This is a genomic window from Plantactinospora sp. B24E8 (assembly GCF_039871735.1).
Taxonomy (GTDB): Bacteria; Actinomycetota; Actinomycetes; order Mycobacteriales; family Micromonosporaceae; genus Plantactinospora.
The window spans coordinates 55,732-96,350 of sequence record NZ_JBDPMH010000028.1 but is presented as its reverse complement, the minus strand read 5'-3'; the positions used below and the strand labels follow the sequence as shown (position 1 = coordinate 96,350).

At 71.4% G+C, this 40,619-nt stretch carries 38 protein-coding genes and 2 pseudogenes (1 of these 40 running past the window's edge); 19 read left to right on the top strand and 21 right to left on the bottom strand.

Annotated features, from left to right (window positions below):
* Nucleotides 1–184 precede the first annotated feature (184 nt).
* The 5 genes from ABGB21_RS28550 to ABGB21_RS28530 form a co-directional block, all read right to left on the bottom strand.
* On the bottom strand, nucleotides 185–592 hold the full coding sequence (locus ABGB21_RS28550; RefSeq protein ID WP_347658400.1) for a DNA alkylation repair protein: 408 nt from the start codon (nucleotides 590–592) through the stop codon (nucleotides 185–187).
* Nucleotides 593–668: 76 nt separating this feature from the next.
* Nucleotides 669–1,298 carry a response regulator transcription factor gene (locus tag ABGB21_RS28545; protein ID WP_347658401.1) on the bottom strand — a complete coding sequence of 210 codons (630 nt, stop codon included), beginning with the start codon at nucleotides 1,296–1,298 and terminating at the stop codon, nucleotides 669–671.
* Nucleotides 1,295–2,584 carry a sensor histidine kinase gene (locus ABGB21_RS28540; RefSeq protein ID WP_347680382.1) on the bottom strand — a complete coding sequence of 430 codons (1,290 nt, stop codon included), beginning with the start codon at nucleotides 2,582–2,584 and terminating at the stop codon, nucleotides 1,295–1,297. The genes ABGB21_RS28545 and ABGB21_RS28540 overlap by 4 nt, the downstream gene beginning before the upstream one ends.
* A complete protein-coding gene (locus ABGB21_RS28535) occupies nucleotides 2,584–3,324 on the bottom strand; it encodes an ABC transporter permease (protein WP_347658404.1) in 741 nt (246 codons plus the stop codon). Before ABGB21_RS28535 ends, ABGB21_RS28540 begins: the two co-directional genes overlap by 1 nt.
* A gap of 10 nt (nucleotides 3,325–3,334) precedes the next feature.
* Nucleotides 3,335–4,243, bottom strand: coding sequence for an ABC transporter ATP-binding protein (locus ABGB21_RS28530; protein ID WP_347680380.1), 909 nt, complete (start codon nucleotides 4,241–4,243; stop codon nucleotides 3,335–3,337).
* Nucleotides 4,244–4,435: 192 nt separating this feature from the next.
* Between ABGB21_RS28530 and ABGB21_RS28525 the strand changes: the two genes are divergently transcribed.
* The 7 genes from ABGB21_RS28525 (at nucleotide 4,436) to ABGB21_RS28495 (ending at nucleotide 12,433) form a co-directional block, all read left to right on the top strand.
* Nucleotides 4,436–4,975, top strand: a complete 540-nt coding sequence (locus tag ABGB21_RS28525; RefSeq protein WP_347658408.1) for a PadR family transcriptional regulator — start codon at nucleotides 4,436–4,438, stop codon at nucleotides 4,973–4,975.
* A complete protein-coding gene (locus tag ABGB21_RS28520; protein WP_347658410.1) occupies nucleotides 4,972–5,712 on the top strand; it encodes an ABC transporter ATP-binding protein in 741 nt (246 codons plus the stop codon). Before ABGB21_RS28525 ends, ABGB21_RS28520 begins: the two co-directional genes overlap by 4 nt.
* A 1-nt stretch (nucleotide 5,713) precedes the next feature.
* The gene (locus tag ABGB21_RS28515; RefSeq protein ID WP_347658412.1) at nucleotides 5,714–7,477 is read left to right on the top strand and encodes an FtsX-like permease family protein; all 1,764 of its coding nucleotides are present in this window, start codon (nucleotides 5,714–5,716) and stop codon (nucleotides 7,475–7,477) included.
* A gap of 45 nt (nucleotides 7,478–7,522) precedes the next feature.
* Complete coding sequence (locus ABGB21_RS28510; protein ID WP_347658414.1) at nucleotides 7,523–8,833, top strand: hypothetical protein; 1,311 nt, start codon at nucleotides 7,523–7,525, stop codon at nucleotides 8,831–8,833.
* 194 nt (nucleotides 8,834–9,027) lie between these two features.
* Nucleotides 9,028–10,650, top strand: coding sequence for an amidase family protein (locus ABGB21_RS28505; protein ID WP_347658416.1), 1,623 nt, complete (start codon nucleotides 9,028–9,030; stop codon nucleotides 10,648–10,650).
* A 290-nt stretch (nucleotides 10,651–10,940) separates the two neighbouring features.
* A complete protein-coding gene (locus ABGB21_RS28500) occupies nucleotides 10,941–11,771 on the top strand; it encodes a TIGR03557 family F420-dependent LLM class oxidoreductase (protein ID WP_347680378.1) in 831 nt (276 codons plus the stop codon).
* A 422-nt stretch (nucleotides 11,772–12,193) separates the two neighbouring features.
* Nucleotides 12,194–12,433, top strand: a complete 240-nt coding sequence (locus ABGB21_RS28495; protein ID WP_347658420.1) for a DUF6458 family protein — start codon at nucleotides 12,194–12,196, stop codon at nucleotides 12,431–12,433.
* Between the two features lie 53 nt (nucleotides 12,434–12,486).
* On the opposite strand, the gene ABGB21_RS28490 is transcribed toward ABGB21_RS28495, so the two are convergent.
* Complete coding sequence (locus ABGB21_RS28490; protein ID WP_347658423.1) at nucleotides 12,487–13,383, bottom strand: LysR family transcriptional regulator; 897 nt, start codon at nucleotides 13,381–13,383, stop codon at nucleotides 12,487–12,489.
* A gap of 119 nt (nucleotides 13,384–13,502) precedes the next feature.
* On the opposite strand from ABGB21_RS28490, the gene ABGB21_RS28485 reads away from it, so the two are divergent.
* Nucleotides 13,503–14,771 (top strand): MFS transporter, encoded by a 1,269-nt coding sequence (locus ABGB21_RS28485; protein ID WP_347680376.1) that lies wholly within the window; start codon nucleotides 13,503–13,505, stop codon nucleotides 14,769–14,771.
* Between the two features lie 56 nt (nucleotides 14,772–14,827).
* The gene (locus ABGB21_RS28480; RefSeq protein ID WP_347680374.1) at nucleotides 14,828–15,862 is read left to right on the top strand and encodes a nitronate monooxygenase; all 1,035 of its coding nucleotides are present in this window, start codon (nucleotides 14,828–14,830) and stop codon (nucleotides 15,860–15,862) included.
* A 58-nt stretch (nucleotides 15,863–15,920) separates the two neighbouring features.
* Here ABGB21_RS28480 and ABGB21_RS28475 read toward each other — a convergent pair whose 3' ends face one another.
* Complete coding sequence (locus tag ABGB21_RS28475; protein ID WP_347658429.1) at nucleotides 15,921–16,394, bottom strand: hypothetical protein; 474 nt, start codon at nucleotides 16,392–16,394, stop codon at nucleotides 15,921–15,923.
* A 160-nt stretch (nucleotides 16,395–16,554) separates the two neighbouring features.
* Between ABGB21_RS28475 and ABGB21_RS28470 the strand changes: the two genes are divergently transcribed.
* Complete coding sequence (locus tag ABGB21_RS28470; protein WP_347680392.1) at nucleotides 16,555–16,767, top strand: serine hydrolase; 213 nt, start codon at nucleotides 16,555–16,557, stop codon at nucleotides 16,765–16,767.
* A gap of 28 nt (nucleotides 16,768–16,795) precedes the next feature.
* Here the strand turns inward: ABGB21_RS28470 and ABGB21_RS28465 are convergent, their stop codons facing one another.
* Complete coding sequence (locus tag ABGB21_RS28465) at nucleotides 16,796–18,829, bottom strand: ABC transporter ATP-binding protein (RefSeq protein ID WP_347658431.1); 2,034 nt, start codon at nucleotides 18,827–18,829, stop codon at nucleotides 16,796–16,798.
* A 192-nt stretch (nucleotides 18,830–19,021) separates the two neighbouring features.
* Between ABGB21_RS28465 and ABGB21_RS28460 the strand changes: the two genes are divergently transcribed.
* Nucleotides 19,022–20,515 carry an MFS transporter gene (locus tag ABGB21_RS28460; protein WP_347680372.1) on the top strand — a complete coding sequence of 498 codons (1,494 nt, stop codon included), beginning with the start codon at nucleotides 19,022–19,024 and terminating at the stop codon, nucleotides 20,513–20,515.
* Nucleotides 20,516–20,562: 47 nt separating this feature from the next.
* Here ABGB21_RS28460 and ABGB21_RS28455 read toward each other — a convergent pair whose 3' ends face one another.
* The 5 genes from ABGB21_RS28455 to ABGB21_RS28435 form a co-directional block, all read right to left on the bottom strand.
* Nucleotides 20,563–22,185: a glycoside hydrolase family 13 protein gene (locus ABGB21_RS28455; RefSeq protein ID WP_347654901.1), complete on the bottom strand. Its 1,623-nt coding sequence runs from the start codon at nucleotides 22,183–22,185 to the stop codon at nucleotides 20,563–20,565.
* Between the two features lie 141 nt (nucleotides 22,186–22,326).
* Nucleotides 22,327–23,436 (bottom strand): LacI family DNA-binding transcriptional regulator, encoded by a 1,110-nt coding sequence (locus ABGB21_RS28450; RefSeq protein ID WP_347680390.1) that lies wholly within the window; start codon nucleotides 23,434–23,436, stop codon nucleotides 22,327–22,329.
* 141 nt (nucleotides 23,437–23,577) lie between these two features.
* On the bottom strand, nucleotides 23,578–24,546 hold the full coding sequence (locus ABGB21_RS28445; RefSeq protein ID WP_347680370.1) for a carbohydrate ABC transporter permease: 969 nt from the start codon (nucleotides 24,544–24,546) through the stop codon (nucleotides 23,578–23,580).
* 1 nt (nucleotide 24,547) lies between these two features.
* Complete coding sequence (locus ABGB21_RS28440) at nucleotides 24,548–25,621, bottom strand: sugar ABC transporter permease (RefSeq protein WP_347680368.1); 1,074 nt, start codon at nucleotides 25,619–25,621, stop codon at nucleotides 24,548–24,550.
* An 87-nt stretch (nucleotides 25,622–25,708) separates the two neighbouring features.
* Nucleotides 25,709–27,052 (bottom strand): ABC transporter substrate-binding protein, encoded by a 1,344-nt coding sequence (locus tag ABGB21_RS28435; protein WP_347654808.1) that lies wholly within the window; start codon nucleotides 27,050–27,052, stop codon nucleotides 25,709–25,711.
* 304 nt (nucleotides 27,053–27,356) lie between these two features.
* Between ABGB21_RS28435 and ABGB21_RS28430 the strand changes: the two genes are divergently transcribed.
* Complete coding sequence (locus ABGB21_RS28430) at nucleotides 27,357–27,797, top strand: hypothetical protein (RefSeq protein WP_347680366.1); 441 nt, start codon at nucleotides 27,357–27,359, stop codon at nucleotides 27,795–27,797.
* Between the two features lie 14 nt (nucleotides 27,798–27,811).
* Here the strand turns inward: ABGB21_RS28430 and ABGB21_RS28425 are convergent, their stop codons facing one another.
* A complete protein-coding gene (locus ABGB21_RS28425) occupies nucleotides 27,812–28,564 on the bottom strand; it encodes an HD domain-containing protein (protein WP_347680388.1) in 753 nt (250 codons plus the stop codon).
* A gap of 129 nt (nucleotides 28,565–28,693) precedes the next feature.
* Here ABGB21_RS28425 and ABGB21_RS28420 point away from each other — a divergent pair, with 129 nt between their 5' ends.
* On the top strand, nucleotides 28,694–29,473 hold the full coding sequence (locus ABGB21_RS28420) for a peptidoglycan DD-metalloendopeptidase family protein (RefSeq protein ID WP_347680364.1): 780 nt from the start codon (nucleotides 28,694–28,696) through the stop codon (nucleotides 29,471–29,473).
* Nucleotides 29,474–29,626: 153 nt separating this feature from the next.
* On the opposite strand, the gene ABGB21_RS28415 is transcribed toward ABGB21_RS28420, so the two are convergent.
* The 4 genes and pseudogenes from ABGB21_RS28415 to ABGB21_RS28400 all read right to left on the bottom strand — a co-directional run.
* The gene (locus tag ABGB21_RS28415) at nucleotides 29,627–29,773 is read right to left on the bottom strand and encodes a GPGG-motif small membrane protein (RefSeq protein ID WP_347654812.1); all 147 of its coding nucleotides are present in this window, start codon (nucleotides 29,771–29,773) and stop codon (nucleotides 29,627–29,629) included.
* A gap of 3 nt (nucleotides 29,774–29,776) precedes the next feature.
* Entirely contained in the window at nucleotides 29,777–30,547 is a 771-nt protein-coding gene (locus ABGB21_RS28410; protein ID WP_347654902.1) for a metallophosphoesterase, read from the bottom strand.
* A 14-nt stretch (nucleotides 30,548–30,561) separates the two neighbouring features.
* The gene (locus ABGB21_RS28405) at nucleotides 30,562–30,837 is read right to left on the bottom strand and encodes a hypothetical protein (RefSeq protein WP_347654813.1); all 276 of its coding nucleotides are present in this window, start codon (nucleotides 30,835–30,837) and stop codon (nucleotides 30,562–30,564) included.
* Between the two features lie 89 nt (nucleotides 30,838–30,926).
* A pseudogene (locus ABGB21_RS28400) lies at nucleotides 30,927–31,481 on the bottom strand (nucleotidyltransferase); the annotation flags it as partial.
* Between the two features lie 191 nt (nucleotides 31,482–31,672).
* Here ABGB21_RS28400 and ABGB21_RS28395 point away from each other — a divergent pair.
* Nucleotides 31,673–32,278: pseudogene (locus tag ABGB21_RS28395) on the top strand (thymidylate kinase); the annotation flags it as partial.
* A 268-nt stretch (nucleotides 32,279–32,546) separates the two neighbouring features.
* On the opposite strand, the gene ABGB21_RS28390 reads toward ABGB21_RS28395, so the two are convergent.
* A complete protein-coding gene (locus tag ABGB21_RS28390; RefSeq protein WP_347654814.1) occupies nucleotides 32,547–33,275 on the bottom strand; it encodes an SDR family NAD(P)-dependent oxidoreductase in 729 nt (242 codons plus the stop codon).
* 334 nt (nucleotides 33,276–33,609) lie between these two features.
* On the opposite strand from ABGB21_RS28390, the gene ABGB21_RS28385 reads away from it, so the two are divergent.
* From ABGB21_RS28385 to ABGB21_RS28375, 3 genes are all read left to right on the top strand, one after another.
* On the top strand, nucleotides 33,610–34,518 hold the full coding sequence (locus ABGB21_RS28385) for a MurR/RpiR family transcriptional regulator (RefSeq protein WP_347654815.1): 909 nt from the start codon (nucleotides 33,610–33,612) through the stop codon (nucleotides 34,516–34,518).
* A gap of 228 nt (nucleotides 34,519–34,746) precedes the next feature.
* Nucleotides 34,747–35,646: an N-acetylmuramic acid 6-phosphate etherase gene (gene murQ / locus ABGB21_RS28380; protein WP_347654816.1), complete on the top strand. Its 900-nt coding sequence runs from the start codon at nucleotides 34,747–34,749 to the stop codon at nucleotides 35,644–35,646.
* Between the two features lie 566 nt (nucleotides 35,647–36,212).
* Complete coding sequence (locus ABGB21_RS28375; protein WP_347654903.1) at nucleotides 36,213–37,163, top strand: sigma-70 family RNA polymerase sigma factor; 951 nt, start codon at nucleotides 36,213–36,215, stop codon at nucleotides 37,161–37,163.
* Nucleotides 37,164–37,348: 185 nt separating this feature from the next.
* On the opposite strand, the gene ABGB21_RS28370 is transcribed toward ABGB21_RS28375, so the two are convergent.
* Complete coding sequence (locus ABGB21_RS28370) at nucleotides 37,349–38,470, bottom strand: DUF5808 domain-containing protein (RefSeq protein WP_347680362.1); 1,122 nt, start codon at nucleotides 38,468–38,470, stop codon at nucleotides 37,349–37,351.
* Nucleotides 38,467–38,898: a GntR family transcriptional regulator gene (locus ABGB21_RS28365; protein ID WP_347654818.1), complete on the bottom strand. Its 432-nt coding sequence runs from the start codon at nucleotides 38,896–38,898 to the stop codon at nucleotides 38,467–38,469. Before ABGB21_RS28365 ends, ABGB21_RS28370 begins: the two co-directional genes overlap by 4 nt.
* Nucleotides 38,899–39,144: 246 nt before the next feature.
* On the opposite strand from ABGB21_RS28365, the gene ABGB21_RS28360 reads away from it, so the two are divergent.
* Nucleotides 39,145–39,897 carry an ATP-binding cassette domain-containing protein gene (locus ABGB21_RS28360; RefSeq protein ID WP_347654819.1) on the top strand — a complete coding sequence of 251 codons (753 nt, stop codon included), beginning with the start codon at nucleotides 39,145–39,147 and terminating at the stop codon, nucleotides 39,895–39,897.
* Nucleotides 39,894–40,619, top strand: partial view of an ABC transporter permease gene (locus ABGB21_RS28355; RefSeq protein WP_347654820.1) — the 5' portion only. Its footprint extends 72 nt past the window's final position; only the first 726 of its 798 coding nucleotides appear in the window; the start codon lies at nucleotides 39,894–39,896; its stop codon lies off the right edge, out of view. Before ABGB21_RS28360 ends, ABGB21_RS28355 begins: the two co-directional genes overlap by 4 nt.

Here is a 40,619-nt window from a genome sequence, read left to right as displayed (position 1 = left end):
GCCGCGCATACGGGGGTACCCCCCGCAACCCGCGACCAACAGGCCGTTCACCTTCGCCGAGTCCAGCCGCAGCGTCATGCCCTTGGCACCGACACAGAGGCCCTTGAAAGCCCATCGGCAGCGCTCCGGCGTCGAGCCCGCTCACGCTCGCCGCATAACCCCGACGAATTAATGGTGAGAGGCACTAAGCCGCGCCGGACAGGTACTCCCTGCGGCGCTGCGGTTCGAACTTCTCGATCGCGTACCGGAGCATGACCCGGGGCATGCTGCGGTAGTGCCGGGCCAGGAACCGCTCCAAGATCCGGCCCCGTTCCGCCTCGTCGCCGCGGTCGAACTTCCGCACCAGGATGAAGAGCGAGGTCAGCCGCTCCTCGTGCACGTCGCTCGTCAGCAGCTCCGTCGCCTCGGCCAGGGAGAGGTGGCGCCAGTACCGCCCGGCCACCCGGCGCTGATCCGGTACCGAGACCCCGATGGCCCGGTCGCCCTCGCCGTACCCGCCCGGGACCATCCGCAGGTACCGGCGTACGCCCTCCGCCCGGCGCGGGTCGGCGAGGTCGGCGAGTGCCTGCCGGACATCCGTGGCCGTGACCATGACTGCCCAACCTACGCGACCGCCGGTGCCCGGTCCGGTGGCCGTGCCGACCGCCGCGCACCATCCGTCACAGCGGTCAGCCGCGTGGGGTCAGGTAGCCGCGGGAGAAGGCGGTGGCCACGGCGGCGGCCCGGTCGTTGACGCCGAGTTTCGCGTACACGTGCAGCAGGTGGGTCTTGACCGTCGCCTCGCTGATGAACAACTGCTTTGCCGCCTCGCGGTTCGTGCAGCCGCCGGCGATCAGCTCCAGCACCTCCAGTTCGCGCTGGGAGAGCGGCTCCGAGGCGGGCTGCCGGAGCTGTCCCATCAGCCGGGTCGCGACGGCGGGGGAGAGCACCGCCTGTCCCCGCGCGGCCGCCTCCACCGCCCGGAACAACTCCTCCCGGGGCGCGTCCTTGAGCAGGTAGCCGGTGGCGCCGGCCTCGATGGCGGGCAGCACGTCGCTGTCCGTGTCGTACGTGGTGAGCACGAGCACCCGGGCCGGTATCCCGCGTCGGGCCAGTTCCCTGATCGCGGTGACGCCGTCGGTCCTCGGCATCCGCAGGTCCATCAGGATCACGTCGGGTCGGAGCCGCTCTCCGGCGGCGACGGCCTCGGCACCGTCACCGGCCTCGCCGAGTACCTCGAAGCGCGGGTCGGCGCTGAACATGCCCCGCAGCCCGTCCCGGACCACCGGATGGTCGTCGACGATCAGCAGTGAGATCACCGGGCACCTCCGGCCGGGATCGCCGGCAGCGACGCCGAGATCGCGGTGCCGCCGCCCGGCTCCGACTCGATGTCGAGGCGCCCCGCGAGGCGTTGTACCCGCTGCCGCATGCCGGCGAGCCCGAACCCGCCGTCCGGGGATCCGTGGCCGCGCTTCGCCTCGGGGTCGAAACCCACCCCGTCGTCGCGTACGTCGAGGGTCACCAGGTCCTCCATGTAGGACAGGGTCAGCCCGACCCGGCTGGCCTTCGCGTGCTTGGCCACGTTGGCGAGTGCCTCCTGCACGGCCCGCAGCAGCGTCACCTCGACCTCGGCGTGCATCGGCCGAGGATCGCCGGTGGTGGTCAGCAGGGCGTCCACGTGGTTCACCTCCGACCAGCGTCGGGCCACGTCGTTGATCGCGTCCGGCAGCCGGGCCTCGACGAGCACCTCCGGCTGCACCGCGTGCACCGTACGGCGGGCCTCGGCGAGGCTCTCCCGGGCCAGGTTCATCGCGTTCGTCACGTGTCGGCGCCACGTCGACGGTTCGTCCATGGTCTGTTCGGCGGCCTGGAGTTGGGTGAGGATGCCGGCGAGCCCCTGGGCGAGGGTGTCGTGGATCTCCCGGGCCATCCGCTGCCGCTCGTCGAGCACCCCGGCCTCCCGGGCCTGGACCAGCAGTTGCGCGTGCAGACCGGCGTTCTCGCCCAGCGCCGCCTCCAGCTTGACGTTCGCCTCGTGCAGCTCGGTCAGCGCCTGTTTCTGCCGGTCGTTACGTTGGTCGGACAGCACGGCGAAGTAGAAGAACGCGCCGGCCAGCACGACGCTGACCGCGCTGATCGCGATCCACTCCCGCCACGCCCCGTCGATGATGTTGGCCGCCCCGCCCAGGTATCCCACCGCCGAGATCATCGCCGTGGTCGCGACGCCGGCGTACCGCCAGCGGCCCTTCAGGTACAGGTACAGGAACGCCTGGGGGTAGCCGACGAAGGTGAAGATGGTGAAGAAGGGGGCGATCGCCACCAGGCCGGCGGCCAGCACCATCAGGCCCGAGTAGTAGAGGCCCATCAGCGGGCGGTTCTGGTGCCACTCCGGGTGGAGGGTGTGGAAACAGAGCAGCCAGAGCACGGTAGCGAGCACGAGGCCGAGTACCGCCGGGACGTGCATCGGCCGTTCCCAGGTCGGCCGCAGCAGCGTGAGGAGGGCGCTCGCCGCCAGGAGGAGGTACGGAAGGACCTTGAAGAGCGCGATCTCCCGGCGCTCCCAGCGGTCGAACTCCGCACGCAGTTCCGCCTCGATGCTCACCATCACTCCCAGCGGAAGTACCGCGCGGCCAACCCACCGGCCACGATCGTCCAGCCCAGCATGACCGCCAGGTGCAGCGGTTGCGGCCAGTGCCCGGCCGTGGCGTCCTGCAATGCTTGCACACCCGCGCCGAGCGGGGTGAGGTCGCTGATCGTGCGCAGCACGTCGTTCATGTTGTCGCGGGGCAGCCAGAGGCCGGCGAAGAAGACGATCGGGAAGAAGAGCACGGTCCCGACCGCGGTGGCACTCTTGCCACTCGGCGCGAGCGAGGCGACGAGCAGACCGATCGCGAACATCGCCAGCGCGGCCAGCAGGTAGCCCAGCAGGTAGGCCGCCGGCTGCCCGGGCAGGCGTACGTCGAACGCCAGCCGGCCGACGGCCAGCACGACCGCCATCGTCAGCACGGACAGGATCGTGGACATCAGCAGCTGGGCGCCGAGCATCATCGCGGGCTTGACCGGGGTGGTCCGCATGCGTCGCAGCACACCCTTCTCCCGGTACGAGGCGAAGAGCTGGGACAGGCTGTTGAGCGCGAACATGGCGAGGCTCATCGCGACGACGATCGGCACGTACAGGTCGATCACCCGTAGGCCGCCGAGGGACTGGTCGGGTTCCCGGAACGAGGGGATCGCCCCGAAGATGGCGAGCAGGATCGGGGGGAAGGCGAGTGCGAAGAACACGATCATCGGCTCGCGGAAGAACAGCCGGGTTTCGGTGACGGTGAGGCGGGAGAGGGTGGACACGGTGTTCTCCTCAGGCTTCGACGGGTCGGCCGGTGAGTGCCACGAAGGCGTCCTCGAGTGAGGTCTGCTCGACGCGCAGGTCGGCGGCGACGACCTGGTTCCGGGCGAGCACGGTGGTGACCGCGAGCAGCAGGTTTCCGGTGCCGGTCACCACGAGCTGGTTGCCGGCCCGCTCCACCAAGGTGACCTCGGGCAGCGCGGTCAGCAGGGCGTGGTCCAGTGGCGCCGACGGCCGGAACCGGATCCGCTGCCGGTCGTCGATCCTCGCGACCAGCCCGGCCGGGGTGTCGAGCGCGACGAGGCGACCCGAGTCGATCACGGCGAGCCGGTCGCAGAGCCGTTCCGCCTCCTCCATGAAGTGCGTGACGAGCAGGATCGTCACGCCCCGGTCGCGGACGTCCTCGATCAGGTCCCAGGTGTCGCGTCGGGCCTGCGGGTCCAGGCCGGTGGTGAGTTCGTCCAGCACCGCGACCCTCGGGTTGCCGACCAGCGCGAGTGCGATCGACAGCCGCTGCTTCTGCCCGCCCGACAGTCGCCGGAACTGCGTGCCGAGCTTGTCGTCGAGACGCAGGGTGTCGACCAGTTCGCGCCAGTCGGCCGGCTCGCGGTAGAAGGAGCTGAACAGCTCCAGCGCCTCGCGGACGGTGAGTTTGTCGGGCAGTTCACTTTCCTGTAGTTGGGCGCCGAGCAGCTGTCGCAGCTCGCCGGTGTCGTGTCGCGGGTTGATGCCACAGACCTGGACGGCGCCGCCGTCCGGGGTACGCAGCCCCTCGACACACTCGACGGTGGTGGTCTTACCGGCCCCGTTGGGACCCAGGATGCCGAAGATCTCGCCCGGCTCGACGGCGAAGCTGACCCCGTCCACCACGGTGCGGTCGCCGTAGCGCTTGACGAGGCCGTCTACCTCGATGATTGCCATACCGGAAGCCTGCCGGCCGTGTCCCGGCGTCGAATCGACCACGCAGCCACGGCCGGCGCGGGCCCCGGTGGGTCCGCCGGTCAACCGATCGATGGATGCCGGGTCAGCCTGGCGCGCGTCGGAGCGGGGCATTTGACAGCACCATAGCTACCGGCTATCTAATAGCGGTCCGGAACGGAGAGGAGCGCCCGGGTGCAGGACGTGGTGCTGGCCATGCTGGCGAAGGAACCGGCGTACGGGTACGAGCTGCGCAGCCGGATGCGGGACGCCCTCGGCCCGGTCGGCGACACGATGAACGCCGGGCAGATCTACGTGGCGCTGGCCCGGCTGGACAGGGCCGGACTGGTGACCTCAGAGCGGGCTGACGGCCTGCCGGACCGGCCCGACCGCCGGGTCTACGCGCTGACCCCGGCCGGACAGCAGCGGGTCGCCGGCTGGTTGGCCGAGGTGAGCTGGCCGAAGCCTGACCTTGCGGAGTTCCACCTGAAGCTGGTGGCCGCCGCGGCCGGCCGGCTGGCTGATCCCGTGGCACTGATCGACGCGCAGCGGCGGGAACTGCTGCGCCGGCTGCGCGACAGTCAGCGGGCGGCGCTCGACCGGTCGGTGGATCCGGTCGCCGGGGTACTGCTGGAGGGCGTCGTGCTGCGACTGAGGGCCGACCTGGAGTGGCTGGAGGCCTGCGAGCGTATGTGGACAGAGCGTGATCGGGCTGGACGGAAGGCAGAGGCATGACCGGATCGACGGCGCTGCGGGCGCGCCGGCTGACCATGCGGTACGGCGCGAACAACACACTGGTGCGCGCGGTCGACGAGGTGAACCTGGACGTGCCCGCCGGACAGACAGTGGCGATCATGGGCCCGAGCGGCTGCGGCAAGTCCACCCTGCTGCACCTGCTCGGCGGACTGCAGCGGCCGACCGGCGGTCAGGTGTGGTTGGGCGAACACCGGATCGACACGATGGGCGAACGGGCCCTGGCCCGGCTGCGGCGGGACAACCTCGGGTTCGTCTTCCAGTCGTTCCACCTCATGGACGAGCTCACCGCGGTGGAGAACGTCGAGCTGGCCGCGCTGCTGGCCGGCCAGCCGCCCCGCCGGGCCCGGCGACGTGCACTGCACCTGCTGGACCGGGTCGGACTGGCCGACCGGGCCACCCACCTGCCCTCGGCGCTCTCCGGCGGCCAGCGCCAACGGGTCGCCATCGCCCGCGCGCTGAGCAACGAGCCGCAGGTCGTGCTGGCCGACGAACCGACCGGCAACCTGGACAGCGCCGCCACCCTGGAGGTGCTGCGGCTGTTCGAGGAGTTGCACGCCGTGGGTCAGACCCTCGTGGTGGTCACCCACGACGCCCGCATCGCCGCGGTCGCCGACCGGGTGATCTCCATGCGCGACGGGGCGTTCGTCGACGACAACCTGCTCGCCGGCAGCGGCAGCGGCGCTGCCACCGGCACCGTCTACGACGGGCGGCGCTGACATGTCGGGCCGCCTGCTGCTCGTCTGCCGACTGCTGGTCCGGGACCTGCGCCGCCGCCGGACCGAAACCGTCCTGCTCCTGGTCGCCGTCACCGCCGCCACCGCCACGCTGACCCTCGGCCTCACCCTCAACGAGATCGCCGGGCGGCCGTACGAGCAGACCCGGACCGCCACCGCCGGCCCGGACGTGATCGTGACGCCCCGGGCCACCGGTCAGGCCGCGTTGGACGAACTCGCCGCGCGGACCACCGCGGCCGGCGTCACCGACCACAGCGGCCCCTTCCCGATCGCCTACCTGACGATGACGGCCGGTGGCACGTCCGCGCACGCCGTCGTCGAGGGCCGGGACACCGCGCCCGTGTCGATCAACCGTCCCGCCGTGACCGACGGCACCTGGGTACGCCCCGGCGGCGTGGTCGTCGAGCGTGCCTTCGCCGACGCCCTCGGCGTCCGCGTCGACGACACGGTCGAGATCGACGGCCATCCGCTGCGGGTGATCGGGACTGCGGTCACCGCCGCGAGAGCGACCTATCCGTACGCCGGGTGGCACTACCCCGGCAGCGTCCTGGTCGAGCGCGGCGGCCTGGTCTGGGTCGACCGCGGCGACATGGCCACGCTTGCGGGTGGCAAACCGCTGTCGTACACCCTCAACCTCAAGCTCGCCGACCCGGCGGCCAGCAGCACGTACCCCCTCGGCGACCAACTCACCACCTGGCAGGCGATCGACTACCTCAACGGTCGGCTGTACAGCGACGCACAGACCGCGCTGCTCGTCGGCAGCTGGCTGCTCGGCGGCCTTGCGCTGGCCGGGGTCGCCGGCATCGTCGCGGGCCGGATCATCGGCCAGCGTCGCCGGGTGGGGCTGCTCAAGGCCGTCGGCGCCGGACCAGCCATGATCGCCGCCGTCCACCTCGCGGAGTACCTCGTCATCGGGCTGACCGCCGCCACCACGGGGCTGGCCGCAGGCTGGTTCGCCGCACCCGTGCTGATCCGGCCCAGCGTCGGACTCATCGGCTCCGTGAACGCCCAGCCACCCACGCTGCGCATAGTGCTCGCCGCCACGGCTCTCGCCCTCACGATCGCGGTGGCGGCGACCCTGGTACCGGTGGTGCGCGCTGCCGCCACCAGCACCGCCCACGCGTTGGCCGACGCCGCAACACCACCGCGACGCCGACGATGGCGAATCTGGCTGTCGCGGCAACTGCCCACCGCCCTGCTGATCGGGGTGCGGATCAACGCCCGTCGGCCACGCCGCGCCCGGCTGATCACCGTGAACAGCCTGATCACCACGATCGCGGTCGTCTCTGTGCTCTTCATCAACACCCAGGTCGAGCATTTCGACCTCGGCTACACGGAACTCGTCAACCCGCGCAGTCAGCGAAGGGACCAGGCCGTGCTCGTCCTCGTCGTCATACTGTGCGTCCTCGTGCTCATCAACACCGTCGTGAACACCTGGACCGCGGTCCTCGACGCCCGGCAGCCGCTGGCGGTCGCGCGGACCCTCGGCGCCACGCCCGGACAGGCCGGCGTGGGCCTGGCGGTGGCGCAACTGCTTCCCGCGATACCCGGCGTCGTCGCGGGGATCCCGGCCGCCGTCGGGCTCCTGACGTTCGTCAGCCGTACCGAGATCCAGTACCCGCCCACGTCCTGGCTGGTCGCCAGCGCACTCGGAGTCCTGCTCGCCATCGCCGCGCTCACCGCCATCCCCGCGGTGGTCGCCGCTCGGCGCCCGGTCGTGGAGACACTCCGGTCCGCGGCCGCCTGACGGGCGGGAACCGCGCACGGGCGGGGATCTGCGATCCTCGCGGGGGTGTGGAGACGGTCGACGCGGTGGAATGCGGCGGAGCGGCGGGTACGTGAGGCGTTCGCCCGGGGGATCGAGGTCGACCTGACCGACGCCGAGCCGGTCCGGGCCGAGGTGCTGGTGGACCTGCTCACCGCCCCCGGCAGTCCGCCCCGGGCGGCGGTACGACTGCGGGGGGCCCGGGTCGTCGGTCGGCTCGACCTGGGCGCCGTCGCGGTCGGCGTACCGGTGCGGTTCGACGGCTGCGAGTTCGCGGCCGTGCCGGAGTTGGGCGAGGCGAGCCTGGTGAACCTGGTCCTCACCGGCTGTGTCCTGCCCGGACTGTCGGCCCGGCTCGCGGAGGTACGCGGCGACCTGGTGCTGGTCGACTGCGAGGTCGGCGGGCTGGTGGACCTGCGGGACGCCCGGATCGGCGGCAACCTCGACCTCGACGGGGCGAGGCTGCGCCGGCTCGGAGGGGTCGCGCTCGACGGTGACCGGCTGACCGTGACCGGCAGCCTCACCGCCCGGTACGGCTTCACCGCCGACGGCGAGCTGCTCCTGGTCCACGCCCGGATCGGCAGTCAGCTCAACCTGACCGGAGCCCGGCTGCGCAACCCGGGCGGCTTCGCGGTGAACCTCGGCGGAGCCCAGGTGCGCACACTGTGGCTGACCTGCGCCGCCCCGCCGGAGGGCCGGGTCCGGCTTTCCGGCGTGCAGGCCGAGTCGATCTTCGACGATCCGGCCTCCTGGCCGGCGGAACTCGACCTGATCGGCTGCACGTACCAGCTGCTGATCGCGAGGAGGCCGGGCGGGCCGGGCGATCCGCTGCCGGTGCTGCCGGTCCGTGTCCGGGCCCGTCTGGACTGGTTGCGCCGCAGCCCGGAGGGGTACGTCCCGCAGCCGTACGAGCAGTTGGCGGAGGCGTACCGGCGGGGTGGGCAGGAGGTGGAGGCGCGCCGGGTGCTGCTGGAACGGCAGCGACGTCGCCGGGCGACCCTGCGGCTGCCGGGGCGGCTGTTCGGCTACCTGCTCGACGGACTCGTCGGGTACGGCTTCCGTACCTGGCTGGCCGGGATCTGGCTGGTCGGCTTCTGGGCGCTCGGCACGGCCAGCTTCGTCCTCGACCCGTCGGTACCCCGGAATCCGGCCGAGGCGCCGGCGCACAACCCGACGCTGCAGGCGCTCGACCTGCTGCTGCCGATCGTGAACCTGGGCCACGACAACGCCTGGAAGCCGTCCGGCGCCACCGAGTACGTCGCCGCGCTGCTGATCATCGCCGGTTGGGTGCTCACCACCGCCGTGGTCGCCGGCCTGACCCGCACCCTGAACCGGTGACGACCGGGTCCGGGGCCCCGCCGCAGCGGCGGTTCACCGGCCGGCGGCCCGAGGCCCGGATCGGAGATCGTTTTACCGAACCGACATCGAACTGTCTCGTACGCTCAACACCCGACTCGTCTGCTCTGCACATCCCCGCGTCCGGGCCTTTGAGCGCCGCCGCCCGGACAACTCCCCCACGAGAGGGCGTACGCGTGTTCCAGTCCGCCGTGCCACCCCGGCCCCGGCCCGTCCTGCGGGTCGCGCTCCTCGCCACCGTCCTGGTCAGCGCCGCCGCGCTGGTCACCGCGTCCCTCGGCACCCCGACCGAGGCGACCGGACGGCACCGGCCGTTCCCGATCGACCTCGAACGTGCCGGCATCCCCCAACTGCAGGCGGCCCTCGCCACCCGCCGGATCACCTCCGAGGAACTCGTCGAGGCGTACCTGGCGCGGATCCGGATGCTGAACAGCAACGGGCCGGGGCTGAACGCGGTCCGGGTCGTCGCCCGGGACGCGGTCGCCCAGGCGAAGCAGGCCGACCAGGAGCGTCGCAAGGGTCGCGCCCGGGGGCCGATGCACGGCATCCCGGTGCTGATCAAGGACAACATCGACCTGTCGGGGCTGCCCACCACCGCCGGGGCACTGGCCCTGGCGGACTCGTACCCGGCGAAGGACGCCTTCCTGGTCAGCCGGCTGCGGGCGGCCGGCGCGGTCATCCTCGGTAAGACCAACCTGACCGAGTTCGCCAACTTCACCACCAGCGGCATGCCGTCCGGCTACAGCGGGCTCGGCGGCCAGGTACTCAACCCGTACGACGTCAGCCAGACCCCGAGCGGGTCCAGTTCCGGTTCCGGTGCGGCTGCCGCCGCCGCGCTCGCCACCGTCACCGTCGGCACCGAGACCTCCGGCTCGATCCTCAGCCCGTCGGCGGCGAACTCCCTGGTCGGGGTGAAACCGACGGTCGGTCTGGTCAGCCGGACCGGGGTGGTGCCGATCGCGGCCAGCCAGGACACTGCCGGCCCGATGACCCGCACCGTCTACGACGCGGCCGCGCTGCTCACCGCGCTGACCGGGATCGACCCGGAGGATCCGGTGACCCGGACCAGCACCGGGGTGGTCGGCACCGACTACACGAAGGCGCTCTCCACCACCGCCCTGGCCGGCAAGCGGATCGGGGTGGCCAGCGCGCCGACCGGCAACCAGGGGGTGCTGTTCGCCGAGGCACTCGACGTGCTCCGGGCCCGGGGCGCCACGGTGGTGCCGGTGACGGTGAGCACCGGCGGGCTGCCGCCGAGCATCCTGACGTACGAGTTCAAGCGGGACCTGAACGCCTACCTGGCCCGGCTGCCCCGCAACGCGCCGATGAAAACCCTCGACGACGTGGTCCGGTGGAACCTGGCGCACGTCGACGAGGGCAGCGTGAAGTTCGGCCAGACCCAACTGGTCGCCTCGAACGAGGTCGACCTGACCGACCCAACGGCCCGGGCCGCGTACGAGACCAGCCGCGACACCGGCATCACCACCGCCCGCGAGCGGATCGACTCGGTGCTGGCCGCCGAGAACCTGGACGCCGTCGTCTTCGTCGGCAGCGGGTCGGCCGGGATCGGTGCCCGCGCCCAGTACCCGTCGGTCGCCGTGCCGATCGGGTACGACCCGGCGAACGGGCGCCCGGTCGGGATGTCGTTCCTGGGCACCGCCTGGACCGAGGCGGAACTGCTGGCCCTCGCCTACGACTACGAGCAGGCGTCGCTCAGGTGGCGTCCGCCGTCACAGGTCAACCCGTCGCTGTTCCGGTGCGCCGACGTCGCCGACCGCGCGCGGAGCTGCGCCCCGTAGCCGCTCCCGGCGGCCCCGGCCGATCCCGCTGGCCGACGGTCGGGGCCGCCTCCGGCACGACTGTCTGACCCTTTCCGGCACCGCCGCCCGGCGCTCGTCGAGTTGGCCGGTCGCATCCTGCTGGGGCTGCCGCCGAACGCGCTGCTGGTCTGAGCGCTGACCGGCGGCCAGCCCGGTGCCCGGGGTCCCCGCCAGATCCGGAGGGGACCCCGGCGTTCCGGCCGGACATGCGCGGGTCCCGGACTGGGTAGCACGGTGGGGGCAACCCGTACGACATCCGGGAGGACAGCATGCGGATCGGTTACTTCCTGTCCAGCGAGGAGTACGCCCCGGCCGAACTGCTGGAACAGGCCAGTGGCGCCGAGCGGGCCGGGTTCGAGGCGCTCTGGATCTCCGACCACTACCATCCCTGGGTCGACGCGCAGGGACAGAGCGCCTTCGTCTGGTCGATGATCGGCGCGCTGAGCCAGGTCTGCCGGCTGCCGGTGACGACCGCGGTCACCTGCCCCACCGTACGGATCCATCCGGCGGTCATCGCCCAGGCGGCGGCGACCAGCGCGGTGCTGCACCAGGGGCGGTTCGTGCTCGGGGTCGGCACCGGCGAGGCGCTCAACGAGCACATCTTCGGCGACCCGTGGCCGAGCGCGGACGTCCGGCTGGAGATGCTGGAGGAGGCGGTGGAGGGGCCGAAGGCGGTCGACCTGGCGGCCCGGATCGGGGACGGCTACGTCAGCACCATGCCCGACGGCGACCTGGTGAAACGGTTCCGGGACGGCGGCGGTGGCGACAAGCCCTGCCAGGCCGGGTTCAAGGCCGCCTTCGCCGACAGCGCCCAGGAGGGGGCCCGGATCGCGTACGAGCGCTGGCCGAACGCGGGCGTGCCGGGTGACCTGTCCCAGGTGCTGCCCTCGCCCCGACACTTCGAGCAGGCGTCCGAGCTGGTCACCGAGGAGATGGTGGGCAAGGCGTTCGTCTGCGGCAACGATCCGCAGGCACACCTGGAGATGATCGACAAATACCGGCAGGCCGGCTTCGACGAGGTCTACGTCGCCAACACCGGCCCGCACTACCAGGGCCTGTTCGACCTGTACGCCAAGCACGTCCTGCCCGAGCTGCGTTGATCGCCGTCACGGGTGGCCGGGGGGCGGCCCGTACGGGTTCCACCGGCGCCCGGCTGTTCCGGCGTCGGGGTGCCCGGCCGGGCGACCTTGACCGCGCTGTTCGGGTCGGGCAGTTCCGGCACGGTCAGGACGAGGTCACGGGTCAGTTGCCCGACCACCAACACCCGGGGAGCCGCCATCGTCTCCCGCTACCCAGAACCCGGCCGTCGTACTCCGGCGGACCCGTTCGGCCGCCGCCTCGCCGGGCCGGCTGGTCGGCCCGGCGATTGAGTTTCGTGGCGATCGGGTAGCAGGACCGGACAGCCAACGAACCTTTCTCAACCTGAACCGGGAGCGTTTGCGCCCCGACTTCCACCGGCGGCCACGACGGACCGCAAGGAGGGGTTCAAAAAGGTTCGATGACCCGCTGAAGGAGGCCCGTCATGGGTATCGGCACGAGCATCTTCCTGATCGCACTCGGCGCGATCCTCACCTTCGCGTTGAACGCCAGCCTCGGTGGCCTGGACCTGGACGTCGTCGGCTGGATCCTGATGGCCGCCGGCGTGCTCGGCCTGATCATGACCACCCTGATCTGGGGCCGGCGCCGCTCCGTGGTGACCACGGCGGAGCCGACCGAGTACCGCCGGGTGGAGGAGCGGCGGGACGTGGCGCCGCCGCTGTAGGGACCGGACCGCGGCAGGGGACCGGACCGGGGGCGGCCGGTCCCCTCACCGGGTCACCGGGTGCTGGCCGCCAACTCCTCCTCGACGGCGGTGACGAAGGTGCCGACCACCCGCCGTCGGATCGGTACGTCCGCGGTGGCCAGCGACATCGACCAGTACAGCTCCGCGCCGCGCAGCCGGTGCGGGTGTAGCCGGCTGTCGTCCAGCGGTATCGACGCCGGCACCAGCGCCACCCCGAGCCCCGCCTGGACGTAGGCCGGGATCGAGGTCACGTCGGCGATCTCCAGGATGATCGAACGCCGTACCGCCGCCCGGGCGAACGCGTCGTCGACCACCGCCCGGTTGCCGAAGCCGAGCGGCGAGTCGATCCACCGTTCCCCGGCCAGTTCGGCGAGCGACACGTCCGGTACGGCCGCCAGCGGGTGCTCCGGTGGCAGGATCAGCCGCAGCGGAACCCGGGTCAACTGCCGGACCGTCACCCCGGGCGGCGGTGGCCCGTTGAGGGATACGAATGCCACATCAAGTTCACCTTCGGTGAGGGCGCGGACGAGGCCCACCGATCCGTCGGGAAAGGCCCGCATGCTGACCGTCACCGCTGGATGTCGGGACTGGAACCGGCCCAGCAGCCGGGGCAGGTCGATCGGCTGCATCGTGGTCATGGTGCCGACCGCCAGCGGTCCGCGAAGCCCGGCCTGCGTCTCCCGGACGGCCTGCCGGGCGGTCGCCGCGGCGGCGAGGGTGGTCCGGGCCTCCGGCAGCAGGGCGTGGCCCGCGTCGGTGAGCACCGCCCGCCGGGCCGTCCGGGTGAACAGGGTGGCGCCGAGTTCCGCCTCCAGGGCCCGCAGGGTGCTGCTGACCCCGGACTGAACGAGGCGGAGCCGGTCGCCGGCGGCGGTGAGGGTGCCCTCCTCGGCGATCGCCAGGAAGACCTCCAGGTGGCGCAGTTCCATCCGAACGCCCCTTCCCATCTGCAACCGAGATGGAAGCTAGCACAAACAATCGTTGTTCATGCTGGGTTGGCCGAGGCATCGTCGAGCCCGTGGCTCAACCCCTGGCGAGGAGAGAAAACGTGGTTTCGCAGGTCATCGACGTACGTCCGGCTGTGCCGCCAGCAGCGCCGCCGTCCGTACCGTCGACACCGTCGGTGGGCCGGCACCGGGCAGGATTCTGGATCGTCGCCTTCGCGTTTGTCGTCGCGATGGCGTTCTCCACCGCACCGACCCCGCTCTGGACCCTCTACCGGCAACGTGACCACTTCTCCACCACGATGGTGACCGTCGCCTTCGCCGCCTACGCCGTCGGCGTGGTGGTCAGCCTCTTCCTCGCCGGCCACGTCTCCGACTGGCTCGGCCGACGCCGGGTACTCGTGCCGGCGATCCTGCTCGAGGTCGTCGCCGCGGTCCTCTTCCTGCTCTGGCCCGACCTGCCCGGCCTGGTCCTCGCCCGGGTCATCACCGGCTTCGGCATCGGCATGATCACCGCCACCGCCACCGCACACCTCGCCGAACTGCACGCCGTCGCCCGACCCGACGCGCCACCACTGCGCGCCGGACTGGTCGCCACCGCCGCCAACCTCGGCGGGCTGGCCATCGGCCCACTCGTCGCCGGCCTGCTCGCCCAGTACGTCGACGGCAAGCTGACCGTGCCGTACCTGCTCTTCCTTGTGCTGCTCGTCGGCTCCGCCCTCGGACTGTTCCTGGTGCCGGAGACCGTGCCGCCGGCCCGCAAGGACGGCCAGCCGTACCGCCCGCAGCGGATCGCCGTACCGGCCACCGACCGGATCCGCTACTTCGCGGTCGCCGGTGCCGCCTTCGGCCTTTTTGCGATCCTCGGCCTGTTCACCTCGCTCGCCCCGAGTTTCCTCGCCGCGATCGGCCTGACCTCACCGGTGGTTGCCGGACTGGCCGCGTTCGGGGTCTTCGGCGCGGCGACCGTGGCGCAACTGTTGCTCGGCCGGGTCGCCCCGGCCCGACAACTCACCATCGGCATCCCGGCCACCACCCTCGGCGTGGTGGTGCTGGCGGCCGGCGTGCTGCTCTCCTCCCCGGCCGGGTTCCTGGCCGGCGGACTGATCGCCGGCGGCGGTGCCGGCGTACTGCTCAAGGGCAGCCTGGGCACGGCGGCGACGCTGGCCCCGAGCCACGCCCGCGGTGAGGCGATCGCCGGGGTCTTCCTGACCGCGTACGTCGGTCTCGCACTCCCGGTGCTCGGCATCGGCTTCGCCACCCGGCTCGGGGTGCCGCTGGCCACCTCGCTGGTCGGCTTCGCCGCCCTGGTGCTGGCGATGCTGGCGGTGGTCGCGGCCACCCTGCGCCGGCACCCCGCCGCCACCGCCTGACCAGCCCGGCATACTCGGGACGTGGACAGCACCCGCCCGGCCGGCAACGGTGCCGGATGACCGCCCTCTGGACCCGGCTGTTCGGCAGCGACCTGCCGGTGATCGGTGCCCCGATGGCCGGCGGAGGCAGCACCCCCGCCCTGGTGTCGGCGGTCACCGACGCCGGCGGCTTCGCCTTCCTGGCCGCCGGCTACCAGAGCCCGGAAACGCTCGCCGCCCGGATGACCGAGCTGCGTCGCACCGGTACGCCGTTCGGGGTGAACGTCTTCGTCCCCGGCACCGACCGGATCAGCGAGCCGGAGTTCCGGCGGTACGCCCGCGAACTCGCCCCCGAGGGTGAACCGTACGGCCTGGACCTGGCGAACGCGCCACTGGTCGAGGACGACGACCACTGGCGGGACAAGCTGGACCTGCTGCTCGCCGATCCGGTGCCGGTGGTCAGCTTCACCTTCGGCCTGCCGGAATTGCCGACGGTCCGGGCGTTGCGTCGGGCCGGCAGCCGGGTCCTCGCCACGGTCACCACCCTGGCGGAGGCGCGCGCCGCCCGCGACCTCGGCGTCGACGGCCTCGTCGCACAGAGCACCGAGGCGGGCGGGCACAGCGGCACCCACGACCCGGGTCGGCCGATGCCACCGACCACCGTCGAGCGGCTGCTCGACGAGTTCGGGCCGGCGACCGGGCTGCCGGTGGTGGTCGCCGGCGGGGTCGACGGGCCGGAACGGGTCCGTCGACTGGTCGCCGCCGGAGCGGCCGGGGTGCTGGTCGGCACCCTGCTGCTGCGTACCGACGAGAGCGGCGCGAGCCGGCCGCACCGGGACGCGCTGGCCGACCCGGCGCGCACCGGAACCGTACTGACCCGGGTCTTCACCGGCCGTCCGGCCCGGGCCCTGCGCAACGGGCTCGTCGACCGGCACCAGACGTCGGCGCCGCTCGGTTATCCGGCTATCCACCACCTGACCCGGGAACTGCGCGCGGCGGCGGTCCGCGCCGACGAACCGGATCTGGTGCACCTGTGGGCCGGCACCGGCTACCGCAACGCCCGGACCGGCCCCGCCGCCGACGTGGTCGCCGCGTTGACCGCGACGATGTGAGGCGGGGCCGCGACGGTGGTCATGGACGCCGAAGGTGCCTGCCGGAGTGGCCGGAGTTTCAGACGATCCTCGCGTCGCTCACCCGGAACCTGAAGCCGCCGACATTGCACGGGTCGTACTTTCCGGTGGCGGAATCATAAAGGCAGGTCTTGGCGTAGATGGTGCTGTCTTCGTAGTAATTCTTGTTGCAGACCGCCCAGGACGGGGCGCCGTGGTTGTTCTTGCACTCGCCGGTCCGATAGAGCGTTCCGTTGCGGTAGTTGTACCAGACCACAACGACGGACTTGCCGTCCTTGACGTTGTCGAGAATCCACCACCTGTCGCCCTCCGCCTGGAATACGGCGAGGTGGTTGGACGTGTTGTTGACGCTCTGGACCCAGTGACCCGAAGCCCCGTAGTTGGGCGACGCGGTGGTGTAGGTGCCGACGTTCTTCTCGTACGAGACAGCGGCGGCCGGAGAGGAAACCGCCATCACGACCGCGATGCTCGCGGCGACTGATGCCAGGACACGCACAAGGGTTCGAGCTGTCACGGAAGATTTCCTTCAGGAAATGAAGGGGCGGGGGAACTGGCTGCCGGGTGAGACCCAAGTCGAGCTGCTGTGACTTCTTGCCTAGCCGGAAAGTTAATCGAGGCGTACGGGGGTCGTCGAGCATGCTGGTCGATCCTTGAGTGAACCTTGAGTCGGATTCATTGGGGATACCGAGAGCGGGTACGGGTACGGCTGGTTCCTCGGCGCGATGGCCGGGGAGGAGTGGGTGCACCACTCCGGCGAGAACACCGGGTTCAGGGCGTTCGATGCCTGGTCGGAGCGCTCGGACCGACGGGTTGTCATGCTGAGCAACCAGGACCGGACCGACGCCGCGGCCGTCACCGCGATCCTGACCACCACAGCCGGTCACTGACGACCGGCGTCGCCGTCCGGGGACGCGGTCAGTCCCGGGCCGTGTAGCCGCTGGCCTGGAGTTCGAAGAGCTCGTGGTACAGCCCGCCGGCGACCATCAGCTGACTGTGGTTGCCCTCCTCGATCAGCCGTCCGTCCCGCAGGACGTAGATCCGGTCGGCGTGCCGGACGTTCGCCAGCCGGTGCGTGATCAGGACGACCGCCCGCTCGGGATGCCGACGGAACTGCTGGAACAGGGCGTGTTCGGCCCGGGCGTCGAGAGCCGCGGAGGGTTCGTCACAGATCAGCAGCTGCCCGTTCCGGTAGAGGCCCCGGGCGGCGACCAGCCGCTGCCACTGCCCGCCGGAAAGGTCTTGCCCGTCCTTGAAGCGTCGATCGAGCAGGGTCTCGTAGCCGTGTGGCAGCTCATCGATCATCTCGTGCGCGGATGCGGCCGTCGCCGCCGTCACCACGGTCGGTCCAGTCTCGTGCGGCCGGTCGTGCCGGCCGACGGCGATGTTCTGTCGGGCGGTGAACGGGAACTTCCACCAGTCCTGGCTGAGCACCGCGATGTGGGAGCCGATGCTGGCCGGAGCGAAGGCGGTGACGTCAACTCCGTCCCACCGGATCGTGCCGCTGGTGGGCTGGTAGAGGTTGGCGAGTAGCTTGGCCAGGGTGGTCTTGCCGGAGCCGTTCTCGCCGACCAGGGCGATCACCTCACCTCGCCGCACCGTGAGGCTGACCTTGTCCACCGCCGGGCGCTCGGTGTCCGGATAGCTGAGGGTGACCTCCTCGACGTCGATCCGTTCGAAGCCGGCGACGGGTCGGCCACCGCCGGCCGGGGTCCGACTCTCCGCCCGTTCCACGAAGGTTAGGAAGTCCCGATAGTAGAGCGCGTCCTCGTAGAGCGAGTTAGTCGCGTGGATGGTGGTGTTCAGGCTGGTCCGGGCGGCCTGGAGGGCGAGCAGCGCGGTGGCGGCGGCGGCCAGCGGAATGGCCCCGGCCAGCAGTAGCCAACCGAGTACGGCGTAGACGGCGAAGGTGGCCAGACCAGTGAGGGAGGTGCCGACCACCCGGCTCGACGTCTGGGACCTGACCAGCCTCAGTTGCGCCGCAGTCTCCAACCGCATGACCCGCCGGTACTCGCCGACCAGAAAGCCTCGCATCTGGTAGGTCCGTACCTCGACTGCGGTGTGCCGGTTCGCCATCAGATGTGCCAACATCCACATCCGGCGTCGTCGGGTGAGCCGGGCGAGTAGCGCGAGGTACTCGCGGCGGGCGATCCGGACCGCGGTGATGGCGGCCGGTACGGCCGCGATCAGCAGGCAGGGCAGCAGCAGCGGCTGGATCACGGTGACCGCGACAGCGGTGGCCACCACCCCGACCAGACCGGTGATCAGGTCGACGGTGTCGTTGACGATCGAGGTTGCCTCGTAGATGCCCCGGTCCCGGGCCCGGTCCATCTCCTCGGAGAAGCCGGCGTCGTCGAAGGCGGCGAGGTCGACCGCCGTGGTGGCCTCGAAGAGTCGTAGTTCGACCTGATAGTTGATCTGCGGCATCAGGCGGGCCTGGGCCCAGCCGGCGGCGATGGTCAGACCGCCCTTGGCCATCACAGCGAGTGCGGCCACTGCCAAGCTCGGCGCGGCGGCCCGGATCCGGTCCGGAGTGGGCGCGGAGGCGAAGAGTTCCCGCAGGACGGTGCTGGTGGCGAGCAGCCCGAATGTGATCATCACTCCGGCGACGATGTTCAGCCCGATCGCGGCCAGGGTGTCGACGGGGCTCACCCGCCAGGCCAGGGCCACGGCCTCCCGGACGAGTCGGGGCAGGTTCCGGGCGACCGCCCAGAAGCTCGTCTCCGCCAGCGCGTTGGCGTGGTACATCCAGTCGGCTTCCGCCAGGTCGGGCAGCACCTCCGTGCCACCGGCGCCCCCGGTGTCGCCGTCGGGCCGGTCGCCACGCGGTTCGCCGGCCGGCTCGGGTGGATCGGCCTCGGGTGGAACGGCCGGCTCGCTCGGGTCCGCCAACCGGGTCGGGTCCGCCGGCTCGGCCGACCGCTGTCTGACGTGAGCTCGTGTCGGTTCCATCGCGCTCCTCCAGGAATCCGAGCCGGCCGTGCACCACTCCTGACCGCGCCGTCACGGAGGGTTGCGTGCACACTACGATTTGGCGTTGTCGCGGCCAACCGTTCCCGGCGCGCCTCGTCTGCGGATAACGCGGAAAGCACCCCTGGACCGACCGTCACCCGGCCGTTACCTGATCCTGGTTAGGTGCCGGACATGCGCAACGGTGGTACGCGGTCCGCCCGCGGTGGGGGACCGGTGCACCGGTTCTACAGCGTGACGGTGTTTGTCGTGCTCGCCTCGCTGGACAACGTCGCCATCGGGCTCGTGCCGCCGCTGTACGACTCCATCGCCCCCGACCTGGGCGTCGAACGGGCGGCGGTCGGGCTGGTCACCGCGGCCAGCTTCCTGGTCAGCGCGCTCGCCGCGGTCGGCTGGGCGTACGTCGGAGACCGGAGCAACCGTAAACCGCTGCTCATGATCGGCACCCTGCTCTGGGCCGCCGGCACCGCCGGCAGCGGCCTCGTCTCGGCGTACCCGCTGTTCTTCTCCGCCCAGGTGGTGGCCGCGATCGGCCTGGGCGCGGTCGGCTCGGTCGGCTTCTCCGTGGTCACCGACCTGGTCACCCCGCGCCGCCGAGGTCTGGTGCTCAGCTTCTGGGGACTCTCCCAGGGGGTCGGCACGCTGGCCGGCACCCTGGTCGGCGGCATCCTCGGCGCCCAGGACTGGCGTCGACCGTTCCTGCTGCTCAGCGCGGTGGGGGTGGCCGCGACCCTGGCCTACCTGCTGACCTACGACATCCGGCGCGGCCAGAGCGAGCCGGAGCTGTCCGGCGCGCTGGCCGCCGGCGGCGACTACGACTACCGGATCAGCCGGGCAGACCTGCCGACGATCCTGGCGCGCCGGACCAACCGGTGGCTCATCCTGCAGGGGCTCACCGCGCAGGTGGCGTTCGGCTCCCTGGTCTGGCTACCGGCACTGTTCCGGGAACGGGCCGAGGACCAGGGCTTCTCGACCGCCACCGCCACCGTCGTCGGCAGCGTCTTCGCCGTACTGTTCCAGCTCGGCGGGGTGCTCTCCATCGTCGGCGGACTGGTCGGCGACGCCGTGCAACGCCGTACGCCCCGGGGCCGGGCCCTGGTCGCGGCGATCGGTGTGCTCGCCGCCGTGCCGTTCTACCTCGTCCTCTTCTTCGTGCCGATCCGGATCGACGTGCCCGACGGGGCCTCGGCGGGCACCGTGGTGCTGGCCGTACTCGGCAGTGTTTTCACCGAGCCGACGGTCGGGTTCAGCCTGCTGACCGCCCTGGTCGCACTGGGCCTGACCTCGGCGAACTCGCCGAACTGGTTCGCCCTGATCGCCGACGTCAATCCGCCCGAGCACCGGGGCACCGTCTACAGCCTCGGCAACCTCGTCAACGGGGCCGGCCGGGCGGTCGGCAACGGGCTGATCGGGGTGGCCGCCCAGGCGCTGCGTTCGGCCTTCCCACCGCCGTTGAACTTCGCCGTCGGGCTGGCCGCGTTCCAGCTGTTCTTCATCCCCACCGGCATCATGTACTGGCTCGCCTCCCGTACCGCGCCCCGCGACATCCAGCGGGTCCACGACCTGCTCAGCGAACGCGCCGAGGAGGTTGTTCCGGACCAGCATCCGGCCCGGCCCGGGGAGACGCCGGGGTCGGGGCCGGATCGCCCACGACGGGATCAAGCCTGACCGCCCAGAGTGGGTGATCCGGCCCCAACCCCCACCCCCCCACCCGATCAGGCCGGGGTGTCCTCGGCGATCCGGAACCAGACCGTGACGTCGGTCGGCACCCGACCGTCGGTGTCCAGCGGCCCGCTGGCGTGCACCAGCTCCGCGCTCTCCGGCAGGTCGACCGGGGCGGCGCCGAAGTTGGTGAGCACCCGCAGCCCCTGGTTGCGGAAACAGAGCACCTCGTCCGGGCTGGTCAGCCAGTGCACCGTACCGGCGCCGAGCCGCAGGTCACGGCGCAGCCGCAGGGCGTGCCGGTACATCTCGTACGTCGAGCCGGCCACCCCGCGCTGCCGGTCCAGCGCGTACTCGGCCCAGAGTTCCGGCTGCGGCAGCCAGCTGGCGTCCCCCGGCCCGAAGCCGTACGACGGGGCGTCCGCCTCCCACGGAATCGGCACCCGGCAGCCGTCGCGGCCACGTTCGGTGTGTCCGCTGCGCTGCCACGTCGGATCCTGACGGAACTCGTCCGGCAGGGTGGTGTGCTCCGGCAGCCCCAGTTCCTCACCCTGGTACAGGTACGCCGAGCCGGGCAGCGAGAGCATCAGCAGGCTGGCCGCCCGGGCCCGGCGCAGGCCGAGTACGGGATCCGGCTGCGGGTCGCCGATCCCGATGCCGTTCGGCCGGGGCGTGCCGACCGGCAGGGCCAGCCGGCTCGCGTGCCGGATCACGTCGTGGTTGGAGAGCACCCAGGTGGTGGGGGCGCCGACCGCCGCACTCGCCTCCAGGGAGCGGGTGATCACCGCGTACTGGGCCGGCGCGGTCCAGGCCGCGAGCAGGTACTCGAAGTTGAACGCCTGGTGCATCTCGTCCGGCCGGATGTACGCGGCCAGCCGCTCGGCGGGCTCCACCCAGGCCTCCGCGACCAGGATCCGCTCGCCCGGATAGCCGTCCAGTACCCGCCGCCAGTCCCGGTAGATCTCGTGCACCCCGTCCTGGTCCCACATCGGCGGCCGGGGGCGGTCGACCTCCGGGCCGGAGAGGATCTCCTGCGGTTCGTGCCAGTCCGCCAGGTCGGCCTGCTTGACCAGGCCGTGCGCGACGTCGACCCGGAACCCGTCGACGCCCCGGTCGAGCCAGAACCGCAGGATGTCGCGGAACTCCTCGCGTACCTCGGGGTGGTCCCAGTTCAGGTCCGGCTGGCCGGTGTCGAACAGGTGTAGGTACCACTGTCCGGGCCGGCCGTCCGGCTCGACGACCCGGGTCCAGGCCGGGCCGCCGAAGACACTGCGCCAGTCGTTCGGCGGCTCGGCACCGTCCGGGCCACGCCCGTCCCGGAAGACGTACCGCTGCCGGGCGGTCCCGTCCGGGCCCTCGGCGAGCGCCGTGCGGAACCAGGGGTGGTCCGCCGAGGTGTGGTTGGGCACCAGGTCGACGACGAGCCGCAGACCCCGCTGCCGGGCGGCGTCGATCAGGGCGTCGGCGTCGGCGAGGGTGCCGAAGAGCGGGTCGACGTCCCGGTAGTCGGCCACGTCGTATCCGGCGTCGGCCTGCGGTGACGGGTAGAACGGCGACAGCCAGACCGCGTCGACCCCCAACTCGACCAGGTGGTCCAGCCGGGCGGTGATGCCGAGCAGGTCACCGATTCCGTCACCGTCGGAGTCGGCGTACGAGCGCGGGTAGATCTGGTAGATGACGCCGTGCCGCCACCAGCGGTCGGCCGGAGTGTCGTCGGGTCCGCCGGAGGTGGGGGCTTCGGCGGTCGGGTCGGCGGGGGCGGTCGTGTCGGCGGTGTTCAGGGCGTTCTCCCAGAGGTGTGTACCGGACGGGTGTAGTCAGTTTGCCCGGGGCGGGCCGGTCGAATCCCGCACGATCAACCGGGTGGGCAGGATGTGTCGCTGCGGTTCACCATCGGCGCCACCGCCACCGCCACCGCCACCGCCACCGCCACCGCCACCGCCACCGCCACCGCCACCGCCACCGCGGCCGGCGAGCCGGTCCAGCAGCGTACGGGCGGCGAGCCGGCCCAGTTCGGCGGCGGGCTGGGCGACCGTGCTCAGCCCGACGACCCGGGCGTAGTCGTGGCCGTCGACCCCGATCACGCTGACGTCCGCCGGAACCCGCAGGCCGGCCCGGCGCAGCGCGACGATCGCCCCCATCGCCATCTCGTCGCAGGTGGCCATGATCGCGGTGGGGACGGGTGCGGTCCGGGCGAGCAGGCTGGCCGTCGCCTGGCGGCCACCGTCCACCCCGACCCGGGCCCCCACCTCCAGGATCGCTTCCGGTGGTGTACCGGCCGCCTGCATCGCCTCCCGGTAGCCCCAGCGTCGGTCCAGGTCCGCCGGGCGGGTGAACTGGTCGGCGGCGTCGCCGGAGAGGCAGACGATCCGCCGGTGGCCGAGGGTCAGCAGGTGTTCGGTGGCGACCCGGGCGGCGGCCACGTCGTCGATCCCGACGCTCGGCCAGCCGGGGACCGGTGCGCCGGCCGCCACCGTCACCCCGGGCAGGGCGCGGTCGCGTCCGCCGTAGTCCGGTGCGGCGAACACGGGTGCGGCGCTGACCAGGGCCGGGGTGCCGACCAGCAGCACCGCGTCGACCCGCTTGGGCAGGTCGGCGGTCCGGGGCAACCGCTGCCGGGCGTGCTCCGGCCCGCCGACGTGCTGCAGCAGCAGGTCGTATCCGGCCGGACGGAGCAGTTCCTCGGCGGCGTCGACCACCACACCGGGAAACCAGGCACCGATCCGGGGCACCAGCACGGCGACCGTGCCGCTCTTGCCCCCGGCCAGTCGGGAGGCGCTGGGCGAGGCGGTGTAGCCGAGCTGCTCGGCGGCGAGTCGTACCCGCCGTCGGGTCTCCTCGGAGACCGTCGGAAGGCCACGCAGCGCCCGGGAGACGGTGGCGGTGGAGACCCCCGCCAGCCGGGCGACGTCGTCGATTCTGGTCACCGTGTCATCTCTCGGCCGGGCGCTGGCGCCGGCCATGCCGCCGAGGGGAGGGCGAAGGTGGAGGCCGCGGGCCCGGGTGCCGCGCCCGCCGCCGATCCGGCGGCGGGCGCGGAAGGTCCGGGAGTTCCGTTGGTCTCCCGGTCAGCCCTTGACACCGCCGGCGAGCAGGCCGCGGACGAAGTAGCGCTGCAGGGACAGGAACACGATCAGCGGTACGACGATGGAGACGAACGCGCCGGAGGTGAGGCGTTGCCACTCGCTGGCCCGGGTGCCGGCCAGCTCGGCCAGGCGTACGGTCAGCGGGGCGACCTCCTTGCTGCCACCCGCGAAGATCAGTGCGACCAGCAGGTCGTTCCAGACCCAGAGGAACTGGAAGATCGCGAAGGCGGCCAGTGCCGGCACGATCAGCGGCAGCACGATCGAGCGGAAGATCTTGGGGTGGCTGGCGCCGTCCACCCGGGCCGCCTCCATCAGGTCCTTCGGCAACTGGGACACGAAGTTGTGCAGCAGGAAGACCGCGAACGGCAGGGCGAAACAGGTGTGCGCGAACCAGACCTGGACGAACTTCTCCTCGTCGGCGAGATTCCAGGCCGGCAGCAGGGTGAACCCGCCCAGGCTCACGCCCTCGGAGAAGAAGCTGAGCAGCGGCACCAGCGCCATCTGCAGCGGCACGATCTGCAGTGCGAAGATGCCGATGTAGACCCAGTCCCGGCCCCGGAAGTTGATCCAGGCCAGGGCGTACGCGGCCAGTGCGGCGAAGGCGAGCGGGAAGAGCACCGACGGGATGGTGATCACCAGCGAGTTGACGAAGTAGCTGGCGAGCTGCCCGGATATCGACGACCGCCCGAACAGCACCTCCTGGTAGTTGTCCAGGGTGAACGCCGGGTTGGTGACGACGGTCCACCAGCCGGTGGTCTTGATCTCGTCCTCGGGGCGCAGTGAGGAGACGAACAGGCCGAAGGTCGGCAGGGTCCAGAGCACCGCGATGAGGACCGAGGCGAGCGTCGCGACCCGGGTGTTCAGCCGTTTGCGTACCCGACCGGCGGCGGTGGCCGGTACGGAGGCCGGGGTCGGGGTGCCGACCGGCGCGGGAGGCGTCGTGGTGGTCATCTCAAACCTCCCGCTGCTTGCGCAGGTTGCGGATCTGGTAGATCACCAGCGGGATCACCAGGACGAAGAGGAACACCGCCAGGGCTGAGCCCTGACCGGTCTGGCCGAACCGGAAGGCCTGGTTGTACATCTCGTTCGCGATCACACCGGTGTCGTAGTTGCCGTTGGTGGTGGTCCGGACGATGTCGAAGACCTTGAGGGTGGCGATCGAGACCGCGACCACGACGACGATCAACGCGGACCGGATGCTCGGTAGGGTGATCTTCCAGAACATCTGCCACGGGTTGACCCCGTCGAGCCGGGCCGCCTCGATGATGTCGGCCGGGATCGCCTTGATCGCCGCCGAGAGCACCACCATGGCGAGACCGGCCTGGATCCAGATCATGATGACGATCAGCAGGAACGTGTTCAGCGGCGCGTTCTGCAGCCACTGCTGCGGTTCGCCGCCGAACATCACCCAGATCTGGTTGAGCAGGCCGATCTGGTCGTACTCGCCGGAGCGGTAGGCGTAGACGAACCGCCAGATGATGCTGGCGCCGACGAACGAGATGGCCATCGGCATGAAGATCAGCGCCTTCGCCGCCGCCTCGAACCGGGCCCGGTCGACCAGCACCGCGTAGATCAGGCCGATCGCGGTGGCCACCAGCGGCACCACGATCACCCAGATCAGGGTGTTGGTCAGGACCCGGAAGATCTCGTCCTGGGCGAACATCCAGGTGTAGTTCTGCAGTCCCACCCAGTTCCGGCTGCCGCCGTCCATGAAGGACAGCAGCACCGTGCGGATCGCCGGCACGATCAGCCCGACGGCGAGCAGCAGCAGGGTCGGCAGCAGGAAGAAGAGTCCGAGGCCGCCCTCCCGGCGGTTGACCACCGATCGACGACGCGGCCGGGGCCCGCCGCCGGCGGGGGCCCGGGTGTGGGCGGTCGACGCGGCGATGAGCGCGGCCTCCCGGCGCCGGGCGAACCACGACGGTACGACGTCGAGCAGCACCAGCAGGCCGCCGACCACCGCCGCGAAGGCGAGCAGGCCGTACAGGAGCATGAGCAGCTTCGGTGCCTCGTCGGCGAACTCCATCAGCGTCTCCAGCGGATCGGGTACCTACGGCGCGGACGGGGAGACGGGGCGGCCCGGTCCGCTGCCGGACCGGGCCGCCCCGGGATGTCACTTCGGCCAGGAGCCCTCGACGAAGTCCAGGGTGCTCTGGGTGTCCTTGCCGTTGACCCAGTCGATCATGCCCTTCCAGAGGGTGCCGGAGCCGACCGCGGCCGGCATCAGGTCCGAGCCGTCGAACCGGAAGACCGCCGACTTGTCGAGCAGCACCTCCATGGAGAGCTTGTCGACCGCCTGCTCGACCTTGGTCACGTCGAGCTTGCTGTTCGGCGTGATCCAGTTGCCGAGTGCGGCGCGGGAGTTGGCGTACTCGCCGGAGGCGAGGTAGCGGCGGACCGCCTGCACCGTCGGCTCGTCGGTGAACGCGACGGTGAACTCGCCACCGCCGAGCACCGGCTTGCCCTTGGCCGGGTCGACGGCCGGGAAGTAGAACGCGTAGATGTCACCGTCCGGGCCGATCTTGGTGCCCTCTGGCAGGTAGTTGGCGTAGAAGTTCGCCTGCCGGTGCATCCAGCACTGGCCCTGCAGGATCGGCAGCCCGCCCTCCTGGAAGGAGGTGGAGTTGAGGCTCTTCACGTCACCGTAGCCACCGTTGACGTACTTCGGGTTCTTGAGGATCGAGCCGGCCTGGTCCACCGCCGCCACGACCCGCGGGTCGTTGAACGGGATGCCGTGCGCGGTCCACTGGTCGTAGACCTCCGGCGTCTGGGTACGCAGCATCAGGTCCTCGATCCAGTCGGTGGCCGGCCAACCGGTGGCCTCACCCGACTCCAGACCGACGCACCACGGCTTCTTGCCGTCGGCGGCGATCTGGTCGCTGATCGAGATCAACTCCGCCCAGCTGGTCGGGACCTTGTAGCCCTTCTCCGCGAACGCCTTCGGCGAGTACCAGACGAAGGACTTCACGTTGGCGCCGAGCGGGGTGCCGTAGGCCTGTCCGCCGACGGTGGCGTACTTCAGCCAGTCCGCCGGGTAGTTGGCGTCGGCGATGGCCTTCAGGTCGGCGGCCATCGGCTTGAGCTTGCCGGCCTCGGCGAACCGGGCCAGCAGACCGGGCTGCGGAATGAAGGCGATGTCCGGCGGGTTGCCGCCGTCGGCCTTCACCTGGAGCTGGGCCTCGAACTCGCCGCTGCCCTCGTAGTTGATTTCGATGCCGGTGCAGTCCTCGAACTGCTTCCAGGACTGCTGGAGCAGGTCGGCCTCCGCGTCCCGGATCGAGGCGTAGATCGACACCTCGCCCTCGTTGCCCTGGTAGCTGGCGTACGGGGCGCACTCCGGGGAATCCGGGTCGAGCCCGCTGGAGCTTTCGCCGGAACAGGCGCCTGCGCCGATGGCCAGCGCCAACACACCGGCGATCGCGAGGGCCTGGCGTGGTCTTCTGGACTGGACCGCCATGTAGTCCTCCTTTCGGGCCGGCATGCCGGGAGCCGACGGCTCCCGTGCCGGACTGTGGGCGTCACCACATGTAAGCGCTTGCACCGGAAGGGCGTCCAGCCCCGGAGAGGCACGAGGGCGTAACGATTCGGAAACCTGCTCAGCAATTGGCGGCCATGCCGTGGTGGCGCGGACCATGCCGTCGGGCCGGTCGGGCTAGGCTGCCCGCATGGCAGGCCCGACGCCCGGGACGGGCTCGACCGGCAGGCTCGTGTGGGCCTCCGACGAGGTGCGCAACCGCCTCAGCCGACAGGTTCAGCCGCAGGTGAGCCGGCCGAGAAAGATGGTGCTGGCAGCGACCACCGCGATTGTCTTCGTCTGGCCGGCGGCCTTCGTCGCGTTCGCGGCCACGACCGTCGCCGCGCCGTCGGTGACCGACGGGGCCGGCGTCGGGCGGGCGGCCTTCTGGGCGCTGCAGGTCGCGGTGCTGATCGCGATCGTCGCGGCGGCCACGACGCGGCGGCACACCGCCGAGCCCGACCCGGCCGGCGGGGGTCCGCCGACCCGGGTGAGACCTCTGCGTGTGGTGGGCACCGTCACCGCGGCCCTGGTGCTGGCGCCGCAGGGGCTCTCCGCCGCGCAGATCGCACTGCTGACGGTGGTGCTTCTTGTCGTGCTTCACCTGCTGCCCATGGTGGTGGCCAGACTGCTGCTGCGGCGGCGTCGTGGGCGCCGTCCGGCCGACCCGTCCGACGGGCGGGCGTGACCGTCCGGTAGTGGTCACTCGCCGGCCGGGACCCGGGCGACCTCCGGACCGTCCAGGATGGCGGCGAAGCGCTGCTCGGCCAGGTCCAACTGACCGAGGATGTGGGTCCGGGCCTCGGCGTCCAACGGGGTGTCCGGGCGACGGACCAGGTCGCGCAGCAGCGGTAGCAGCGGGCGGTACTTGCGGGCCGACCGGGGCACCTTGTCGCCGGTGGTGTGGATCACGCCGACGCCGTTGTCGGTGAAGTCGGAAATCTTGATCACCCGGGCCCAGGGCTCCCGTTCCAGGCTCTCGGCCAGGTGGGCGCGGTACTGCTCGTCGCGGTCGCGGTCGGGGGCGTACTCGGGATTGGTGACCGCGGCGACGAGCCGCGCGACCCGGGGGTTGAACCGCCGGGCCACCTCGGCGAGGGCCGCCTCGGTGGCGGCCGACCGGGAGCTGTCGGCGGGCAGGTCGGCGAGTTCGGCCGGGTGGTCCTCGACGGCGTCGTGCAGCAGCGCCGCGACGATCACGTCCACGTCGGTGACCCGGTAGTAGACGATGATCCGGATCGCCACCCGGAGCAGGTGGTTGAGGTAGGGCTCCCGGACGCGCCGGTCGTCCCGGTGCAGCCTCGCGGCCAGTTCCAGGGCTGCGCCGAGCCGGTCCCGTTGTGCCGGGTCGAAGCGTTCGACCTCCAGCTCGAACCGGTCGCGTAGGCCGGCTTCGCCGTACACCTCGGTGATGGCGTGCAGGGGCATGGATCTCAGGTACGTCGGCGAGGCCATGACGTCCAGGTATACCGGATCGGCTCCGGACCCGGTCGTCCGCACGCCGGGACACCGCCCTTCCGCCAGCTGAAGTTTTCTGCCACGATTCATTCAGCCATGGAAAACTTTCTGCGTAGGAGGTCATGGATGCGCTCCCGCCTGTTCGCCCTCGTCGGCGCCGGTCTGCTGATCGCCGCGACGGTGCTGGTGCCGGCCTCGCCGGCCGCCGCGGCACCCACCTTCAAGGTGCCGTTCCCCTGTAACCAGACCTGGTCCGGGCAGACCCGCAGCAACCACAGCCCGGCGTACGCGATCGACTTCAACCGCACCGACGACCAGGGCGACCCGGTGGTGGCCAGCGCGCCCGGCACCGTGGACGTGGTCGCCGACCTCGGCGGCACCAGCTACGGCAAGTACGTCCGGATCAACCACGGGGGCGGTTACACCACCTACTACGCCCACCTCAGCAGCTTCAACACCGCTGTCGGCCGATCCGTCGGCTACGGCACCGTGATCGGGTACGTCGGCACCACCGGCGGCTCCACCGGCCCACACCTGCACTACGAGCAGCGGCTGAACGGCTCCGACGTGCAGGTCCGGTTCAACGGAAGCCTGGCGCTCTACTGGGGCGAGCGCAACTACACCAGCGACAACGGCTGCTCCGGCGGCGGTGCCGGCTCCGGCACGGTGAACACCTCCGGCACCGCGCTCACCGTCCGCTCCGGACCGGGCACCGGCTACTCGTCGGTTGGCACCGTCGCCGACGGCACCCGGGTCACCATCCAGTGCCAGACCACCGGTACGACGGTGACCGGCACCTACGGCACCAGCAACATCTGGGACCGGATCGGCAGTGGCCGGTTCATCGCCGACGCGTACGTCCTCACCGGCTACGACGGCTTCATTCCGGGAGTGCCCCGCTGCTGAGCCGGCGGAGAACAGGAACCGGGGTCGTCGGCCGGGGTCTTCAGGGGGAGGACTTAGACCCGGACCGGACGACCCCGGTTGGTTCGGAGGGATGTTGTTCGGAGGGATGTCGGTCAGCTCGGCGGGCCGGCGCGGCACTGCGTCGGCCCGGAACTAGCCGCTGAAGACACTGACCCCGAACGGCCCGACGAGCAGGCCGACGATGATCAGCACGATGCCCCAGAGGAGCTGCCGCCGGAACAGCGCCATGACGCCGGCGACCACCAGTACGACTGCGAGAATCCAGAGCAGTAGGTCCATGCCTCAGGAACTACCCGAACCGCTGATCGCGGAAACCCTCCCGCTCGTCCCCGCGTACGGCGCATGCAGGTGAAACACGCTGTACGCCTGCTTGATCACCGGGTGGGCCACGTTACGGACCCGTACCCCGCCCGGAGTGGTGCCCCGCTCGCTGCCGGCGTGCGCGTGCCCGTGCAGGGCCAGCTCGGTCGGCGCCGAGTCGATGGCCTGCCCGAGCAGGTACGAGCCGAGGAACGGATAGATCTCCAGCGGCTCCCCGGCCAGGGTGTCCGGAACCGGGGCGTAGTGGGTCAGCGCCACCCGTACGTCGCACTCCATCTCCCGCAGTGCCACCCCGAGCTGGTCGGCGATGGCCTGGGTGGTCCGGATGAACGCCTTCATCTCCGGCTCGCCGAACTCGCTCGCGCAGCGTCCGGCGAACCCGCCGCCGAAGCCCTTCGCACCGGCGATGCCGATCCGGGTCCCACCGCACTCCAGCACCAGGTTCGTGCCCTCCAGTACGACGATCCCGGCGTCCTCCAGCACCCGGATCACCGCCGGGACCTCGTCACAGTGGTAGTCGTGGTTGCCGAGCACCGCGACCACCGGTACGCCGAGGTTGCCGAACTCGGTGGCCACGCACCGGGCCTCGCGCTCGGTGCCGTGCCGGGTCAGGTCGCCGGCCAGCAGCAGCGCGTCCGCGCGCTCCGGCAACTGCTCCAGAGCCGGCCGGAACCGACCGAGCACGTCCTGGTCCATGTGCACGTCGCCGACCGCGGCGATCCGGACCACCATGTTGTCGTCTCCCGTCACCGCAGCTCCTCCACCTCGGTCGGGGCCTGGGTGCGGATCAGTCCGATGTCGACCGTCACCGGCAGCCGGGGAAAGTGCTCCAGCACCAGCCGGAGGATCTCCTCACGCCGCTGTGCGCTCTCCACCTCGCCGCAGACCACCAGCGAGTGGTCGCGGCGGGTCACGGTCAGGCCCTGCTCGGCGATCTCGGTGTGCTCGGTGAGCAGCCGCTGGATCGCCGCCTCCAGGTAGTCGTCGGGCGGCTCTTCCCCGGTTCCCGGTTGTCGGTTCACGCCACTACCTCCTCCTCTTCCCCGCCCCGGTGTGGCGACGCCGTACCGGCCGGTGTGACCCGCAGCGGTGGCCGGCCGTCGTCGACCGGGCTGTACGGCACCACGTCCAGCCGGTCCAGCAGCACCAGGAAGGCCTCGGCGTAGGGGGAGTGCGCCGTCTCCTTGCGGACCCGGTCCCAGTCGATCTGCTCGCGCAGGGAACGGGCCAGCGGCAGTCCACGGGCGAAGTCGCAGTAGTGCTGGGAGAAGCTCAGCAACTTGTGCACCATCAGGTGGGTCGCGGAGAGCACCGGCATGTGGATGGCGTCGACCGGTCGTACCACGGTGTCCCGGAAGGTCTCGTCGGTCACCGGGGTCTCGATCGGCCGGTGGATCAGGTCCACCATCCGGTCGTTGTCCCAGACCTTGACGAGCCAGTCCTCCGGGGGGCGTTCGGCGGTGAAGCCGGTCTCGACCAACGCCTCCAGAGCGCGTTCCACGTCCTGCTCCCGGATCAGGAAGTCGACGTCGTGGTCGCTGGAATGACCGCCGTGCGCGTACACGGCGAAGCTGCCGCCGAGGGCGAAGGGGATCTCGGACTGCTTCAGGACGGCGGCGACCCGTTTCAGGGTGGCAAGCAGGGTCTCGTCGCCGCTGTGCTCCATCTGTGCTCCCGGGTCGTTGAGTAAACGGGCAACTGGTCGGTGGGATGGAGATTTACCGTTACCCGGCATTCCGTTCGTTCACACCTGGGCCGGTACGGGGGGTCCCGGACCGCCGTCCGCCCGCCCTCGCGGGGTGCCCGGCGGAGCGCGGTTCGCGCCGCCGGGCGCCGTCGCCGGGTACCGTGCTGGGGGTGGCCCGGACTCTGCAGGAGCGGCAAGGCGGGGGACGGCTGCGGACCGTCTCCCTGGTCGGGATCGACGGATCGGGAAAAACCACTCAGGCACACCGTCTGGCGGACATCCTGACCGAGGCGGGCCTGCCGGCGACGTACTGGCAGAACGCCGGCGGGCGGCGCTGGCTCGGCCGGCTGGCCCGCCGGGTGGGCCGCCGGGACGCACAGCGGCTGCTCGGGCGCAACGGGGTGCTGCTCGCCGAGTCGGTCCTGCGCTGGCTGGCGATCGCGCGGGCACTGCTCCGGTCCCGGCTCGGTTCACGGATCGCGGTGATGGACCGGTACGCCGTCTGCCAGTACGCCAGCATCCGGGCACACGGTGGTGGCCGGCGCTGGGAGCGGCTGGCCCGGGTGCTGTACCGGGTCTTCCCGCCGTCCGACGTCACGTTCCTGCTCGACGTCGAGCCCGGGGAGGCGTACCGGCGGATCGAGGCCCGGGGCACCGACCACGAGAGCATCGACTACCTGACCGCGGGGGTGGCCGCCTACCGCTCGCTGCCGGAGTACGCCGCCTTTGTCGTGGTGGACGCGAACCGGTCGCCGGACGAGGTGACCGAGGCGATTCTCGCCGGCCTGCGGGACTGGCTGCCGCCGGAGCACGGCCCGCCCGGGGCGAATCCACTCCGGCCCGGCCCGGCAGCGTCCGGTCCGACAGCGTCCGGTCCGACAGCGTCCGGTCCGACAGCGTCCGGCCCGGTGGAGCAGAGCCGACCGCCCGCACGGTCCACTCCGGCGCCTGCCGGCCCGGGCGGACCCGGCGGCGGCGCACCGGCGGCCGGGGACGAGCCGGGCCGGGAGGTCGCCGACGACCACTCCGGACGGGAGGCCGCGTTCAGGCCCGTCCGTAGACCGGAATGGTCGCGCCACTCGTCGGCGCGGAATCGTCACCGGCCAGAAAACGAATCACCCCGGCGACCTCGGCCGGCGCCACCCAGCGGGAGTGGTCCGCAGTGGGCTGTGCCGCGCGGTTGGCCGGGGTATCGATGACACTCGGCACCACCGTGTTGCAGCGGATCCCCGCCTGCCGGTACTCCACCGCCACCGCCGAGGCGAACGCGAGCACGGCGGCCTTCGCCGTCACGTAACCGGCCGCGCCGGGGAACGGGGCGAGCGCGGCCCGGGAGGAGACGCAGACGATCGCCCCGCCGCCGGCCTCGACCAGGTGTGGCAGCGCCTGCTGGGTGACCAGGTAGGTCGGGCGCAGATTCAGGTTGATCATGTGCTCGAAGTCGTCCAGCGGGGTCTCGTGGACGCGGCCGCCGGCGGCGTACCCGCCGACCAGGTTGACCACCGCGCGCAGTGGCGCGGCCGGGTCACCCGCGGCGACGGCGACCGCGCGGGCCACCTGGTCGGGGTGGGTGAGGTCCGCGACGACCCGGACCTCCGCCGGCGTACCGGTCGCTGGCGTCCGGGCCTCGTGCAGGCCGGCGTCCGGTGTCGGTCCGGGACCGTCCACGCGCACCGGTACGACCACCCGCCAGCCGTCGGCCAGGAACGCCTTGGTGACGGCGCCGCCGAGGCCACCGGTGCCGCCGGTGACGAGCACACTGCGATCTACCATGGGCCCACGGTATCGGCCCGGACCAGGTTGGCTCCGCCACGGTATCGGCCCGGACCAGGTGGCTCCGCCACGGTACCGCCCGGGTCGGCGGTGGTCCGCCGACCGGCGCCCTCGGCCGACCGGTCCCGGGCGACCGGTAACCTATTGATAGGCGACGATTCAACCGGACGGTGTCCGACCGTACGTGCCGGCCTTCCGGTCCAGCCGAACGTGTTGCGGGATCGGCCCGCTCGGCTGGGCTGACCGGCCGCGATTTCCCGCCGGTCGGGCGTACCTTCGCAGGTGTCGCGCGTCATGGTTGACGCTCCCACCTTTATGAAAGTAAGTTTCATCCGTGGTGAAGACTGCGAAGATTTCTGCGAGTCACGAGACGGGTGGGCTGATCGTGCACATCAGCGGCCTGCTCCCGTCCCTGTCGCCCGCCGAGCAGCGGGTCGCCAGACTCGTCGTGGCCGACCCCGCGGACGCCGCCCGTCGCACCATCACCGACCTCGCGACCGCCGCCGAGACCTCCGAGGCCACCGTCATCCGGTTCTGCCGGTCGGTCGGCATGGAGGGCTACCCGCAGCTGCGGATCCGACTCGCCGCCGAGGCCGCCCGCCGGGTCGAACCGCCGGACGCCCGGGTCGTCGGCGGTGACATTCCGCCCGGTGCCGACCTGGCGCAGATCATCGCCACCATCGCCTTCAGCGACGCCCGGGCGGTGGAGGAGACCGCCGAGCAGCTTGACCCCGCGGTCTGCGAGCAGGTCGTCGAGGCGATCAACAACGCCGGCCGGATCGACATCTACGGCGCCGGGGCCAGCGGCTTCGTCGCCTCCGACTTCCAGCAGAAGCTGCACCGGATCGGGCGTACCGCCTTCTACTTCCCCGACGTGCACACCGCGCTCACCTCGGCCGCGCTGCTCGGCAAGGGCGACGTCGCGATGGGCATCTCGCACACCGGCACCACCCTGGACGCGGTCGAGGTGCTCGAGCAGGCCCGGGCCCGCGGTGCCACCACGGTCGCGCTGACCAACTTTCCCCGCTCGCCGATCACCGAGGTCGCGGACTTCGTCCTCACCACGGCGGCCCGGGAGACGACGTACCGGTCCGGGGCGATGGCCAGTCGGCTCGCCCAGTTGACGGTCGTCGACTGCCTCTTCGTGGGCGTGGCGGCCCGCAACCGTACCCGGGCCAGGAAGGCGCTCGAGGTCACCGCGGAGGCCGTGCAACCGCACCGGGTCAGCCGGCGGCGGTCCTGAGGCCCGGTGTGGCGGAGTGCGGTGCCGACGGCGAGCGGAGCGGGGCGATGGCATGAGCAGGAGACTCGGCGGAGGTCCATGCGCGGGAGGGTGGAGATGACGACCGGACGGGTCGAGCCCGGTGCGCCACCCGCGAGCCCGCGTCCGGATTCCGCCGCGGGGTCGTCCCGCCCGGGGACCGGGACCACGGCGGCCGACGGGGCCGGACCGGGGTCGGACGGACGTGCCGTGGCCCGGGTTTCCGCGCCGACCGAGCGACGCAACCCGCGCAGCGCCGATCTCGACCTGATGTCCACCCGGGACGTACTCCGGGTGATCAACGAGGACGACCGGCTGGTGCCCACAGCTGTCGCGGACGTCCTGGACGAACTGGTCGTCGCGGTCGATCTCGCGGTGACTGCGCTGCGTGGCGGTCGGCGGGTGCACTACTTCGGGGCCGGGACCTCGGGGAGGCTCGGCGTGCTCGACGCCGCCGAACTGGCGCCGACCTTCAACGCCCCGGACCGGTGGTTCTGTGCCCACCTGGCCGGTGGGCCGGGCGCGCTGCTGCGGGCCGTGGAGGACGCCGAGGACGACGAGATCGGTGGCGAGGCCGAGGCCCGGGACTGCGTCCGGTCCGGTGACCTGGTGGTCGGTCTCGCGGCGAGTGGACGTACGCCGTACGTGCTGGGTGCCCTGCGGGCAGCGACCGAATTGGGGGCGGACACGGTCCTGCTCTGCGCGGATCCGCATGCCGCCGCGGCGCGTACGGTGACCGTCTTCATCGGGGTCGACACCGGACCGGAGGTGGTGACCGGTTCGACCCGGATGAAGGCGGCAACGGCCCAGAAACTCGTCCTGAACGCGTTTTCCACCGCCGCGATGGTCCGACTCGGGCGGGTCTACTCGAACCTCATGATCGACATGGTGGCCACCAACGCCAAGTTGCGAGGTCGGATGATCTCCATCCTGATGGAGGCGACCGGCTGTGCCGAGGACGTCGCCCAGCGGGCGCTGACCGAGGCCGACGGTGATCTGAAGGCCGCTCTGGTGGCAATGCTCTCCGGAGCGGCCATCGCGGACGCCCGGGCCGCCCTCGACCGGTCGGCCAACCAGGTCCGGGGAGCCCTCGCTCTGCTGGTGGGCTGATCCCGGTATCCCGCCGCCACCCCGGACGACGTCGGTGTCCGCTCGCTCCGAAGCGTCGGCCCGCCGTCCTCCGGGCACCCGGCGCGCGGCGGGCGAGGACGGCGGTTGTCGTCGGTGGCTGCCCCGGGACTGGATCCGGGCTGCGGATTGTTGCCCGGGCGGAGGGGTAATCCTGGTGCGGCGGGGTGAACCGACCGGCCGTGCGGTACGTGTACCAGACCGTGACGAGAATCGCAGCAACCTGGTGACCTGGATCGCTGTGTGTCGTTGTGTGGCGATGGTGCGATACCTGGGCGCGAGTCGACGCAAGCCCCGTAGCTGTGGCGTTGCCGGTTTCGACTCACCCGATCGGGACGACTGACAGCAAACGTCGATCGTGCTTTCAGCAACTACTCAGGCATTCGTGACACTTTCGACTCACGAGATGGAATCCCCAACGCGTCTCAACTGTTGTGTAGGTGTCAGCACCGCGGGGCACAGCGGAAGTTACGGGGGAGGGGCTGATGAACGTGGGGACGGCAGGAGCAGGAGCCCGGGCGTCCACCGGGAAGAACGACGAGGGGACCGTGGGGAACGTGGAGAAGAAGATCGTGATGCGGACCGACGAGGTTGCCGAGGAGCGCGACCTGGTCGGCGTGTACCTGCACGAGATCTCCCGCACACCGCTGCTCGACGCCGCCGCCGAGGTCGACCTCTCCAAGGCCATCGAGGCCGGCCTTTACGCTGAGCACCTGCTCGACGAGGACCGGGTCCCCGAGGGTGTCAGCGACGCGGAACTCCGGCGGCTCGTGGCCGAGGGAGAACGTGCGAAGGACCTGTTCATCCGCGCCAATCTCCGGTTGGTGGTGTCGATTGCCCGCCGGTACGTCCGCTCCGGCATGCCGATGCTCGACCTGATCCAGGAGGGCAACACCGGTCTGGTCCGGGCGGTCGAGAAGTTCGACTACGAGCGGGGTTACAAGTTCTCGACGTACGCCACCTGGTGGATCCGTCAGGCGATCAGCCGGGCGATCGCCCAGCAGGAGCGGACCGTACGGCTGCCGGTGCACCTGGTCGAGGACGTCAACCGGATGCGTAACGTGGCCCGGCAGCTGACCCGTGAACTCGGTTCCGACCCGGAGCCGGAGCAGATCGCCGCCGCGCTGGGCGTGCCGGTCGAGCGGGTCCACGAGCTGGTCCGCTGGTCGCAGGACACCGTGTCGCTGGACACTCCGGTCGGCGACGACGGTGACACCAACCTCGGTGACCTGGTCGCGGACAGCGACGCCCCGTCGCCGGAGGAGATCGTGCTCACCGGTCTGGAGCGGCAGCGGATCGAGGGGCTGCTCAACCACCTCGACGACCGGTCGGCCGGCATCATGCGGGCCCGGTACGGCCTCGAGGACGGGCGGGAGCACTCGCTGACCGAGGTCGCGTCCCGGTTCTCGCTCTCCCGGGAGCGGATCCGGCAGCTGGAGATCCAGGCGCTGGGTCGGCTGCGGGAGCTGGCCCGGGCCGAGGGCCTGGCGGCGGCCTGACACACCTGACGGCGGCCTGACGGACGGTCAGACGCCGGAAGTCGTACCGGTGGTGGCCGGCGTCCGACTCGGATGCCGGCCACCACCGTGTTCCGGGGTCGTCGCCGGCCCGGCTGCGGGTCGTGGCCGACCGGTCGGTCTCCCGGGTCGTGGCCGACGGGAGGTCCCGCCGCCGGCCGGTTGAGCTAGCCGAGGGTCGGAACCAGGACGATGAGTGCGACGATGGCGAGTATGGCGGCGATGACCAGGTAGCTGCGGGGATTGCCGTAGTTGAGGGTCCAGCCGAGCCCGACCCGCTTCTGCACCAGGATCGCCGGGTCGTCGCGGTTGACGTAGCAGAGGCCGACGAACCGCCAGTACCGGTCGTCGTCGACGTGTGTGGTGTCCGGCCGCTCCCCGTCCGGTGCCTCGGCGGCGATCCGGCTGCCGCCCTGGCCGGCCCGTACCCCGACGATGACCACGTAGGCGGTGCTGAGCAGGCAGACCAGCATCATGCCGGTCGTGGCCAGCGCGCCGGGCCGCCGTCCCTGCCAGATCGGCACGAACACGAAGAGCATGGCGGCGTTCATGCCGGCCGCGAAGAGCAGCAGCGCCCGGCCGATCCGCCGGAGGAAGAGCCGGTGCTGCGCCGCCGACCGGACCGGCGCGGAGGGCTCCAGGTCGGCCCGGGAGCGGTAGGACCAGGCGAGCAGACCGATGACGAGGGCGGTGACGAACAGGTCCAGCACCACCGGCAGGCCGACCGCCCAGGGTGACCTGGGCTGCCACGCGTGGACCTCCAGGCCGGTGGTGCGCATCGGTATCCGCGCCGGCATGTCGGGGTAGAGCGCGATCCCGACGACCAGGGTGCCGAGCACGGTCAGCAACGCCGGCAGCGTCCAAGCCCACGGAAAGCGTTCGGATTGGGTACGCAGCGAGGCGTCGACCGCGACCCGCTGGGCGAGACCGCCGTACCAGCCGTGGTCGGCTTTCACCCGCAGGATCACCTGCCGGGCCCGCAGGTAGAAGAGGGCGACCAGGAGCACCAGGGCGATCGTCGGCGCGCTGCCGACCAGCGTCAGGGTCTCTTCTCCGGCGGTGTGGAAGACGGCGCCGAGGGTGAGGGTGGCGAGCAGTCCGAGCAGCCCGGCCGTCGCGACCCGGGTCCGGAAGGCGCGGATCTGTGTGGTGATGGCGGCGTCGCCGGCCCGCTGGGCGGGCACCCGTACCCCGAAGGGCAGGGTGGGGCGCTGGACCAGGGGCATCGTCCAGGCCGACCCGGCGACCAGGAGCAGGGCCATGAGCGGTCCGATGAGCGTCGCGGTCATCGCTGGTCTCCCTCTCTGCCGTGTCCCGCCGCCATCCGCTCCGGCGGGTTGTCGAACCTGTCGAGCACCGAGCGGCAGAGGTCGAGCAGTTCGTCCCTGCCGAGCCCTTGGGCGGTGGCCTCGGCCAGCAGGGTGGTGGCCCGGGCGGTCCACTCCGGGACGAAGCCGGGCGTTGGCGGGCCCGAGTCGCCGTCCCGGAGTACGACCGCCCCGGACTTGCGGTTGATCCGCAGCAGGCCCTGCTGGCGGAGCAGGTCGTAGGCCTTGTTGACGGTGTGGAAGTTGATGCCGAAGTCGGTTGCCAGGGCCCGGGTGGAGGGCAGCGGGTCGCCGGCCCGGAGCGCCCCGGTGGCGATCGCCTCGACCACCCGGTCCCGGAGTTGCTGGTAGATCGGGACCTCGCTGTTCGGGTCCACCTCGATGATCACTCGTCCTCGCCCTCATCTGTTCCATCAGTTATAGAACAGCGCGGAAAGGGTTGACAAGACCCGTCGGGCAGCTGCTATACAACTTATAGAACAGATGGCCAACGTGTGGGCGGCGGCGGGTGCTGCCGCCGGCCACGACCCGACGGACGGTGAGCTGATGGCAACAAACCTGATCATCAACAAGGGCGCGGTCGCCGCCCGGACAGGTCCAGGTCGGTGCCGGCGACGGACCCCCGGGGTGCGGGTATGAGCGCCGACGGCCTGACCGTGGAGGTGTCCCGACTGACCAAACGGTTCGGTGCGGTCACCGCCGTGCAGGAGTTGAGTTTCAGCGTCCGGCCGGGTGTCGTCACCGGCTTCCTCGGTCCGAACGGGGCGGGCAAGACCACCACCATCCGGGCCATCCTCGACCTGGTCACCCCGACCTCGGGCGGTACGACGATCGGCGGCCGACGCTACCGGGACCTGCCCCGGCCCTCCGCCACGGTCGGCGCGCTCCTCGCCGCCTCGGCGTTCCACCCCGGTCACACCGCCCGGGCCCACCTCCGGACGTACGCGGCGATGGGCGGCTATCCGGACCGACGGGTCGAGGAACTGCTCCAGCTGCTCGGACTGGCCGAGGTGGCCGACCGCCGTACCGGCGGGTTCTCCACCGGAATGCGGCAGCGGCTCGGCCTGGCCACCGCCCTGCTCGGCGATCCCGGCGTACTGCTGCTCGACGAACCGGGCAACGGCCTCGACCCGGAGGGCACCGCCTGGCTGCGCGGTTTCCTCCGTGGGCTGGCCCGGGAGGGACGTACCGTGCTCGTCTCCAGCCACCAGCTCAGCGAGGTCGAACAGCTGGTCGACGACGTGGTGCTGATCCAACGCGGCCGCAAGGTGACCGCCGGACCACTCGCCGAACTGGTCGGCGAACACCGGAACCTCGAACAGCTCTTCCTGCGGCTGACCGCCGCCGCCGGACCGAGTCTGTCGACCGCCGGAGAGGGGATCTCATGATCCGCCTGATCGACGCCGAGTTCCGTCGGCTCCTGGCCACCCGGCTCTGGCCGGTGGCACTGCTGGTCGCGGTCCTCTCCGGCGGCACGCTGGTCGGGCTGCTGACCCTGCTCGGCCCGGAGAACCTCGACCAGCCGCTGCCCGGCCTCGACACCGCCGCCGGGGTCCGGACGGTGATCGGCTTCGTCGGGTACACCGTCTTCATACCGGTGGTGCTCGGCACCCTCGCCGTCACCTCGGAGTACCGGCACCGGACCATCGACACCACCTTCCTGTACGCGCCCCGGCGCTGGCAGGTGCTGCTGGCGAAGCTCGTCGTGTACGCCGGCTACGGGCTGGCGTACGGGCTGGCGCTCACCGCCACCGGCGCGGCCGTCCTCTTCGCCGGGGCGGCGACCCGGGGCGTCACCCTCGGGCTGTCCACCGGGACGGTGCTGGAACTGTTCGCCAGGCTGGCGCTGACCCTGGCCGTACACATGCTGATCGGTGTCGGGATCGGCGCGCTGCTCCGCAACCAGGTCGCGGCACTCGCGGTGGTGTTCGGCTACTTCTATCTGCTCGAACCGCTCCTGGTGCTGATTCCGGGGGTGGACCGGCTCTATCCGTTCCTGCCCGCCGGCGCGACCGCCGCCCTGACCGGCTTCAGCTACATGGTCGACACGGTCGCGGCGGAACTCGGCACCACACCGGTCCCGCTGATGTCGCCGCCGCTCGGCGGGGTG

What these genes read in the sequence shown, in the direction of transcription:
- ABGB21_RS28460 (WP_347680372.1), top strand. Translation starts at nt 19,022, where the DNA reads ATGCGCAACGGTGGTACGCGGTCCGCCCGCGGTGGGGGACCGGTGCAC.
- ABGB21_RS28435 (WP_347654808.1), bottom strand. Translation starts at nt 27,052, where the DNA reads ATGGCGGTCCAGTCCAGAAGACCACGCCAGGCCCTCGCGATCGCCGGT.
- ABGB21_RS28410 (WP_347654902.1), bottom strand. Translation starts at nt 30,547, where the DNA reads ATGGTGGTCCGGATCGCCGCGGTCGGCGACGTGCACATGGACCAGGAC.
- ABGB21_RS28490 (WP_347658423.1), bottom strand. Translation starts at nt 13,383, where the DNA reads ATGGAACTGCGCCACCTGGAGGTCTTCCTGGCGATCGCCGAGGAGGGC.
- ABGB21_RS28495 (WP_347658420.1), top strand. Translation starts at nt 12,194, where the DNA reads ATGGGTATCGGCACGAGCATCTTCCTGATCGCACTCGGCGCGATCCTC.
- ABGB21_RS28465 (WP_347658431.1), bottom strand. Translation starts at nt 18,829, where the DNA reads ATGGAACCGACACGAGCTCACGTCAGACAGCGGTCGGCCGAGCCGGCG.
- ABGB21_RS28390 (WP_347654814.1), bottom strand. Translation starts at nt 33,275, where the DNA reads ATGGTAGATCGCAGTGTGCTCGTCACCGGCGGCACCGGTGGCCTCGGC.
- ABGB21_RS28415 (WP_347654812.1), bottom strand. Translation starts at nt 29,773, where the DNA reads ATGGACCTACTGCTCTGGATTCTCGCAGTCGTACTGGTGGTCGCCGGC.
- ABGB21_RS28540 (WP_347680382.1), bottom strand. Translation starts at nt 2,584, where the DNA reads ATGGTGAGCATCGAGGCGGAACTGCGTGCGGAGTTCGACCGCTGGGAG.
- ABGB21_RS28425 (WP_347680388.1), bottom strand. Translation starts at nt 28,564, where the DNA reads ATGGCCTCGCCGACGTACCTGAGATCCATGCCCCTGCACGCCATCACC.
- ABGB21_RS28480 (WP_347680374.1), top strand. Translation starts at nt 14,828, where the DNA reads ATGACCGCCCTCTGGACCCGGCTGTTCGGCAGCGACCTGCCGGTGATC.
- ABGB21_RS28370 (WP_347680362.1), bottom strand. Translation starts at nt 38,470, where the DNA reads ATGACCGCGACGCTCATCGGACCGCTCATGGCCCTGCTCCTGGTCGCC.
- ABGB21_RS28515 (WP_347658412.1), top strand. Translation starts at nt 5,714, where the DNA reads ATGTCGGGCCGCCTGCTGCTCGTCTGCCGACTGCTGGTCCGGGACCTG.
- ABGB21_RS28530 (WP_347680380.1), bottom strand. Translation starts at nt 4,243, where the DNA reads ATGGCAATCATCGAGGTAGACGGCCTCGTCAAGCGCTACGGCGACCGC.
- ABGB21_RS28500 (WP_347680378.1), top strand. Translation starts at nt 10,941, where the DNA reads ATGCGGATCGGTTACTTCCTGTCCAGCGAGGAGTACGCCCCGGCCGAA.
- ABGB21_RS28445 (WP_347680370.1), bottom strand. Translation starts at nt 24,546, where the DNA reads ATGACCACCACGACGCCTCCCGCGCCGGTCGGCACCCCGACCCCGGCC.
- ABGB21_RS28360 (WP_347654819.1), top strand. Translation starts at nt 39,145, where the DNA reads ATGAGCGCCGACGGCCTGACCGTGGAGGTGTCCCGACTGACCAAACGG.
- ABGB21_RS28420 (WP_347680364.1), top strand. Translation starts at nt 28,694, where the DNA reads ATGCGCTCCCGCCTGTTCGCCCTCGTCGGCGCCGGTCTGCTGATCGCC.
- ABGB21_RS28440 (WP_347680368.1), bottom strand. Translation starts at nt 25,621, where the DNA reads ATGGAGTTCGCCGACGAGGCACCGAAGCTGCTCATGCTCCTGTACGGC.
- ABGB21_RS28550 (WP_347658400.1), bottom strand. Translation starts at nt 592, where the DNA reads ATGGTCACGGCCACGGATGTCCGGCAGGCACTCGCCGACCTCGCCGAC.
- ABGB21_RS28520 (WP_347658410.1), top strand. Translation starts at nt 4,972, where the DNA reads ATGACCGGATCGACGGCGCTGCGGGCGCGCCGGCTGACCATGCGGTAC.